A 41,137-nucleotide genomic window follows, 5' to 3' on the forward strand; every position below is an offset into this window, starting at 1 on the left:
TCCAGCTGTTTCATCACCCGCTGCTCCACCACTTCCAGTACCTCGCAACCATCATCCAGCAACGCGTACACCACCTCCAGCACATGCCGGAAATCCTGCTCATCCAGATTGTTGATCGTGGCACAGGCCAGGGTTTGCGAAAGATCGCGCAACACAACCATAGCCCAAGCCACCTCGTGGCAGTTGCAGCGTCATGAGAGTATCGACCGCCCACTCCTGGCGTACCTGCTTCAGGTCAATGGCACGCTCGGCAACGTCATATCCAGTTCCTCTGAGCGATACCTATTGCCTCAACAGCAAACATGACCCATACAAACACCCCGTCCGGAGACATCGCCCTGGCCGCGGCCTTTCAGCAACTGATGCAAGTAGTGCTGAACATCCGGGGGACGGGTGTCTCGCTCAAGCAGGTTCAGCATGCACCTGTCTTCAGCTATCTGATGACGCCAAAACAATTCGACAGGATCAGAAAGATCTGCAGGCAACAAGGCTGGCCTGTACCGAATCGACGTGGGATCCTGATCGATCTGTTCGCCATCGCCCACCCCTTGGAATCACGGGAAACCAAGGACCACTGCAGCCCCGAACAGGCGTTGGAGATTTTGACGAACGCCTACTCTCCCTACAGCCAGATCGGGCTCAACAAGCCCAAAAGCGCGCAGGGGATTATCTTCAATACGGGTCGGAAGGTAAGGGTAGGCACCGCGAGCTACTATGCCCTGGCGGTCGTGAAGGTCTGTCAGGAAGGCACCGAAAAATACTTGGCCCCGGTCACCGCTTATCATGCGACCGAGGCCAAGATTCGAAACATCAGTTGACTACGAGGAAGGACGGCCTTTCAGACAAGTCTCCCGCACTTAAGCAGAACAACCCAAACGCCTGCAATTTCCCTTCATGTGACCCTGGTTCATCTGGGCCTTCGCAGCTCCGCCGACAAATTTTCTGCTGTCTGCGTAGTCATGATCAATGCTAAGCAACTACCGCTCGAATCGCAACCACCTTCGGCTGAGCGGGTGCCCCCCTGTTCCCCAGGCAAAAAAAACCCCGATCAAGCCGTGACAGGATCGAGGTGAGAGAGTGTCTTCAGCAGTTGACTGTCGAGAGGGTGACCAAACCATCGACGAAGCCTGCTGGGATCCAGTGTGCCCACTCCCCCCGCCTGCGAGTTAGTCGAAAACGACCTGTTCATAGGTATGCGAGCCACTGCGACAATCTGCCCTTGCCGACACTCCCGGTGCCTACCAGAATCGAGACACGATCACGCCCTGAATAGGACAAGCGCCATGATGTACGCGGATTTGATTGACCAGGAAGACCTGCTGGGCCAACTGAAGTCCCTCGGCCTGCAAGTACCCAACGGTGCCTCTGCCGAGCAGGCCTGCGAATGTGCGGTACGCGGCCTGGATGACGCGCGAGCCTATGAGCTGCGCAAGATGGTCAAGGAGATGTACACCAGCAGCGCGACGATCCTGCCGGCGGTGCGCCAGGCCATCGACAAGCAACTGCTGCCGGCGCTGGCGGAATATCAGCAGAGCCGACCGACCTGATTCAGGAGCGGCGGCTGGGCAATTGAAAACACAACGAAACCTGCAGGAGCCGAATTGCTGGCGATAGCGGTGGTGAATGTCACATCGCAATCCCCCGCAAGCCGGCTCCCACAGGTACGGTGTCTAAGCGCAAGATAGCGTCAAGCCCAGGCCCCTGCGAGGCTCAGCTTCCAGGCGAGTCGGTCAGAGCCTCACACTGGCAAACGTCGACTCGTTGCGCGCCTGGCTCAAGGCCGACATCGGCCCGGACAACGGAGCCAGGACCAGCGCCTGCGGAATCGGCATCATCGCCACCTGCTGGGTGGTGTTGGAGCCGACGCGCTCGTCACGCGGCGGAATACCGAAGTACTCGCGGTAGCACTTGGAGAAGTGCGGCGTGGAGACGAAGCCGCAGACCGACGCCACTTCGATGATCGACATCGGCGTCTGCTTGAGCAACTGCCGCGCCCGGATCAGTCGCAGCTTGAGGTAGTAGCGCGACGGCGAGCAGTGCAGGTACTTCTGGAACAGCCGCTCCAACTGCCGACGGGACACGGCGACATACACCGCCAGTTCGTCGAGATCGATCGGCTCTTCCAGGTTGGCTTCCATCAGCGCGACGATTTCCTGCAGCTTCGGCTGGTTGGTGCCGAGCATGTGCTTGAGCGGCACGCGCTGGTGATCCTGTTCGTTGCGGATACGTTCGTAGACGAACATCTCGGAGATCGCCGCCGACAGTTCACGGCCGTGATCGCGGCTGATCAGGTGCAGCATCATGTCCAGCGGCGCGGTGCCGCCGGAGCTGGTGAAACGGTTGCGGTCGAGGGTGAACAGGCGGGTGCTCATGGCAACGCGCGGGAAAGCTTCCTGCATCGACGCCAGGCATTCCCAGTGCACGCTGCAATCGAAACCGTCGAGCAGGCCGGCACAGGCCAACGCCCAGCTGCCGGTGCACACCGCGCCAAGGCGGCGCGACTGGCGGGCCTGGCTCTGCAACCAGGACACGTGTTCACGGGTCACGGTGCGCTGGATACCGATGCCGCCGCAGACAATCACGGTGTCCATCGCCGGCGCTTTGTGCATGGAGGCATCGGGTGTGATCTGCAAGCCGTCGCTGGCCCAGACCTGTCCGCCGTCAACACTCAGGGTTGTCCAGCGATACAGCTCGCGACCGGACAGTTGGTTGGCCATGCGCAGCGGTTCGACCGCGGAAGCCAGGGAAATGAGCGTGAAATTGTCCAACAGCAGGAAGCCGATGGATTGAGGCGCACGGTTCTGGGGCTGGGCCCCGGACTGGAACGACGTCATCGCGATATCTCCTCACACAAAGCGGGTGATGGCCTCAGGCGGAGGCTCTTGTTATTGCCCTAGTCCCTATAGGAAAAGGTGCTTTGTAATGACAGAGCAATTGCCATGCCTAAAGTTGAATGCGTATTCAATAACTCCTGAAAACGACATGCCGGCGTGTCTATATAGCCCCTGCCAGGAGTGCGGGTTATAAGCGTGGGAAAGTTCTGTAAGCGCCCTGCTTCGGCGGTTTGAGCAAATCGGTAGCACTTGTGTTTCGGGCACGGGAAAGCGCCGGGCGGGAGTGTCACCGCAAGCACGGTCGACCGGCGGTAACGGGGCACGATCCTGGTTGTGCCCGCGGTGTTTCAGTTATCTGTTTGCGACGCGCCAAAAGGTGGCGCAGCGCTGTGTCGATGGGCAATTAGTGCCCATGCAGGCCATGTCCCGCCCGACGCCTTCGGGGGCAAGCCCCCTCCCACAATGTGCCCGGGGTAAAGCCCCGATCCCGGGTAAGACGCATAACCTGTGGGAGCCGACATGCCAGCACCCTCGGCTGCATGCGGTCCACTGTGGGAGCTGGCTTGCCAGCGAAAGCGCCAGAACAACCACTACATCGTCCGGATCAACACTCCACCGCGCTGACCGCCAACCCACCCCGTGAAGTCTCTTTGTATTTGTCGTGCATGTCGGCCCCGGTATCGCGCATGGTGCGGATCACCCGGTCCAGGGAAATGAAGTGCTGGCCGTCGCCGCGCAAGGCCATCTGGGCGGCATTGATCGCCTTCACCGCGGCAATCGCGTTGCGCTCGATGCACGGCACCTGCACCAGCCCGCCGACCGGGTCGCAGGTCAGGCCGAGGTTGTGTTCCAGGCCGATTTCCGCGGCGTTGCAGAGTTGCTCCGGCGTCGCCCCGAGAATCTCGGCCAGCCCCGCCGCGGCCATGGCGCAGGCCGAGCCGACTTCACCCTGGCAGCCCACTTCGGCCCCGGAGATGGACGCATTCTTCTTGCACAGGATCCCGACCGCCGCCGCTCCCAGGAAGTAGTCGACGACATTGGCGTCGGTCACCGCTTCGCTGAACTTCATGAAGTAGTGCAACACCGCCGGAATAATCCCCGCCGCCCCGTTGGTCGGTGCCGTCACCATGCGCCCGCCGGCGGCATTCTCTTCGTTGACGGCGAGGGCGAACAGGTTGACCCACTCCATCGCGCTGAGGGTCGAGCCGATCACGTTCGGCTTGTTCAGCTCCTGCAGGCTGCGGTGCAACTTGGCCGCGCGCCGACGCACATTCAAACCACCGGGCAGGATGCCCTCGTGCCTGAGGCCCTGTTCGACACAATCCTGCATGGCGCGCCAGAGCTTCATCAGGCCGCTGCGGATCTCGTCCTCCGAACGCCAGACCCGCTCGTTGGCCATCATCAGTTCCGCCACCCGCAGGTTGTGCTTCTGGCACAACTCGAGCAGCTCGACCGCACTGGAGAAGTCATACGGCAGCACGGTCTGGTCCATATCCGCGACACCGCTGGCCGCTTGCGCCGCATCGACGACAAAACCGCCGCCGACCGAATAGTAGGTGTCGCGATGCAGCTCGCCGGCAGCATCAAAAGCGACCAGGGTCATGGCGTTGGGATGGAACGGCAGGTTCTCGTCGATCAACTGCATGTCGCGCGCCCAGACAAAGGGAATCGGCAGGCGATTGTCGAGCAGCAGCGTGTCGGTTTCGCGCAGGGTGGCGATGCGCAGGCCGATCTGCGACGGGTCGATGGCGTCCGGCCACTCGCCCATCAGGCCCATGATCACCGCGTTGTCGCTGCCGTGGCCGATGCCGGTGGCCGACAGCGAGCCATAGAGCTGCACCTCGACCCGCCGGACCTGCTCCAGGGCGCCGCGCTCACGCAGTCCCTGAACGAACAGCGCCGCCGCCCGCATGGGCCCCACGGTATGGGAGCTGGACGGGCCGATGCCGATCTTGAACAGGTCGAATACGCTGATTGCCATGACTGTGACGCCCTCTGGATGCAGGTTCCAGGCGTTGAAACGCCTGGTGGCGGAGCTGCTACGCTGTAGGCGCGATCCGCCGGGATGAAGGAATCATCAGCCTTTTGAATCGGGGTTCGACGTCTGGCACCGACGCACTCATGTCCATCTACGCCAGGCGCCGCCGACAGGCTTTTTTCGGCGTTCTTTTGCGGTTCAGGGAGGGAAAAAGCACCGAAAAAATCTGTAAACGACCTCACCGACACTGGATGCGACCCTCCCTGTACTGGATACGACGCACCCTGTAGGCGACATATTCAGGCTGGTACATGATCAGTCTCGACTCGATTGCAAGGCACCGGGGTAGAGCTGTCCTCGAAGCCTCCAACCGCAACAGAACAATTAAGCGCGATCGTCCAGTCGGACACTGCCAAGAAAAAACACATAGGAGTCTACCCCCATGAAAGGTTCCCCCTCGTTGTTGTTGGCCGCCATGCTGAGTCTCCCGCTGCTGGCCCAGGCCGCAGAACCGGCGCAGTGCAGTACCGTGAACTTCTCCGATGTCGGCTGGACGGACATTACCGCCACCACCGCCACCACCAGCGTCGTGCTCGACGCCCTCGGCTACAAGACCAAGACCACGATGATTTCCGTGCCGGTGACCTACAAGTCCCTGGCCGACGGCAAGAACATGGACGTGTTCCTCGGCAACTGGATGCCGACCATGGAGAACGACATCAAGGCCTACCGCGACGCCGGCACCGTCGACGTCGTGCGCACCAACCTCAAGGGCGCCAAGTACACCCTGGCCGTGCCCCAGGCGCTGTATGACAAGGGCCTGCATGACTTCGCCGATATCGCCAAGTTCAAGAAGGAACTGGATGGCAAGATCTACGGCATCGAGCCGGGCAACGACGGCAACCGCCTGATCCAGACCATGATCGACAAGAACGCCTTCGGCCTGAAGGACGCCGGCTTCAAGGTCGTCGAATCCAGCGAAGCGGGCATGCTGTCCCAGGTCGACCGCGCGCAGAAACGCGACACCGCGGTGGTCTTCCTCGGCTGGGCGCCACACCCGATGAACAAGCGCTTCAAGATCCAGTACCTGACCGGTGGCGACGACTTCTTCGGTCCCGACTTCGGTGCGGCCACCGTGGCGACCAACACCCGCAAGGGCTACGTGCAGGAATGCAGCAACGTCGGCCAGTTGCTGAAGAACCTCGAATTCACCGTCGACATGGAAAGCTCGCTGATGGGCAACATCCTCGACGACAAGATGAAACCTGAAGCCGCGGCCAAGGCCTGGTTGAAGAAGAACCCACAGGTACTCGATACCTGGCTGGCTGGCGTGACCACCATTGACGGTAAACCTGGCCTGGACGCCGTGAAAGCCAAGCTCGCGCAATAACCGCCGACGCCGGGCGGGTCCGCCCGCCCGGGTCTGCATTTATTCCCCCGCATGTGGACGTTCAATACCATGCTGACTGAACATAAAATCCCTCTAGGCCAGTACATCGCCGCCTTCGTCGAATGGTTGACCAAACACGGTGCCAACTATTTCGATGCGATCGCTTCGACACTGGAAACGATGATCCACGGCGTGACGTTTGCGCTGGCCTGGTTCAATCCGCTGGCATTGATCGCGCTGATTGCCGTGATCGCCCACCTCATCCAGCGCAAATGGGGCCTGACAGCCTTCGTGGTCGCGTCCTTCCTGCTGATCCTCAACCTGGGATACTGGCAGGAAACCATGGAAACCCTCGCCCAGGTGATGTTCGCCACCCTCGTCTGCGTGGTCATCGGCGTGCCGCTGGGCATCGTCGCCGCACACAAGCCGATGTTCTACACCCTGATGCGTCCGGTCCTCGACCTGATGCAGACCGTACCGACTTTCGTGTACCTCATTCCGACCCTGACCCTCTTCGGTCTCGGTGTTGTACCCGGCCTGATTTCCACGGTGGTGTTCGCGATTGCCGCGCCCATCCGTCTGACGTATCTGGGCATCCAGGATGTACCGCAGGAATTGATGGACGCCGGCAAGGCCTTTGGCTGCTCGCGCCGTCAGTTGCTCGCACGAATCGAACTGCCCCACGCCATGCCGAGCATCGCTGCCGGTATCACCCAGTGCATCATGCTGTCGCTGTCGATGGTGGTGATCGCCGCACTCGTGGGTGCCGATGGCTTGGGCAAACCCGTGGTCAACGCACTGAACACCGCTGATATCGCCCTGGGCTTCGAAGCCGGCCTGGCGATCGTATTGCTGGCAATCATGCTCGACCGTATCTGCAAACAACCCGACGCACAGGTAAGGGGTGACGCATGAGCATCATTCGCTTCGACAAGGTAGACGTTATCTTCTCCAAGAACCCGCGTGAGGCCCTCGCGCTGCTGGACAAAGGCCTCAAGCGGGAAGAAATCCTCAAGAAGACCGGGCAGATCGTCGGCGTCGAGAATGCCAGCCTGGAAATCGAGAAAGGCGAGATCTGCGTGCTGATGGGCCTCTCCGGTTCCGGCAAGTCCAGCCTGCTGCGTTGCATCAACGGCCTGAACACCGTCAGCCGTGGTCACTTGTTCGTCGAGCATGAAGGCCGACAGATCGATATCGCCAACTGCACCGACGCCGAACTGAAGATGATGCGCACCAAGCGCATCGCCATGGTGTTCCAGAAGTTCGCCCTGATGCCCTGGCTGACGGTGCGCGAGAACATCAGCTTCGGCCTGGAGATGCAGGGTCGTCCGGAGAAGGAACGACGCAAGCTGGTAGACGAGAAGCTGCAACTGGTCGGCCTCGAGCAATGGCGCAACAAGAAGCCCGACGAGCTGTCCGGCGGCATGCAGCAACGGGTCGGCCTGGCCCGCGCCCTGGCGATGGACGCCGATATCCTGCTGATGGACGAACCGTTCTCGGCCCTCGACCCGCTGATTCGCCAGGGCCTGCAGGACGAGTTGCTGACCCTGCAGAGCAAGCTGGCGAAAACCATCGTGTTCGTCAGCCACGATCTCGACGAGGCGCTGAAACTGGGCAGCCGCATCGCGATCATGAAGGACGGCCGGATCATCCAGTACAGCAAGCCTGAAGAAATCGTGCTCAATCCGGCGGACGAGTACGTGCGTACCTTCGTCGCCCATACCAATCCGCTGAACGTGCTCTGCGGACGCAGCCTGATGCGCACCCTGGACAACTGCAAGCGCGTCAACGGCTCGGTCTGCATCGATCCGGGCGGCGACTCGTGGATCGACCTGGCGGAAGGCAACACCATCAAGGGCGCCCGCCAGAACGGTGCCAGCCTGAACCTGCAAAGCTGGGTACAAGGCCAGTCGGTGGAGGCCCTGGGCCGCACCCCGACCCTGGTGGATTCGAATATCGGCATGCGCGACGCGCTGCAGATCCGCTACCAGACCGGCAACAAGCTGGTACTGCACGACAACAACAAGGTGGTCGGGATCCTCGGCGACAGCGAGCTGTATCACGCGTTGCTGGGCAAGAACCTGGGTTGAGACAGATGCAAGAACGCCGCGAATGGATCGCGGCGTTCTTGTTTTCGGGGCCAGCACTGAACCGGTAGGAGCCGGGCTTGCCCGCGATGAGGCCATCGAGTCTTGCACGCCCCTCAGGGCCGCCATCGCCAGCAGGCCGGCTCCCACAAGGGACCGGGCAAGACGAAGGGTCGTGGTGCGCAACCGACCTGTGGGAGCCGGGCTTGCCCGCGATGAGGCCATCGAGTCTTGCACGGCCCTCAAGGCCGCCATCGCCGGCAAGCCGGCCCCCACAAGGGACCGGGCAGGACGAAGGGTCGTGGTGCGCAACCGATCTGTGGGAGCCGGGCTTGCCCGCGATGAGGCCATCGAGTCTCGCACGGCCCTCAAGGCCGCCATCGCCGGCAAGCCGGCTCCCACAAGGGACCGGGCAAGACGAAGGTTCGTGGTGCGCAACCGATCTGTGGGAGCCGGCTTGCTGGCGATGAAAACAACGCGGTGCAACGGATGCACCGCGAGCCTTCAACCTCAGCTGTAAACCCGGCCAAGGAGCTGCCGATGGCTTTCGAACTGATCGAGCACATCGCGGGTGATCTGCTCTTGAGTGAACCCCATCAGGTCGTACTCCTGGCTGCCATTGTGCAGGTAGACTTCGGCGCGGTAGTAACGGGCCCGCACTTCGGATTCCGCACCTTCGACCTGGGCCGACTCACTCGGCGCCGCCAGGTAGCCGTCCAGGCTCACTTCGTAGACGAAGGGATTACCTTCCTCCATCTCCACCCGAAGACCGATCAGGCTCTTGGCCTTGCCCAGTTGCGTCTGCACCGTCAGGCCCAGGTTGCGCAGCTGTGCGGCCGCCTCGACCAGCGCCGGGCTGACCTGCTTGTCCATGTAGCGCTGGACAATCGCCTGGGTCGGTTGCAGGTCCAGCGCGCTCAACCGCTCGCTGAAGCCGCGACGACCACGGGCCGCCAGTTCGGCCTGTTCGTTTTCGATCTGCATATCCTGGCGCATGGCCTTGTGCAGGCCGAACATGAAGAAGACCAGCACCACGGAGAACGGCAGCCCGGCCAGCACCACCATGGTCTGCATGGCTTCGAAGTTACCGGCGAACAACAGGCCGATGGTCACCAGGGTGATCACGGCCGACCAGAAGATCCGCAGCCAGTGCGGGGCATCCTCGTCGACCTGGCCGCCTTTGCACGACAGGTTGGCCATCATCACCGCGCCGGAGTCCGCCGGGGTCAGGAACAGCACGAAGCCGACAAAGATCGACACGCCAATGACGACTTTCGACGCCGGGTAGTGCTCCAGCAACTGGTAGATCGCCATGGACGGCTGTTCCAGCGCCGTCTTGCCCAGCGCCACGGCGTCATGGTTCATCACCAGGTCCAGGGCCGAGTTGCCGAAGATCGACAGCCACGCCAGGGTGAAGCCCAACGGGATCAGCAGGACGCCGGCCACCAGTTCACGCACCGTGCGACCACGGGAAATACGCGCGATGAACATGCCCACGAATGGCGCCCAGGAAATCCACCAGGCCCAGTAGAACAGGGTCCACAGGCCCAGCCAGCGGTCGGACTTCTCGGCGTCGTTCTCGTACACGTAGAGGTCGAAGGTCTTCAGCACCACGCCGTTGAGGTAGTCGCCGATGTTCTGCACGAAGCCGTTGAGCAGGTGCAGGGTCGGGCCGAACAGCAGCACGAAGATCAGCAGGCCGCTGAACAGCACGATGTTCAGGTTGGACAGGCGGCGGATGCCGTTTTCCACACCGGACACGGCGGCAATGGTCGCCACGGTGCTCATGACGATGATCACGATCAGCAGGTTGGTGTTGCTGTGGGCCATGCCGAACAGGCTTTCCAGCCCCGAGGACACCTGCATCGAGCCGATGCCCAGGTTGGTCACCAGGCCCAGCAGGGTGACGAACATGCCGAAGCCGTCCACCGCGTGACCGGCCGCGCCCTTGACCCAGCGCTCGCCCACCAGCGGGTACAGCGCCGAGCGCAGCGCCAGCGGCTGGTTGTGCCGATAGGCGAAGTACGCCACGGCCAGGCCCACCAGCGCATAGATCGCCCAGCCGTGCAGACCCCAGTGCAGGAAGGTCAGTTGCAGCGCCTGACGTGCGGCCGCATGGCTGCCGGCCGCGCCTTCCGGCGGATTGAAATAGTGGTCCAGCGGCTCGGAAGCACCGAAGTACAGCAGCGAGATGCCGATCCCCGAGGAAAACAGCATGCCGGCCCAGGCGCCGTAGCTGAAGTCCGGGGTGTCCCGCTTGCTTCCCAGCTTCAACTTGCCGTAGGACGAGAACGCCAGCCCGACGACAAACACCAGGTAGGCGGCGATCACCACCATGTAGTACCAGCCGAAGCTGCGCGAGAGCCAGGCCTGGGCCACGCCGAGCAGTTTGCCAGCCTCTTGCGGGGCGATGATCAGGATGGCGGTGAGCAACAGAATCAACGCGGTCGAGGTGTAGAACACCCAACCGTTGACCCGCACCTTTTCGGCGGGGGTCTTTATAAGAGAGGCAGAACTCATTGCACAGATGCTCCAGGCAGTGCGGGAGAAAGACACAAGGCAACACGGCACCCGGCCAATCGGTTAGTTGGCAGCCGACCAGCGGGTGATATAAAGACACCCCGAAAAAACCCCGGCCCCGCGGGGATTGCGCCTGAACCGGCGCGCCAGGACCCTGTGCGAAAAATGATCGCGCTGCCGGGTGCCTTTCGTGCCTGCTCGCAACGTCCGTCTTCGCCTGCGCAGAGTGTCTGCCCCGCGGGTCCGGTGTTTTTTCGGAGGTCGTTTTTCCGTCAGCTACATGTAGGAAAAACCTGTAGGCAGCGACGATTTGTCGCAGATCTTATTCTTTGTTGATTGAACGTTCAATCAAAACAAAATAGACTGGCCCACGAGCCGGTAGCCGTTCTACGTCTGCCGGCGGGCCTAAGGAGAGGTGCACGATGCCCAAGGTCGGTATGCAACCCATACGCCGCCAGCAATTGATCGAAGCCACCTTGACGGCGGTCGATCAGGTCGGGATGGGGGACGCCAGCATTGCGCTGATCGCCCGTTTGGCCGGTGTCTCGAATGGCATCATCAGTCACTATTTTCAGGACAAGAATGGCCTGATCGCCGCCACGATGCGGTATCTGATGAACGCCCTGACCGAGAACGTCGCCGCGCGCCGCCAGGCGCTGACAGATGACAGCCCGCGGGCCCATCTGCAGGTGATTATCGAAGGCAACTTCGACGCCAGCCAGGTCAATGGCCCGGCAATGAAAACCTGGTTGGCCTTCTGGGCCACCAGCATGCACCACCCGTCTTTGCACAGGTTGCAGCGGATCAACGATCACCGTCTGTATTCCAACCTGTGTTGCCAGTTCCGCCGCGTCCTGCCGCTGCCCGCAGCCCGCAGCGCGGCACGGGGACTGGCAGCGTTGATCGACGGTTTGTGGTTGCGCGGCGCGTTGTCGGGAGACGCTTTCGACACCGCGCAGGCGCAACGGATCGCTTACGAATACATGGATTTCCAACTGGCTAAGCAGGAGCGCTAGAGCACCGAGAAACGCTCGGCACCTGAACGACTGCCGCACGGTGTTGCCAGACCCATATGGCGCACCCGGCGGTTAACGCCAACCACTGATGCACTTGCGAGGACACTATGGCCCGTTTCGAACTGCAAAAACTCTACATCGACGGCGGTTACACCGACGCCGGCGGCGATGCCACTTTCGATGCCATCAACCCGGCTAACGGTGAAGTTCTCGCCAAAGTGCAACGCGCGACGAAAGAAGACGTCGAACGTGCCGTGGTCAGTGCCGAGAAGGGCCAGAAAGTCTGGGCGGCGATGACCGCCATGGAACGTTCGCGCATCCTGCGTCGCGCCGTGGATATCCTGCGCGAGCGCAACGACGAGCTGGCCGCCCTGGAAACCCTGGACACCGGCAAGGCCTACTCCGAGACTCGCTATGTCGACATCGTCACCGGTGCCGACGTGCTGGAATACTACGCCGGCCTGGTACCCGCCATCGAGGGCGAGCAGATCCCGCTGCGTACCACTTCGTTCGTCTACACCCGTCGCGAGCCGCTGGGCGTGGTTGCCGGTATCGGCGCCTGGAACTACCCGATCCAGATCGCCCTGTGGAAATCCGCGCCAGCCCTGGCGGCCGGCAACGCGATGATCTTCAAGCCAAGCGAAGTCACCTCGCTGACCACCCTGAAACTGGCCGAGATCTATACCGAAGCCGGCGTTCCGGATGGTGTGTTCAACGTCCTCACCGGCAGCGGCCGTGAAGTCGGCACCTGGCTGACCGAGCACCCGCGCATCGAGAAAGTTTCCTTCACCGGCGGCACCGACACCGGCAAGAAGGTCATGGCCAGCGCTTCCAGCTCGTCGCTCAAAGACGTGACCATGGAACTGGGCGGCAAGTCGCCGCTGATCATTTTCGACGACGCCGACCTCGATCGCGCCGCCGACACCGCGATGATGGCCAACTTCTACAGCTCCGGCCAGGTCTGCACCAACGGCACCCGCGTGTTCGTGCCGAGCCACCTGAAAGCCGCGTTCGAAGCCAAGATCGCCGAGCGTGTCGCGCGTATCCGCGTCGGCAACCCGGAAGACGAGAACACCAACTTCGGTCCGCTGGTCAGCTTCGCCCACATGGAAAGCGTGCTGGGCTACATCGCCAAGGGCAAGGAAGAAGGCGCCCGCCTGCTGTGCGGTGGCGAACGCCTGACCGCCGGCGAGTTCGCCAAGGGTGCCTACGTGGCTCCGACCGTGTTCACCGACTGCACCGACGAGATGACCATCGTGCGCGAAGAAATCTTCGGCCCGGTGATGAGCATCCTCAGCTACGAGACCGAGGAAGAAGTGATCCGCCGCGCCAACGACACCGACTTCGGCCTGGCCGCCGGTGTGGTGACCCGGGACCTGAACCGCGCCCACCGCGTGATTCATCAACTGGAAGCCGGGATCTGCTGGATCAATGCCTGGGGCGAGTCCGACGCGAAGATGCCGGTCGGCGGCTACAAGCAATCGGGTGTCGGCCGTGAAAACGGTATCAGCTCGCTGAACAACTTCACCCGGATCAAATCGGTACAGGTCGAGCTGGGCGATTACGCCTCGGTGTTCTAAGACCCGAGTCTTGTATTGCCCGCGCGGCCGTCTTCGCGGGCAAGCCCGCTCCTACAGGCTTGGTGTCGTTCGCCAAGCCGGCGGTTACCCCGCCCTTGCAGGAGCCGGCTTGCCGGCGATCGAGTGCGAAACACTCGTCAGGCCCGACCTGACCACATCTGAAGAGGGTGCATTCAATGTCCCAAGAATACGATTACATCATCATCGGCGCCGGCTCGGCCGGTAACACCCTGGCCACCCGCCTGACCGAAGACGAAGGCGTCACCGTCCTGCTGCTGGAAGCCGGCGGTCCCGACTACCGTTTCGACTTCCGTACCCAGATGCCCGCCGCCCTGGCGTTCCCGCTGCAGGGCCGCCGCTACAACTGGGCCTACGAGACCGATCCGGAGCCGCATATGGACGGCCGACGCATGGAGTGCGGTCGCGGCAAGGGCCTCGGCGGTTCCTCGCTGATCAACGGCATGTGCTACATCCGCGGCAACGCCATGGACTACGACGGCTGGGCCAAGCTGCCAGGCCTGGAAGACTGGAGCTACCTGGACTGCCTGCCGTATTTCCGCAAGGCGGAAACCCGTGACATCGGCCCCAACGACTACCACGGCGGCGAAGGTCCGGTCAGCGTGACCACGCCCAAGGCCGGCAACAACCCGCTGTTCCACGCCATGGTCGAGGCCGGCGTGCAGGCCGGTTACCCGCGCACCGAAGACCTGAACGGCTACCAGCAGGAAGGTTTCGGCCCGATGGACCGTACCGTGACGCCCAACGGCCGTCGCTCCAGCACCGCCCGCGGTTACCTGGACACCGCCAAGAAGCGCTCGACCCTGACCATCGTCACCCACGCCCTGACCGACAGGATCCTCTTCGAGGGCAAACGCGCGGTGGGCGTGCAGTATCTGCTGGGCAGCGCCGAAGAGCGCGTCGAAGCCCGTGCGCGCAAGGAAGTCATCGTCAGCAGCGGCGCGATCGCCTCGCCACAGTTGCTGCAACGCTCCGGCGTCGGCCCGCGCCAGTTGCTGGAAAGCCTGGATATCCCGGTGGTCCACGACCTGCCGGGCGTCGGTGAGAACCTCCAGGACCACCTGGAGCTGTACCTGCAGTACGCCTGCACCCAGCCGGTCTCGCTGTACCCCTCGCTGCTGTGGTGGAACCAGCCGGCCATCGGTGCCGAGTGGCTGTTCAACGGCACCGGTATCGGCGCCAGCAACCAGTTCGAGGCCGGTGGTTTCATCCGCACCCGTCCGGAATTCGAATGGCCGAACATCCAGTATCACTTCCTGCCGGTGGCGATCAATTACAACGGCAGCAACGGCGTCAAGGAACACGGCTTCCAGGCCCACATGGGCTCCATGCGTTCGCCGAGCCGCGGTCGTGTGCAGGCCAAGTCCAGGGACCCGCGCCAGCACCCGAGCATCCTGTTCAACTACATGGCGACCGAACAGGACTGGCAGGAATTCCGCGACGGCATCCGCCTGACCCGGGAAATCATGCAGCAGCCGGCCCTGGACGCTTACCGTGGCCGCGAAATCAGCCCGGGCATCGAGGTGCAGACCGACGAGCAACTGGACAAGTTTGTCCGTGAGCACGCCGAGACCGCGTTCCACCCGTCCTGCTCGTGCAAGATGGGCACCGACGAGATGGCCGTGGTCGACAGCCAGGGTCGCGTGCATGGCATGCAGGGCCTGCGGGTGGTCGACGCGTCGATCATGCCGATCATCACCACCGGCAACCTGAACGCACCGACGATCATGATCGCCGAGAAAATCGCCGACAAGATCCGTGGCCGCCAGCCGCTGCCGCGCAGCAAGGCCGACTACTACGTGGCCGGTGACACGCCTGTGCGTGGCAAGCCGGTGCGCGAAGTGAGCCGTACCGCGCAGTAACTGCTGACACAGTCCCTTGTGGGAGCCGGCTTGCCGGCGATGAGGCCAGCCAGTCTTGCATCGACTGGCCGGCCGCCATCGCCAGCAAGCCGGCTGCCACGGTGCCAACCCCGGTAACACAAATCTCCCACCACACAACGTAAACAGTCCCTACACCGCCCCACCCTTGCTCCTACCCCCCGCGCAGGCCTAATCTATTGGCGCGCAAACGTTTCACCCCGCCCCAATCGACACGCCGCCACATTGCTGGCCACGAGGCTTTCCCATGTTTGATGTCGTCTCTTCGAGCAAATGGCCTACCGGCTACCTGATCAATCCGAATCCTGAACCGCTCGATCCAAAATGGCTGAAGGAATTCAGCAAGATCCCCGCCGCCGCCGTGAGCGACTGCCTGGGACGCAACGTCGGTGGCCTGGGCCTCAAGCCATTCCATGGCAACGCCCCGATGCTGGGCAACGCCTTGACCGTGCGCGTGCGCCCGGGTGACAACCTGATGATCCTCAAGGCCATGCAGATGGCCCGTCCGGGCGATGTGCTGGTGATCGACGGCAGCGCCGACCTGACCCGCGCCGTGTTCGGCGGCATCATGCGCGCCATGGCCCTCAAGGCCGGGATCGTCGGCGTGGTGATCAACGGCGCCCTGCGCGACCTCGACGAGTGGCAGACCGGCGAGCTGCCGGCCTATGCCATCGGCGGCGTGCACCGTGGTCCGAGCACCGACGGTGGCGGCGAAATCAACGTGCCGATCTCCTGCGCGGGCATGCTGGTGACCCCGGGCGACCTGATGATCGGCGACGGTGACGGCGTGGTCGCCGCGGCCCGCAGCGAATTGCCGGAACTGCTGATCCGCTGCCATGACCTGCTGGCGCGGGAAAAGGCCACCCTGGCGGCTATCGAAGCCGGCACCCTGGACCCGGACCGTTTCGACGCGATCCTGCGCGCCAAGGGTTGCCCGCTGTAAGCCCTTTCGCCGGTACGCCGCTGCCTGCTGTCTGCGGGAGCCGGCTTGCTGGCGATGGCGATGCCAACCGCGCCCACAGGATAGGGGCTCACCACGGAACATCGCCAGCCCCGGACCTTGTGGGAGCTGGCTTGCCGGCGATAGACGACAACGCGGAATCGCTGAAACACCGCGTCACTCGAATCGCCGGCAAGCCGGCTCCCACAACCGGCAAAATCGCCTTATCCTGACAGACTGGCATCGGGGCCTTTCCTGAAATGCCCCTCGCGGCCACCGCCATCTCCAGGGAGGTTCCCCAATGTTCGACTTCCACCCCCGCCTCAAGCAGCACTTCGCTGCCTTGCGTACGGGCGCTGAATTCTTTTCGCTGCGCTATGTTCGCGAATCCGGCCAGTACCTGTCGGTGCGCAAGAACGTCCCGGAGCCCCCCAGCCTGAGCCGTGACGAAGGCGCGATGCTGACCGTGCGGGTCAACGGTGTCGAAGCCTATGCCTCCACCAACGACCTCTCGCGGCAAGGTCTGCAGGCCGCCCTGCACAGGGCCGAGGAACAGGCCCGGCTGATTGCCGGCCATGCCCTGCTCGACCTGCGCCAGCAAGCCCTCTCCAGCGAACGCGGCGACTACTGCTCGCCACAACTGGAGCAACCCTTTGCCTCGCTGAGCGACTGCTACGCCCTGCTCGCCGCCGAATCCGCGGCCGTGCCCAGGGACGAGCGCCTGGTGAACTGGGAAGTCAGCCTCGGCGTGACCCATGTCGAGCAGATCTACCTCAACAGCGCCGGGGCCGAGCTGCGCCAGGCGCAACGCTTCGTCTTCCCGGGCCTGAGCGTGACTGCCTTCGACGGCATGGACAGCCAGACCCGTACCCTTGGCCGCGAGAATTTCGGCCAGCAAGGCAGCACCGAAGTGCTCGGCCGCTCCGGGCTGATCGGTGCCGGTGCGCGGATCGCCGACCAGGCCCTGCAACTGCTGCTGGCGCCCAACACCCCGTCGGGCCCGCGCGACCTGCTGCTCACGCCGGACCAGATGATCCTGCAGATCCACGAATCCATCGGCCACCCGCTGGAACTGGACCGGATCCTCGGCGACGAACGCAATTACGCCGGCACCAGCTTCGTCAAGGCCAGTGACTTCGGCCACCTGCAATACGGCTCGCCGCTGCTCAACGTGACCTTCGACCCGGAGATCCCTGAACAGTTGGCCAGCTACGGCCATGACGACGACGGCAGCGCCGCCCACAAGCAGTTCCTGATCCGCGAAGGCCTGTTGCTGCGACCGTTGGGCGGGGCGCTGTCGCAATTCCGCGCCGGTCTCGAAGGTGTCGCCAACAGCCGTGCCTGCAGCTGGAACCGGCCGCCGATCGATCGCATGGCCAACCTGAACATCGAACCGGGCGACCAGTCCTTCGAGCAGTTGGTCGGCGGTATCGAGCGGGGCATCCTGATGTCGACCAACCGTTCCTGGTCCATCGACGATGCCCGCAACAAGTTCCAGTTCGGCTGCGAATGGGGCCAGTTGATCGAGGACGGCGAGCTCAAGGGCGTGGTCAAGAACCCCAACTACCGGGCGATTTCCGCGCAGTTCTGGCGCAACCTCAGTGCGGTCGGCGATGCCAGTACCTTCAAGGTCCTGGGTACGCCGAACTGCGGCAAGGGCGAGCCCAACCAGGTGATTCGCGTCGGGCACGCTTCGCCCGCCTGCGTGTTCAGCCATGTCGACGTATTTGGAGGAGATGCCTGATGGATCAATCACTGAGTCAGGCCGGGCACTTCCAGGCGCTGGTGGATTGGCTGCGCGAGCACTTGCAGGCCACGGAGAAATTCACCCTGGGCTACGCTGCCGAATCTTCGCAGTTCATCCGCTTCAACCACGGCCGTGTACGCCAGGCCGGCCAGGTGCAGCAGGCCAGCCTGAGCTTCAAGCTGATCGATGCGGGGCGGCATGCCGACCTGCAGATCACCCTCTCCGGCGAGCTGGAGCTGGATCGCCAGCGCCTGGCCGACGGCCTGCAACAGCTGCGCGAGACCTTGCCGCTGTTGCCTGCCGACCCGTACCTGCTGCTCAATCACACGGCCTGGCAGAGCCGCAATGTACAGGATCTGCCGCTGCCGGACACTGCCCGGGTCCTCGAAGAGATCAGCCGCGCCGCGACCGGCCTGGACCTGGTCGGTTTCTATGCCGCCGGGCCCATCAGCCGCGGCTTTGCCAGCGCGGACGGGGCATTCGGCTGGCACCAGGCCAATAGCTTCAACTTCGACTGGAGCCTATTCCACGAAAACGGCCAGGCGGTGAAGGCCAGCTATGCCGGCCATGAATGGGACAGCGACAGCTTCGCCCGGCGCTTCCAGCAGGCCCGCGAACAGCTCGAGTTTCTTGGGCGGCCGTTGCGCACCCTGGCACCCGGCGAGTACCGCGCCTACCTGGCGCCGGCGGCGCTGGAAGAAATCATGGGCATGCTCTGCTGGGGCGGTTTCTCGGCCCAGGCCATCGCCAGCAAACACAGCCCGCTGCAGAAGCTGTATGCCAGCGAAGCCTCGTTCCACCCGATCGTCTGGTTGAACGAGCAGGTCAGCGGCTCCTTGAGCCCGGCGTTTTCCAACGAAGGTTATCCGCGCAGCGACCTGTCGCTGGTCGCCAAGGGCTCGGCCAACGGCCGCATGATCAATTCCCGCAGTGCCGCCGAATACGGCCTGACCGCCAACGGCGCGGGCGGCGGCGAATACCCCAGTGCCCTGGAGATGAAGGCCGGACGCCTGGCGCAGAAGCAGGTTCTCGAAGAACTCGGCACCGGCCTCTACATCAGCAACCTGTGGTACTTGAACTACTCGGACCAGTCGGCCGGCCGCATGACCGGCATGACCCGCTTCGCCACCTTCTGGGTGGAGAACGGCGAGATCCAGGCACCGGTCAGCACCATGCGTTTCGACGACAGCGTCTACAGCCTGCTGGGCACCCAGCTGGAAGCCCTGACCCAGGAGCGTGAGCTGCTGCTGTCGGCCAGCACCTACGATCAGCGGCAGACGGCATCGAGCCTGCTGCCGGGCGCGCTGATCCGCAAACTGACGCTGACCCTGTAGACGCGAAGAAATCCTTAGTGGGAGCCGGCTTGCCGGCGATGAGGCCCTTGGGCCTTGCATCGCCTGGTCAGCCGGCTTCCGCAGGACTACGGCATCGCCCTGACCTGAAGATCCTCACGCCTATCCGCTCCGACGGTTGCCCCGCCAGACCCGGCGCGTTATACATAGCCCATCGTTCGGCGCAGCATTAAAACGCCAGCACCTCGTTCGAGCCCGGCACCAGAGCCCCAGGCTTCACCCGCGATTTCGTTACTCAATGCCGCGCCTCTTTCACTCGCCGAAAGTGTTTTGCTGGAGTTTGATATGAATCATGGAAGCTTCGTCATCAATAATCTGTTCAGGCATTTCAACGTCCATGTCCAGCGCATCGGCGAAGATCCGCGCCGCAACACCGTGCTGCTGGTCAACGGCGCCCTCTCCACCACATCGTCGTTCACCCGCACCAGCAAATGCCTGGCCGAGCATTTCAACGTGCTGCTGTTCGACCTGCCCTTCGCCGGCCGCTCCCAGGCCTACAATCCCGATCCGGGCCTGGTGACCAAGGACGACGAGGTGGAAATGCTCCTGGCGCTGGTGGAGCGCTTCGAGGTCAACCACCTGGTGTCGGCGTCCTGGGGCGGTATCTCCAGCCTGCTGACCCTCGCGCGGAACCCGCCCAGCATCCAGAGCTCGGTGATCATGGCCCTGGCCCCCGACCTCAACCCGCCGATGCTGGCGTACGTCCAGCGGGTACACGAACTGATCCAGGTCGACGACAAGTCCGCCATCGGCCACCTGCTCAACGACACGGTCGGTCATTTCCTCCCGCCCCGCCTGAAGAGCACCAACCACCAGCACCTCAGCACCATGGCCAGCACCGAATACCGCCAGGCACGCTTCCATATCGACCAGGTGCTGCAACTGGGCGACGGCAACTACCTGCGACAGCTGTCCGCGATCCGCACCCCGGTGCACTTCATCAATGGCGCCAAGGATATCTACACCCCCGCCGAAGGTGCCCGACAGTTCCAGCAACACATCCCCCGGTGCAGTTTCTCGGTGGCCGAGGACACCGGGCACCTGCTCGACCTGGAGTCGCGGGTGGCAGCCGACAATGTTCATCGAGCCCTGCTCGGTTTTCTGCTGTCGAAGGAGCAAATAGAACGTAGCCGGAGCGCTCAAGCCCAGACCGATCAGGCATAATCGGATCCATAGCCTGCTAACAAAGAGCTGCCCATGCCCAACCGCGCCCCTCTTGATGCAACGACCGCTCGCTGGCTGCCCTGGGTGGTGGCCATCGCCTTCTTCATGCAATCCCTCGACGGGACCATCCTCAACACCGCCTTGCCGTCCATGGCCCTCGACCTGGCGGAAAACCCGCTGCGCATGCAGGGCGTGGTGATTGCCTACATGCTCACCGTGGCGTTGCTGATCCCGGCCTCGGGGTGGATTTCCGACCGGTTCGGCACCAAGCGGGTGTTCTTCTGCGCGATCCTGCTGTTCAGCATCGGCTCGCTGCTGTGCGCCCTGTCGAGTTCGCTGAACATGCTGGTGGGTGCGCGGGTGATCCAGGGCCTCGGCGGCTCGCTGATGCTGCCGGTCGGCAGGCTGGTGGTGCTGCGTGCCTATCCGCGCTCGGAACTGGTGCGGATCATGGGTTTCATCACTATCCCCGGCCTGCTCGGGCCGCTGATCGGCCCGACCATGGGCGGCTGGATGGTGCAGTTTCTGACCTGGCACTGGATCTTCCTGATCAACCTGCCGGTGGGCCTGGTCGGTTGTTATGCCGTGTGGAAATTCATCCCCGACCTGCGCGGCAGCGAGCGTACGCGCTTCGACGGCATCGGCTTCCTGCTGTTCGGCGCGGCGATGCTGCTGATCACCATCGCCATGGAGGGCCTGGGCGAGCTGCAACTGCCGCACCTGCGGGTGATGTTGCTGCTGTTTGCCGGACTCGCCTGCCTGGCTGCCTACTGGCTGCGCGCCGGGCATATCGACAATCCGTTGTTCGCACCCTCGCTGTTCAAGACCCGGACGTTCGCCGTGGGCATCCTCGGCAACCTGTTCGCGCGCCTGGGCAGCGGCGCCCTGCCGTTCCTGGTGCCGTTGCTGCTGCAGGTGGCCCTGGGTTACTCGCCGTCCCAGGCCGGGATGAGCATGCTGCCCCTGGCGGCGGCGGCGATGTTCGCCAAGTCGATTGCCCGGCCGCTGATCGAGCGCCTGGGCTATCGCATCGTGCTGACCGGCAACACCCTGGCGCTGGGCATCATGCTCGCGGCCATGGGCCTGGTCACCGAACACACGCCGTATCCGCTGCTGCTGGGCATGCTGGCGATTGCCGGGGCGATCAACTCGCTGCAATTCACCGCGATGAACACCGTGACCCTGATCGACCTCGACGACAAGGCCGCCAGCAGCGGCAACAGCCTGCTGTCGGTGGTCGCGCAATTGTCCCTGAGCCTCGGTGTCGCCTGTGCCGGCGCCCTGCTCGGCGGCTTTACCGCGGCCATCGGCAACGACGGCGTGGACACGGTGCTCGGCGCCTTCCAGTTGACCTTCCTGACCGTGGGCATCATGGCGATGCTGGCGGCGGCGATCTTCCTGCAACTGTCGCCCCAGGACGGACGGCGGACCCGGGAAGTCCAGGAACAGCATATCGAGCACTAGGTGCTCCCCCTGTGGGAGCCGGCTTGCTGGCGATGAACGATGACGCGGTGTGTCTGATAGACCGCGTCGCCTGAATCGCCAGCAAGCCGGCTCCTACAGTTCAAGGCTCGCGCCTGAAAAGACAGCACTGCCAGTATTTGGCTACTTTTCGTCCAGAATTTGCAGCGTCGCCAGCCGGGGCTGATACACTGCGCGACATTTTGTTTTGCAGGCCAGTCCCGTGACCACCATCGCCACCGCTTTTAACTCCTTGCCCCTGTCCGCCGCCATGCTGGCTAACCTCGACTCCCTCGGTTATGCCCAGATGACGCCGATCCAGGCGCAGAGCTTGCCGGTGATTCTCAAGGGCATGGACCTGATCGCCCAGGCCAAGACCGGCAGCGGCAAGACCGCCGCCTTCGGCATCGGCCTGCTGAACCCGATCAACCCGCGCTTCTACGGTTGCCAGGCGCTGGTGATCTGTCCGACCCGCGAGCTCGCCGACCAGGTTGCCAAGGAAATCCGCCGCCTGGCCCGCGCCGAAGACAATATCAAGGTGCTGACCCTCTGCGGCGGCGTGGCCCTGGGCCCGCAGATCGCCTCCCTGGAACACGGCACGCACATCATCGTCGGCACTCCGGGGCGCATCCAGCAACACCTGCGCAAGGGTTCGCTGGTCCTGCACGGCCTCAACACCCTGGTGCTCGACGAAGCCGACCGCATGCTCGACATGGGTTTCTACGACGCCATCGAGGAAATCATCGCCCAGCTTCCCGAGCGCCGGCAGACCCTGCTGTTTTCCGCCACCTACCCGGTGAGCATCAAGCAACTGGCGTCCAAGTTCATGCGCAACCCGCAGCAGGTCAAGGCCGAGGCGATGCACGCCGACAGCCAGATCGAGCAGCGCTTCTACGAGATTTCCCCGGAAGAGCGCATGGAGGCGGTGGTCAAGGTACTCAACCATTTCCGTCCGACCTCCTGCGTCGCGTTCTGCTTCACCAAGCAGCAGGTCCAGGAAACCGTCGACGCCCTGGCCGCCAAGGGCATGTCCGCCGTCGCCCTGCACGGCGACCTGGAACAGCGCGACCGTGACCAGGTCCTGGCGATGTTCGCCAACCGCAGCATCTCGGTGCTGGTGGCGACCGATGTCGCGGCGCGCGGCCTGGATATCGATGCCCTGGACATGGTGATCAACGTCGAGCTGGCGCGCGACTCGGAAATGCATATCCACCGCGTCGGCCGCACCGGCCGGGCTGGCGAGACCGGCCTGGCCATCAGCCTGGTAGCACCTTCCGAGAGCCTGCGCGCGCGGGCCATCGAAGAAGTGCAGAAGTCGCCGTTGAACTGGGACCAGCTCGACAACCTCAAGTCCCAGGGCGGCGGTCCGCTGCTGCCGGCCATGAGCACCCTGTGCATCGCCGCCGGCCGCAAGGACAAGGTCCGTCCGGGGGATATCCTCGGCGCCCTGACCGGCGACGCCGGGATTCCTGGCGCCCAGGTCGGCAAGATCGCGATTTTCGACTTCCAGGCCTATGTGGCGGTGGAACGCGGTGTCGCCAAGCAGGCGCTGCAGCGTCTGAACGAGGGCAAGATCAAGGGCCGCTCGCTGCGCGTGCGGATTCTCTGATTTCCCATGCTGGATGTGACGCAGAGCGTCACGGGATACATTCCCACGCAGAGCGTGGGAACGATCGTAATATCAAGGGCCAGCTCGGTCCCCACAATGGTCGCGCAAACGCCAGAGTCCTGTAGGAGCCGGCTTGCTGGCGATGAACGATAACGCGGTGTACCTGCAACACCGCGTCGCCGGAATCGCCAGCAAGCCGGCTCCTACAAAAAACCGCGCCCGGCTGAAAAACAAATGAGGACATCGTTGTGCCCGCTACTGAAGTTGTGATCATCGGCGCCGGTGCCGCCGGCCTGATGTGCGCCTTTACCGCCGCCGCCCGCGGACGCCAGGTGATGCTGATCGACCATGCCAACAAGGCCGGGAAGAAAATCCTGATGTCCGGTGGCGGTCGCTGCAACTTCACCAACATGTACAGCGAACCCGGCAATTTCCTCTCGCAGAACCCACACTTCTGCAAGTCGGCCCTGGCCCGCTACACCCAGTGGGATTTCATCGCGATGGTGGCCAGGCACGGCGTGCCCTATCACGAGAAAAAACTCGGCCAGCTGTTCTGCGACAACAAGTCCAGCGACATACTCGGCATGCTCCTGGACGAATGCGACCAGGCCGGCGTCAGCCTGCACCTGGACACCGCAATCCAGCACATCGAGAAACTCGAAAGCGGCTACCTGCTGCAAACCACCCTCGGCCAGGTCACCTGCCAGTCCCTGGTGATCGCCACCGGCGGCCTGTCGATCCCGACCCTCGGCGCCACCGGGTTCGGCTACCAGGTGGCCAGGCAGTTCGGCCACCAGGTGTTACCGACCCGCGCCGGCCTGGTACCGTTCACCATTACCGATCAACTCAAGGAATTGTGCGGCGAGCTGTCCGGGACCTCGGTGGATTGCCTGGTGAGCTGCAACGACCAGGGCTTCCGGGAAAATATCCTGTTCACCCACCGCGGCCTCAGCGGTCCGGCGATCCTGCAGATTTCCTCGTTCTGGCAACCCGGCGACACCGTGCACATCAACCTGCTGCCCGACCACGACGCGCTGGACTGGCTGCAACAGCAGCAGGCCGAACGGCCCAACAGCGAGCTGAAAACCCTGCTCGGCGAGCTGTTCACCAAGAAGATGGCCAACCTGCTGGCCGAGCACTGGTTCGTCTCCAAGCCCATGAAACAGTACACCCCGGCGGAACTGGCCGAGGTCGCGGGCAAGCTCGGCGACTGGCAGGTGGTCCCCGCCGGCACCGAAGGCTATCGCACCGCCGAAGTCACCCTCGGTGGCGTCGATACCCGCGAAGTCTCGTCGAAGACCATGGAGTCGCTGAAAAGCCCCGGCCTGTACTTTATCGGCGAAGTGCTGGACGTCAGCGGCCACCTCGGCGGCTTCAACTTCCAGTGGGCCTGGGCTTCAGGGTACGCGGCGGCGCAATTCGCCTGACCTTTGCGCGCGTTTCGGATACACCGCGTTATCGTTCATCGCCAGCAAGCCGGCTCCCACAGGTTCGGTGTCGATTGCAGGCTGTGTGCACAACACGGACATTGTGGGGGCTGGCAAGCCGGCTCCCACAGGTTCAGTGCCGGTTGCAGGCTGTGTGCACAACACGGACATTGTGGGAGCCGGCTTGCTGGCGATGGCGTCCGCACAGGCGAACACAAGGCACAATAGACTTCCGCAACATTGATTACGGGCGCATCAGCGATCACGGAACAAATTTTGCTGTAGACCGATGTGGCGTCATCACAATGCCGCCCGTCTACCCATCATTCAGATCAACCGCTGGCAGGCTCTCTCACCTTCATGGCATCGACCTCGTTCAACCAGTCCCTGCGCCGTCTCTGGGCGCTGGACAAATTCAGCTATAGCGTTCGGGTGTTCATCGCCCTGACCGGCATCATGACCCTGTGCTGGTTCCAGAACGAAATGAAGCTGCTGATCCCGCTGTTCCTCGGGGTCATCGCCAGCGCCCTGGCCGAGACCGACGACAGTTGGCAGGGCCGTCTCAATGCGCTGGCAGTGACGCTGGTGTGTTTCAGCGTCGCGGCCTTCTCGGTCGAACTGCTGTTCCCCTACCCGGTGGTGTTCGTCGTCGCCATGGCCCTGGCGGCCTTCGGCTTGACCATGCTCGGAGCCCTGGGCGAACGCTACGGGGCGATTGCCTCGGCAACCCTGATTCTTTCGGTCTACACCATGATCGGCGTGGACCAGCGCGGCGGCGAAGTCAACGATCTCTGGCACGAGCCCCTGCTGCTGGTGGCCGGGGCCGGCTGGTACGGCGTGCTCTCGGTGCTGTGGCAAGCGCTGTTTTCCAACCAGCCGGTACAGCAGAGCCTGGCGAAGCTGTTCCGTGAGCTGGGCCTCTACCTCAAGCTCAAGTCGTCGCTGTTCGAACCGATCCGGCAGATGGACGTCGAAGCCCGGCGCCTGGAACTGGCCCGGCAGAACGGCAAGGTGGTCGCGGCGCTGAACACCGCCAAGGAAATCATCCTGCACCGGGTCGGCAACGGTCGACCGGGGTCGAAAGTCAGCCGCTACCTGAAGCTGTATTTCCTCGCCCAGGATATCCACGAACGCGCCAGTTCTTCGCACTATCCGTACAACGCCCTGGCCGAGGCCTTTTTCCACAGCGATGTGCTGTTCCGCTGCCAGCGCCTGTTGCGCCAGCAGGGCAAGGCCTGCCGGGCACTCGCGGAGTCGATCCAGCTGCGCCAGCCGTTCGTCTATGACGCCAGCTTCGCCGAGGCCCTGGGCGACCTGCACGCCTCGATGGAACACCTGCGCATCCAGAGCAACCCGGCCTGGCGCGGCCTGTTGCGCTCGCTACGAGCCCTGGCCGCCAACCTCAGCACCCTGGACCGTCTGCTCAGCGACGCCAGCAACCCCGACAGCCTGGCCGACGCCACCGACAGCAGCCTGCTGGACCGCTCGCCACGCAACTTCAAGGATGTGCTGACACGCCTGCGTACCCAGCTGACCCCGACCTCGCTGCTGTTCCGCCACGCCCTGCGCCTGCCGCTGGCCTTGAGCGTCGGCTACGGCATGGTGCACCTGGTGCATCCTTCCCAGGGCTACTGGATCATCCTCACCACGCTGTTCGTCTGCCAACCGAACTACGGCGCCACACGGCGCAAGCTGGGCCAGCGGATCATCGGCACGGCCATCGGCCTGACCGCCGCCTGGGCGCTGTTCGACCTGTTCCCGAGCCCGTTGATCCAGGCCATGTTCACCATCGTCGCGGGGGTGACCTTCTTTATCAACCGCACCACCCGCTACACCCTGGCGACCGCCGCCATGACCCTGACGGTGCTGTTCTGCTTCAACCAGGTGGGCGACGGCTACGGCCTGTTCCTGCCACGCCTGATGGATACCCTGCTCGGCGCCCTGATCGCCGGCCTGGCGGTCTTCCTGTTCCTGCCGGACTGGCAGGGGCGGCGCCTGAACAAGGTGCTGGCCAACACCCTGAGCTGCAACAGCCTGTACCTGCGCCAGATCATGCAGCAGTACGCCCACGGCAAGAGCGACGACCTGGCCTATCGCCTGGCCCGGCGCAACGCACACAACGCCGACGCGGCGCTGTCGACTACCCTGGCGAACATGTTGATGGAGCCGGGGCATTTCCGTAAGGAAGCCGACGTGGGTTTCCGTTTCCTGGTGCTCTCGCACACCTTGCTCAGCTACCTCTCGGGGCTGGGGGCGCACCGGGAAAACCAGCTGCCGACTGAAGTCCGCGAGCATCTGATCAACGGCGCCGGGGCGACCCTGGCCGCCAGCATCGAGCAGATTGCCATCGGGCTGGCGAACAAGACGCCCATCGAGATCCAGAGCGATACCGAAGAAGCCCTGGCGAACGAACTGGAGCAGATGCCGGACGAGACCGACGAGATACAGCGCCTGGTGCAGACGCAACTGGCATTGATCTGTCGCCAGCTGGGACCGTTGCGCACGCTGGCGGCGCACCTGATCAAGGGCCCGGAAGAAAACACCGAATCTTGAAAACGCCCCGCTCCCCTGTAGGAGCTGGCTTGTCGGGACGCCGCATCGCAGCGATGAGGCCCTCAAGACCGCCAAAAGCTTCGTCGGCAAGCCGACTCCTGCAAGGTTTCGCGAAGGTGGTTACATCCCATGCAGCTTGAGCAGGCGCTCGTAACTGCCGTCCGCCTTCATCGCGGCGATCTCGCGGTCGAAACCGGCGACGATCCGTTCATGCTCCGGGTTCTTCAGGCTGACCAGGATATGCAGGCTGTTCTCGCTCAACGGCTTGGGCAGGAACTCCACCGCATTGCGCACCCGCGGCGTTTCGCTTTTCAGGTAGTAACGCGCCACATACTCGTCTTCCAGGGTCAGCTTCACCCGGTCCGCCGCCAGCATGCGCACGGCCATGGCGAAGTTGTGCACCGGGACCTTCTGCAACTGGGCGTCCGCCTCGAAGTCGGCGGAATAGGCGTAGTCGCGCACCACGGCAATCGGAAAGTCATGCAGCTGCGGCAAGGTGTCGTAGGTGATCGGTGAATCCTTGCGCTTGAGAAAACGCACGCGGTTGAGCAGGTACTCGTCGGAGAACTGCCCCAGCAAGGTCCTGTCCTTGGTGTACCAGGCATTGATCAGCACGTCATAGCGCCCTTCGCCGACCCCTTTCAGGGCGCGCGCCCAGGGCACCTGCTCGAAGTCGCTGGCATAACCGGCACGGGCCAGGGCCGTGCTGACGATATCGGTCGCCAGGCCGCCATTGACCAGGGTCGCATCGGTGAACGGCGGCCAGGCGTCGGCTACCAAGCGCAATTTTTCTGCGGTAGCGCTCTGTGCCAGCAGCAGCAATCCAAGCAAAGCAAAAGCTCGATGCAATCGCGACATGCCAAAGATCCTTAGCGGGCGGGTCTGCCCTGCAGAGTGAACCGAAGCCCAGGGGCCGGGCGAAAGCAAGTGGCCATCTCCCAGCTCCTAACATTAGCTCATTGGCGCCGAGGCAAACGCCCTGCAAAGCAGATTACACAAAGATGACGAGGCCGAGCAAAATGAATGATGGCAACTAGCCTTCGTTCACAAAAAATTACCCGACTGGCGATCCACGCAAAGCCGGGAGTCGCGGTTGGCTCGGCGAGGCAACCCGCTTAGTATCGGTAGCGGATATCTGAATCAGGATGAGGCACATGACAATCGACTGGATCTGCAAACATCACAGCGACCTGGGCAAGGAGCAGCTCTACACCATCCTGCAACTGCGTACCGAGGTCTTCGTGGTCGAGCAGAAATGCCCCTATCAGGAAGTCGACGGCCGCGATCTGGAAGGCGACACCTGTCATCTGATGGGTTGGCGCGACGACCGGCTGGCCGCCTACCTGCGCCTGCTCGACCCAGTATCGCAGGGCGGTGACGTGGTGATCGGGCGGGTAGTGATTGCACCGGAGGCGCGCGGCCTCGGGTTGGGCCACGAGTTGATGGCGCAGGCACTCAGGCACGCCGAAAAGCTGTGGCCGGAACAGCCGATCTACCTCTCGGCCCAGGCGCACCTGCAGGCCTACTACGGACGCTACGGCTTCGAGGCCGTGGGCGAGGCGTATCTGGAGGATGACATCCCGCACATCGGCATGCGCAAGGCCTGAAACCGATCAGGGATAGCCCAGCACCTGCCTGATCGACGCCAGGTTACGCTCGATCCAGGTCTTGTCGATCGCCCCCCAGCCATGGATCCGGTAGTGCCCGGCATGGTTGCGGGCGCCTTCCTCCTGCTCGAACTCGCAGAGGATATCCAGGTCGGCCAGGGCCACGATGGTGTCCTGGGCAGTGCGTCGCGGCATGCCGGTCGCCTCGGTCAGCGCCGGGACGCTGCTGGCCACCCCGCTGTCGATCAGCCAGGCCACATACAGGCGACGATAGAAACTGCTCTTGGTCTTGCTGACGTCCATCCGAAATTCCTTGTCGCTCGCTTAATCGGCCACGGCGGCCTTGCCCTGCATGTCCCGCCAGGTCAGATAGACCCGCAGGTCGAATTCCAGCTGGTGATACCCCGGCTGCATGTATTCGCACAGCTGGTAGAAAGCCTTGTTGTGATCGCTTTCCTTGAGGTGTGCCAGTTCGTGCACCACGATCATCCGGAGGAACTCCGGTGCCGCCTCCTTGAACAGCGAGGCGATGCGAATCTCCTTCTTGGCCTTGAGCTTGCCACCCTGCACCCGCGAGATCGCGGTATGCAGGCCAAGGGCGCGATGGGTCAGGTCCAGGCGATTATCGAACAGTACCTTGTCGATGGCCGGGGCATTGCGCAGGTGCTCCTGCTTCAGGGCCAGGGCATAGCCGTACAGCGCCTTGTCGCTCTGCACGCCATGTCGCCCGGCATAGCGCTGGTTCAGGTAGGTGCCCAGCTGGTCCCCGGCAATCATCTGGCGCACCTGGTCCTGCAAGGACGTGGGATAGGCCTGAAGGTATTTCAGCGCAGTCATGGAAGGCCGTTACGTACATCGAAGAAGGTCACCAGTGTAGCGAATTCAACCTGTCAGTGCGCTCCAGTCGAATGTCGGGCCGAAGCCGGTGGCATCCCTGGCGGTCAGCGGACGGGCCACCAGGAAGCCCTGGACAAAGGGACAGCCATTGGCCTTGAGCCACTGCGACTGCTCCAGGGTTTCCACCCCTTCGGCGATCACCAGCAGGCCGAACTGCTGGCAGAGTTCGATCACGCTGCGCGCCAGCGCCGCGTCCCGCGGCGAATCGAGAATCTTGGCGATCAGGTGACGGTCGAGCTTGAGGGTGTCCAGCTCAAGGTCGCGCAGGTGGTTCAGCGAACAATGACCGGAGCCGAAGTCATCCAGGGCGACCCGCATGCCCAGTGCGCGAATGCGCCGCAGCTGTTTGCGCGAGGCCTCGAAATCGTGCATCAGCGCCGCCTCGGTGACCTCGACCTCCAACTGGCTGGGGCGCAGGTCGTGACGCTCGATCACCTCCTGCAACTCGTCGACCAGGTTCGGCATGCAGAACTGGGTGGAACTCAGGCTGACACTGAGCACCAGTTCATCGGCGAACACACCATTCCAGGCATGGCGCTGGGTCGCCGCCTGGCGATAGATCCAGCTGCCCAGGCGGCTGATCAGGCGGACCTCTTCCAGCAGCGGCAGGAACAGCCCCGGCGGCACGTCACCGACACTGGGATGGTGCCAGCGCAACAAGGCCTCGAAGCCGCGCAGACGACCGTCCGCGAGGGACACCTGGGGCTGATAGACCATCTTGAATTCCTTGCTCTCGATGGCCGAACGGACGCTTTCCTCAAGCATCAGCCGCGAGCGGGCCCGCCCGTTCATTTCATGGTCGTAGTAGCGATATTGCTGGCGCCCGGCGCGCTTGGCCTCGTACATCGCAATGTCCGCGGCCCGCAACAGGCCATCGAGGTTGGCACCGCAATCGGGGTAGGTGGCGATCCCGATGCTGACCCCCAGGGTCATGTCCAGGCCATCGATCTGCTGGCGGATCGACACCCGCTCGATCAGTCTTTCCGCGAGTTTCGCCGCCTGCTCCGGGCGCTCCAGATCGAGCAAGGTGGTGAATTCGTCGCCGCCCATGCGCGCCAGGATATCGAAGGGCTTGAGACAGGCCTTCAACTGCTCCGAGACCCAGCGCAGCACCCGGTCGCCAGCCTCGTGCCCAAGGGAGTCGTTGACCCGCTTGAAGCCGTCGAGGTCGAGGTACATCAACACCAGCGACTTGTGGCTGTGATCGCTGCGCAACAGGGTGTTTTCCGCGGTCTGGTAGAAGCCCCGGCGGTTGAGCAGGCCTGTCAGCGGGTCGGTCACTGCCTGGAACTCCAGTTGCTGATGCAGATGGTGCACCACCGACATGTCGAGCACGGTGACCACCATCGCCCGCTGGTCAGACGGCAAAGGCGCGCAGGACATGGCCACTGGCAATGATTCGCCGGCAGTGGTGCGCAGTTGGGCGTCGTGCAGGCGATAGATCTCCCCCTTGCGATAACCCTCGTGCAACGGGCAGCCCGGCCAATCGGGAAAGTGTGGGTACTGCAGGAAGTTCAGGAACGGCATGCCGATCAACAGTTCCAGCGGGGCGTTGAGCAGACGGGAAATCGCCGGGTTGGCAAAACGGATGCTGCCATCGTCATTGACCACCAGAATGCCTTCCGCGGCATTCTCCAGCACCGAGGCATTGAAGGCCCGGGCCGCTTCCAGGTCGCGGGTCAGTTGCTGCAGGGACCGGCGGTTGCGCTGTTGCTCCAGCAACGCCTGGACCTTGGGCTTGAGGATATCCGGGTTGAAGGGCTTGAACAGATAATCCACCGCGCCGCTGGCATAACCCTTGATGACGGCATCCTGGGACTGCTCGTTGGCGGTGAGGAAAATGATCGGGGTCAGGCGCGTACGCTGGCTACCACGCATCAGACGGGCGACTTCGAAGCCGTCCATGCCAGGCATCTGCACATCCAGCAATACCAGGTCGATCTCGTGTTCCAGCAGCAGCGTCAGCGCTTCGATACCGGACGCCGCAGTAACCACCTGCCAGTCCTGCCGTTCCAGTAATGCTCGCATGCTGATCAGGTTTTCAGGATAGTCATCGACCACCAAAAGGACAGAACTGCTTTCACCAGCCTTAAGTTGCGCGCAATCCATGCTGCTTCTCTATGTTCGGGGAACTCCACCGGTGGTCATACGGAAAACCGGACTATGGACAAGGACAACTCTAGTCCGGGTTTGCGCAAAGAGTAGTGACCATTACGCCATCATCCTTGGCGAGCGCCTATATCCCGACTAACGGTCGATGAAACTGATCGCGGCATTCAGCCGGCCGACAGTTGCCCGGCGTCGCCGAGGCTTATAACAGAGGCTCTCAAACCACACGAGCCAAGACCGTGAGCATGATCGACCTGTCGACCTGGGAACTGACCATCCCCGAGGGCACGCCCGCCACCCGTATCGGTACCCAGGCCCTGGCCCGGGGCTTCAGCGATGAGTATTTCCACGCCGACAGCGGCAGCCTGTTTTTCTGGGCCCCGGTCACCGGTACATTGACGCCCAACACCCACTACCCACGCACCGAACTCCGCGAGACCAGCGCCGACGGACGCCTGCGCAACTGGGCCTATCGCGACGCCGACAACAGCCTGCACGCCAACCTGGCGGTGAACCAGGTGCCTTCCAGCGGCAGTATCGTGATCGGCCAGATCCACGTCGACCACGACAGCAAACCGCTGCTCAAGCTCGAATACCGCTACAAGGCCGCCAGCCATACCGGTTCGATCGTCGCCCAGGTCCGCGCGGACGATCCGCAGGCGAAGAACGGAGCCCTGGTGGTCATCGCCCGCAATGTCCAACTCGACCAGCACTTTTCCTACAACATCCACCTCACGCCCAACGGCACGCTGAGCCTCAGCGCCGCCGACGGACACTGGGAAACCCCTCTCAATCCGGCCTGGGCCAACAAGCAGCTGTACTTCAAGGCCGGGGTTTATGTGCAGGACAACCATGGCGGCGCCAATGAAGGCGGTCGTGCGACCTTCTACGAGCTGGCGATCAAGCACACACCGGCCTGATTCCCCCCGCCCAGCGGTAATAGCACCTTGCCAACCCGACCAACGGCTATCGGCGCAAGCCGAAGCCTGGCGGGGCCTTGTGCATTTCGTCGGCACTTTGACGTCAACCGTTCGCCGGTTTGACGTTAACAAACTATCGTTCAACCCGTATAAAGAGCGCCCAAAGCCCCAGGCTAAAGCAGTTTGTCTGATTTTTACCAGACGACATGCCTATGCCCGTGCGTCGTACGTTTTACACGGGAGACTCCCCCATGATCGACCTGACGACCTGGAACCTCAGCGTGCCTGTCGGCACCCCTCCGGCGACCATCGACACCCCCAAACTGGTAGAGGGTTTCAAGGACCAGTACTTTCATTCAGACACCGGCACCTTGTTCTTCTGGTCGCCCGTGACCGGCTCCAAGACCGAGAATGCCATCTACCCCCGCAGCGAGCTGCGCGAGACCTACCCCGACGGACGCCTGCGCAACTGGCTCTACAGTGAAGCCAACAATTACCTACGCGCGACCCTGGCGGTGAACCAGGTACCGTCGTCGGGCAAGATCGTCATCGGCCAGATCCACGCGTACAACAGCACCCAACCCATGCTCAAGGTCGAATACCAGTACAAGGACTGGCGCAAGACCGGAATCATCGTGGTGAAGATTCGCAACCATCCGGACGACGAAGAGAGCCGGGTCATCCAGATTGCCGACGACGTCCCGCTGGACAAGAGCTTCACCTACGTGATCCACCTGAGCCGTGGCGGCTACCTGAGCGTGCGCGCCGCCGACGCCGCCTGGAACACCCAGATCAGCACCACCTGGCGCGACAAGCCGCTGTATTTCAAGGCCGGGGTCTATGTGCAGGACAACACCGGGTACACCAGTGAAGGCGGGATGGTGACGTTCTACAAGCTGGATATCGATCACGAGAAAGGTTGAGGGCCTGTTCGCCGGCCCCGCCGCCAACGGCCCCGAACTTCAAATCGGGGCGGGATAACAGGCGTTGAGTCAGGACGGCAGTTTAACAGGGGCAGGCCCCTTCGGTGTTTGCGGTTTCGTCACAGGCTCCACCACAGGCGGCACCTTGACCGGTGCAGGCCCCTTGGGTTCGATTTTGACTGCCTTGTCTTTATTGCTCATGGCCGTTCACTCCTTTATCGGGACGGGAAACGGCAGAGTGCCGGGATAAACGCACACTGACTACTGTCAGAAATGACAGTTCATTAGTCTTTATCAAACTATCGGAGAATTTTTAAATAACCGTTATCCCTTCATGGGTAGAACAACGAGGATTTTCGGTATTTTGCAATAGGGTCGATCTGCTCGATCTCATCAAACTTCAACGTTCGGTACAACCCGCTTTCGGCGCAGTAGACAAGCATCCGTGTGCTCCAATCGATACTGCACAGCTCGCCTCGCTCACAAGCGGGCTGATCGCCGGCGACACGCCTTGTCACGTTGATCTTCTGGCGAAACTTGAAGTATCTCAAATAATTCGGATCGCTTTCGTCCTCTTCGCTCATGGCACAGGGCTCCACTATGAATGAGGTTTCATCGTGGAACATTTCGCCATCGTTATACCACTGTCATAATTGACAGTTCTTTATATTATTTATCACTACCTGCCAGCTTTCCTCATCCTACAAATTCATAAAAAATTATTTTATGCATTAAAGCTCTATTCCCTATTATAAAACGATCTACAAACCTGTCATTTCTGACAGTAGACCGACTTGCGCAATCTGACCAACATCCTCGATAGCGGACCATGAGGGGATTTTTCCTGAAGTTCGGGCCTGCACCGTGCCCTTCGGAACACGTTCCATTCAGTGGGTATCACATGCCCATTGAAACGTTCAAGGAAATAATCATGAAAGAGAAATCCACAGCTCAGCAGGGCGAACCCTCTAAACAAAACGCCCAAAGCGCCCCAGGCCCGGCGCGAAGAATCGAACCTGGCGTCTATAAAATCTATACAGCTCTGCTTTCATTGCCTCAGAAACTGGTTTCCGTCTCTCCAATCGAAAACAGTGACCGATCTCACAACGTATATTTATTTCATGACACTTACGAAGGCGATTCAAAGTGGGAAATTTTTTCAACCCAGCACCACGAGCGGGAATACCATATATCTAACCAGGGCATCCACGCAATACTGCGAGCCCACGACGGCAATGTCCTCACTGTCCCGCGGCCAGACATCGATGGAAAATCAAGCATAGCCTGGTATTTCAGGGACGCCGGCAAAGAAACCGGCATTGATCTTTTCTACCTGGAAAACAAACTCACCAGGAATTTTGCAAGCGTGAAAGATCACAGCACGGAAGACAGAACCAATATTATTGAAATTCCTTATTTCGGAGCGACAAGCCAAAAATTCATACTGGTCAAATTATGAAAAATCCAAAGTTTTCATAAACACGGAAAAAAGCTGACACTCTATATTCAACCCATATACAAAGACAATGACACCACTACAACCAAATCACTCTACGAGCCAATTAAAACAGAACCATAAAAGACCACCTGAAAACCTGAAATTTATAACAAAAGACCGGCTTGCATAACCTGAGCAATATATTCGATAGCGAACCATGAGATAAATTATTTTCTGGAGTTCAGGCCTGCAAGCTACCTTCTCGGAAAGCCTCTTTACCCAGAAGGCACCCTAACTCCATTGCGCAACGGCCAAGGACAATACTCATGAAAGATAAATCGACGCCTCATCAGAGCGATTCCTCTGAAAAAAACCCCCGGAGCACCCCAGGTCCGGTGGTAAGAATCGAACCAGGCATCTATAAAATCTACACGGCTCTGCCTTCATCATCCCCGAAATTATTTCAAGTCTCTTCAGTCGAAGACAACGAGGGATCGCAAAACGTCCATCTATCTCGTGACCAAGATTACCCCGAATCGAAGTGGAAAGTCTCTAATACATCAGAAGAACTTTCGTACGTGCTTTTAAACCAAGGATACTTCCGGGCACTCGAGGCCAAAAACGGTGAAATCTTTGCTTCAACGATTCCAGCCAGCAGCTCAAGACCAGGCCACTTATGGCGTTTCAAGTACGCAGGCAACGAAGGTGGAATTGATCTTTTTTACCTGGAAAATAAGTACACTAGAAATTTAGCATGCGTGCAAGATCACAGCACCGAGGATAATACCAATATTATCGAATGTTCTTATTCCGGAAGGATGAATCAAAAATTCATATTGGTAAAGTTATAAAACTTCAAAGTTACCGTAAACTGCATGGGCGGAGTGATGAGCCAGGACAACCGCAACCCGCACAGGATCGGCAACACCTGTACATAAATATTGCTTACCAGGCGCATAAAACCCTCCATTAGACTACCGGCCCCTGCTAATGGAGCCATGGATGACAAGCACCCGCCACGCATTGCTCGCAGCCACCCTGGGACTGTCGCTCTCGGGTTGCGGAACGATCAATACCGTCTTTCGCGGTGATGATGTCACCCGCCGCAATCTCAAGGAATGGAACACCCATTGTGCTGCCGTTCCCCGTGTTTACAGCGGAGTGTTTTACAACCTGTGCGTGCTGCATGGTCCATCCCAGGTGGTGGAGCAGGCTCCCGACGCACCGGCCCTTACGCCGTTCCAGTTCGTGGACCTCATACCTTCCGGCATTCTGGATACCCTGGCGCTGCCCTATACCCTTTACCGACAGAGCAGGGATGGCAGTATCGATCTCCCCTGAGAAGCGGTTGAACGCCCATGAAAAAACCGCCTTTCGGCGGTTTTTTTTCAACACGGACAGTCTCAGTTGACCTTGGCGTTCAACTCACCTTTCAGGTAACGCTGGAACATCGCTTCCAGGGAGATCGGCTTGATCTTCGAAGCGTTGCCGGCGGTGCCGAAAGCCTCGTAACGGGCGATGCACACGTCACGCATGGCGGTCACGGTGGCGCCGAAGAACTTGCGCGGGTCGAACTCGCTCGGGTTGGTGGCCATCAGGCGACGCATGGCACCGGTGGACGCCAGGCGCAGGTCGGTGTCGATGTTGACCTTGCGCACGCCGTGCTTGATGCCCTCGACGATTTCCTCGACCGGCACGCCATAGGTTTCCTTGATGTCGCCGCCGTACTGGTTGATGATCGCCAGCCACTCTTGCGGCACCGAAGACGAACCGTGCATCACCAGGTGGGTGTTGGGGATGCGCTTGTGGATTTCCTTGATACGGTCGATCGCCAGCACGTCACCGGTAGGCGGCTTGGTGAACTTGTAGGCGCCGTGGCTGGTGCCGATGGCGATGGCCAGGGCGTCGACCTGGGTCTTCTTGACGAAGTCCGCGGCCTCTTCAGGATCGGTCAGCATCTGGCTGTGGTCGAGCACGCCTTCGGCGCCGATGCCGTCTTCTTCACCGGCCATGCCGGTTTCCAGCGAACCCAGGCAACCCAGCTCGCCTTCAACCGAAACGCCACAGGCGTGGGCCATGGCCACGGTCTGTTGGGTAACGCGGACGTTGTACTCGTAGTCGGTCGGGGTCTTGCCGTCTTCGCCGAGGGAGCCGTCCATCATCACCGAGCTGAAACCCAGCTGGATGGAGCGCTGGCAGACATCCGGGCTGGTGCCGTGGTCCTGGTGCATGCACACCGGGATATGCGGGAACTCTTCGATCGCGGCCAGGATCAGGTGCCGCAGGAACGGTGCGCCAGCGTATTTGCGGGCACCGGCCGAAGCCTGGACGATCACCGGGGAGTCAGTCTTGTCAGCGGCTTCCATGATGGCGCGCATCTGCTCAAGGTTGTTGACGTTGAAAGCTGGAACGCCGTAGCCGTATTCGGCTGCGTGGTCCAGCATCTGGCGCATGCTGATAAGTGCCATTGTGTGTGTCTCTCCCGGACGAGGGTCGTTAATCGTGCAAGCCTGCCGGAGCGGCGGCTGCTATTCAAGTTATTACCGATCAGGGCGCCTTGCAGGCCCGACCGATCAAATCGTTGGTGGCGACCCAGTAAACCAGGCCTTCATCACCTTTTTTGTGAAACGCCAACATGTTGTCGCTATACAACACACCGCTGTCGACGGCGCCGACTTCGGGCTTCAGGCGATACACCTGGTCCGCGCCGCCAAGGCGCACGTCGACCGACTGCTGCGCGCTGTCGGCATAACGCCAGAGCACCTCGGCCTGGCTGTCACAGACCCAGCGGGTCCAGTTGTCCGCCGACGACGTCGACGAGGACAGGTTGAAGCCGGCGCAACCGCCGAGCAGAGCCAGTGAAGCAAGGGCGATAAAGCCTTTCATGCCGGTTCCTCGACTGACGGCCCTGGCCGCCAGTACTGCCTGTAGTGAATCTGACCCGTCAAGGACAACCCTGTTCCCGGGTCCCGGACGATGTGTCGTATTTTTCCAGCCCGTCCGGCCCCAGGCGCTTGTTCAGCACCGGTGCGGTTTCTGCCTGCCAGTCGGCCTGATCGCAACCCTTGCCGGCAGCCGGAGCGGCCTCGCTCGTCGCCCCGGCCCCGGGCTTGCCGGCACAACCGCCCAGCACGCCCGCCAGGATCAGCAGCATCAATGGCCTGACCATATGAAAACTCCCTTTCAAAGGCCAATGCCACCTCAGGCCTTGGCGCGGGTTTCCAGCACTTCCACGGCAGGCAGGACCTTGCCCTCGACGAATTCGAGGAACGCACCGCCACCGGTAGAAATGTAGGAGATATCCGAAGCAACACCATATTTGTCGATGGCCGCCAGGGTGTCGCCACCACCGGCAATGGAGAATGCCGCGCTTTCGGCAATGGCCTGGGCCAGCACCTTGGTGCCGTTGCCGAACTGGTCGAATTCGAAAACGCCCACCGGGCCGTTCCACAGGATGGTCTGGGATGACTTCAGCAACTCGGCGAAATTCGCCGCGGTCTGCGGACCGATATCCAGGATCATGTCGTCGGCCGCCACATCGGCGATCAGCTTGACGGTGGCGGCTGCGCTTTCGGCGAATTCCTTGGCAACGACCACATCGACCGGCAGCGGCACGTTGACCTTGGCGGCGATGGCGCGGGCGGTATCCAGCAGGTCAGGCTCGTAGAGCGACTTGCCCACCGGATGACCGGCAGCGGCCAGGAAGGTGTTGGCGATGCCACCGCCCACGATCAGCAGGTCGCAGATCTGGCTCAGGCTGTTCAGCACATCGAGTTTGGTCGAAACCTTGGAGCCGGCGACGATGGCGGCCATCGGCTTGGCCGGCGCGCCCAGGGCCTTGCCCAGCGCATCCAGTTCGGCGGCCAGCAGCGGGCCGGCCGCGGCGACCTTGGCAAACCGGGCCACGCCGTGGGTCGAACCCTCGGCACGGTGCGCGGTACCGAAGGCGTCCATCACGAACACGTCGCAGAGCGCCGCATATTTCTGCGCCAGCTCGTCGGCGTTCTTTTTCTCGCCCTTGTTGAAGCGCACGTTCTCGAACAGCACGATGTCGCCGGCCTTGACCTCGACACCGTCCAGGTAATCGGCCACCAGCGGCACGTCACGGCCCAGGGCCTTGCTCAGGTAGTCGGCGACCGGCTTGAGGCTGTTCTCGGCCGAGAACTCGCCTTCGGTCGGACGGCCCAGGTGCGAGCAGATCATGACTGCCGCGCCTTTTTCCAGGGCCAGCTTGATGGTCGGCAGCGAGGCCAGGATACGCGCATCGCTGGTGACAACACCGTCCTTGACGGGGACGTTGAGGTCTTCGCGGATCAGTACGCGCTTACCTTGCAGATCGAGGTCGGTCATCTTCAACACGGTCATGGGTCGCAATCTCTGGTTTACGGTTTTTGGTGAACCACGTTCAGGTAATGCCCTGCAACGTCGATCATTCGGTTGGCAAAGCCCCATTCGTTGTCGAACCAGGCCAGCACGTTCACCAGCCTCGGGCCGGAAACGCGGGTCTGACTCGCATCGACAATCGCCGAATGGGGGTCATGGTTGAAATCACAGCTGGCGTGGGGCAACTCGGTGTAGGCCAGCAGGCCCTTGAGCGGACCGCTGGTGGCAGCCTCGCGCAGGATCCGGTTGACCTCAGTCGCATCGGTGTCGCTGACGGTCTGCAGGGTGATATCCAGGCAAGACACGTTCACCGTCGGCACCCGTACCGCTTTGGCCTGGATTCGTCCGGCAAGTTCCGGCAGCAGGCGTTCGATACCCCGCGCGAGACCGGTGGACACCGGGATCACCGACTGGAACGCCGAGCGCGTGCGGCGCAGGTCTTCGGCGTGGTAGGCATCGATCACCGGCTGGTCGTTCATCGCCGAGTGAATGGTGGTGATGGACACGTACTCCAGGCCGATGGCCTGGTCCAGCAGGCGCAGCAGCGGTACACCGCAGTTGGTGGTGCAGGAGGCGTTGGACACCAGTAGCTCATCGCCGGTCAGGCAATCCTGGTTGACACCATAGACGATGGTGGCGTCGACATCGGTCTCGCTGGCCATCGGCTGGGAAAACAGCACCCGAGGCGCGCCGGCGGCGAGGAAGCGCTCGCCGTCTTCGCGGGTGTGGTAGGCGCCGGAGCACTCCAGCACCAGGTCGACGTCCAGCGCGGCCCAGTCGATCTCTTCGGGAGTGGCACTGCGCAGGACTTTCACGCAATGGCCATTGATATGCAGACAATCGTCCTCGACCCGCACTTCGCCGGGGAACCGGCCGTGGGTGGAGTCGAAACGTGTCAGGTACTCGAGGCTGGCCAGGTCGGCCAGGTCGTTCAATGCAACGATCTCAAATCCGGCCTGCGCCCCCCGCTCGAACAACGCACGCAGGACACAACGACCGATCCGGCCGTAGCCGTTGAGTGCAACTCTGTAGGGACGCGGTTGGGGCATGGGGATCTCGCCGAAGCTTGGGTATCAGGCAACCCTGCCGAGGCATGGGTTTTGTGGAAACGGGCTCGCGGGTAAAGCTGAAATGACTGTGCCGCCCGACCGGACGCCTTCGCGGGCAAGCCCGCTCCCACAGTATCCGTGCCTGGCCAGAAATCCGTGGCACGACACCGAACCCGTGGGAGCGGGCTTGCCCCCTCCTACAATATCCGTGCCTGGCCAGGAATCCGTAGCATGACATCAGAACCGTGGGAGCGG

General features: G+C 62.0%; 37 protein-coding genes (1 of these 37 running past the window's edge). 22 read left to right on the forward strand and 15 right to left on the reverse strand.

From position 1 onward, the window contains the following. Nucleotides 1-161, reverse strand: the 5' portion of a protein-coding gene (locus tag HX881_RS12545) for a hypothetical protein (RefSeq protein ID WP_017128337.1). 13 nt of this gene lie to the left of the window's left edge; only the first 161 of its 174 coding nucleotides appear in the window; the start codon lies at nucleotides 159-161; its stop codon lies beyond the left edge, outside the window. A 141-nt stretch (nucleotides 162-302) separates the two neighbouring features. On the opposite strand from HX881_RS12545, the gene HX881_RS12550 reads away from it, so the two are divergent. Next, entirely contained in the window at nucleotides 303-818 is a 516-nt protein-coding gene (locus HX881_RS12550; protein ID WP_017128336.1) for a hypothetical protein, read from the forward strand. A 465-nt stretch (nucleotides 819-1,283) separates the two neighbouring features. After that, nucleotides 1,284-1,547: a hypothetical protein gene (locus HX881_RS12555; RefSeq protein ID WP_017128335.1), complete on the forward strand. Its 264-nt coding sequence runs from the start codon at nucleotides 1,284-1,286 to the stop codon at nucleotides 1,545-1,547. Between the two features lie 183 nt (nucleotides 1,548-1,730). Here HX881_RS12555 and gbdR read toward each other — a convergent pair whose 3' ends face one another. Both gbdR and HX881_RS12565 read right to left on the reverse strand, forming a co-directional pair. After that, complete coding sequence (gene gbdR / locus HX881_RS12560; RefSeq protein ID WP_017128334.1) at nucleotides 1,731-2,834, reverse strand: choline metabolism transcriptional regulator GbdR; 1,104 nt, start codon at nucleotides 2,832-2,834, stop codon at nucleotides 1,731-1,733. Nucleotides 2,835-3,438: 604 nt separating this feature from the next. Then, nucleotides 3,439-4,815, reverse strand: coding sequence for an L-serine ammonia-lyase (locus tag HX881_RS12565; protein WP_103032705.1), 1,377 nt, complete (start codon nucleotides 4,813-4,815; stop codon nucleotides 3,439-3,441). A 439-nt stretch (nucleotides 4,816-5,254) separates the two neighbouring features. On the opposite strand from HX881_RS12565, the gene HX881_RS12570 reads away from it, so the two are divergent. From HX881_RS12570 to choV, 3 genes are all read left to right on the forward strand, one after another. Beyond that, nucleotides 5,255-6,202 carry a choline ABC transporter substrate-binding protein gene (locus HX881_RS12570; RefSeq protein WP_017128333.1) on the forward strand — a complete coding sequence of 316 codons (948 nt, stop codon included), beginning with the start codon at nucleotides 5,255-5,257 and terminating at the stop codon, nucleotides 6,200-6,202. 69 nt (nucleotides 6,203-6,271) lie between these two features. After that, a complete protein-coding gene (gene choW, locus HX881_RS12575; protein WP_017128332.1) occupies nucleotides 6,272-7,117 on the forward strand; it encodes a choline ABC transporter permease subunit in 846 nt (281 codons plus the stop codon). Continuing rightward, a complete protein-coding gene (gene choV / locus HX881_RS12580) occupies nucleotides 7,114-8,292 on the forward strand; it encodes a choline ABC transporter ATP-binding protein (protein WP_017128331.1) in 1,179 nt (392 codons plus the stop codon). Before choW ends, choV begins: the two co-directional genes overlap by 4 nt. A 507-nt stretch (nucleotides 8,293-8,799) precedes the next feature. On the opposite strand, the gene HX881_RS12585 is transcribed toward choV, so the two are convergent. Next, nucleotides 8,800-10,752: a BCCT family transporter gene (locus HX881_RS12585; protein WP_343054751.1), complete on the reverse strand. Its 1,953-nt coding sequence runs from the start codon at nucleotides 10,750-10,752 to the stop codon at nucleotides 8,800-8,802. 479 nt (nucleotides 10,753-11,231) lie between these two features. Between HX881_RS12585 and betI the strand changes: the two genes are divergently transcribed. The 11 genes from betI to yccS all read left to right on the forward strand — a co-directional run bounded on the left by betI (nucleotide 11,232) and on the right by yccS (nucleotide 27,556). Next, nucleotides 11,232-11,825, forward strand: coding sequence for a transcriptional regulator BetI (betI, locus tag HX881_RS12590; protein WP_017128329.1), 594 nt, complete (start codon nucleotides 11,232-11,234; stop codon nucleotides 11,823-11,825). Between the two features lie 107 nt (nucleotides 11,826-11,932). Next, on the forward strand, nucleotides 11,933-13,405 hold the full coding sequence (betB, locus tag HX881_RS12595) for a betaine-aldehyde dehydrogenase (RefSeq protein WP_017128328.1): 1,473 nt from the start codon (nucleotides 11,933-11,935) through the stop codon (nucleotides 13,403-13,405). A 176-nt stretch (nucleotides 13,406-13,581) separates the two neighbouring features. Further along, entirely contained in the window at nucleotides 13,582-15,285 is a 1,704-nt protein-coding gene (betA, locus tag HX881_RS12600) for a choline dehydrogenase (protein WP_017128327.1), read from the forward strand. Nucleotides 15,286-15,550: 265 nt separating this feature from the next. Further along, nucleotides 15,551-16,246, forward strand: coding sequence for an RraA family protein (locus HX881_RS12605; RefSeq protein ID WP_017128326.1), 696 nt, complete (start codon nucleotides 15,551-15,553; stop codon nucleotides 16,244-16,246). A gap of 298 nt (nucleotides 16,247-16,544) precedes the next feature. Next, nucleotides 16,545-17,987 (forward strand): TldD/PmbA family protein, encoded by a 1,443-nt coding sequence (locus HX881_RS12610; protein WP_177084746.1) that lies wholly within the window; start codon nucleotides 16,545-16,547, stop codon nucleotides 17,985-17,987. Next, nucleotides 17,987-19,324 (forward strand): TldD/PmbA family protein, encoded by a 1,338-nt coding sequence (locus HX881_RS12615; protein WP_177084748.1) that lies wholly within the window; start codon nucleotides 17,987-17,989, stop codon nucleotides 19,322-19,324. Before HX881_RS12610 ends, HX881_RS12615 begins: the two co-directional genes overlap by 1 nt. Nucleotides 19,325-19,627: 303 nt before the next feature. Continuing rightward, nucleotides 19,628-20,506, forward strand: coding sequence for an alpha/beta fold hydrolase (locus HX881_RS12620; protein WP_017128323.1), 879 nt, complete (start codon nucleotides 19,628-19,630; stop codon nucleotides 20,504-20,506). Between the two features lie 33 nt (nucleotides 20,507-20,539). Then, entirely contained in the window at nucleotides 20,540-21,970 is a 1,431-nt protein-coding gene (gene mdtD / locus HX881_RS12625) for a multidrug transporter subunit MdtD (protein WP_017128322.1), read from the forward strand. Nucleotides 21,971-22,238: 268 nt separating this feature from the next. Continuing rightward, on the forward strand, nucleotides 22,239-23,576 hold the full coding sequence (gene dbpA, locus HX881_RS12630; protein WP_246356499.1) for an ATP-dependent RNA helicase DbpA: 1,338 nt from the start codon (nucleotides 22,239-22,241) through the stop codon (nucleotides 23,574-23,576). Between the two features lie 248 nt (nucleotides 23,577-23,824). Then, nucleotides 23,825-25,003, forward strand: coding sequence for an aminoacetone oxidase family FAD-binding enzyme (locus tag HX881_RS12635; protein WP_177084752.1), 1,179 nt, complete (start codon nucleotides 23,825-23,827; stop codon nucleotides 25,001-25,003). Between the two features lie 360 nt (nucleotides 25,004-25,363). Further along, nucleotides 25,364-27,556 (forward strand): YccS family putative transporter, encoded by a 2,193-nt coding sequence (gene yccS / locus HX881_RS12640; RefSeq protein ID WP_177084754.1) that lies wholly within the window; start codon nucleotides 25,364-25,366, stop codon nucleotides 27,554-27,556. A 120-nt stretch (nucleotides 27,557-27,676) separates the two neighbouring features. On the opposite strand, the gene HX881_RS12645 is transcribed toward yccS, so the two are convergent. Beyond that, the gene (locus HX881_RS12645) at nucleotides 27,677-28,414 is read right to left on the reverse strand and encodes a substrate-binding periplasmic protein (RefSeq protein ID WP_177084756.1); all 738 of its coding nucleotides are present in this window, start codon (nucleotides 28,412-28,414) and stop codon (nucleotides 27,677-27,679) included. A gap of 296 nt (nucleotides 28,415-28,710) precedes the next feature. On the opposite strand from HX881_RS12645, the gene HX881_RS12650 reads away from it, so the two are divergent. After that, entirely contained in the window at nucleotides 28,711-29,163 is a 453-nt protein-coding gene (locus HX881_RS12650; protein WP_177084758.1) for a GNAT family N-acetyltransferase, read from the forward strand. A 6-nt stretch (nucleotides 29,164-29,169) separates the two neighbouring features. On the opposite strand, the gene HX881_RS12655 is transcribed toward HX881_RS12650, so the two are convergent. From HX881_RS12655 to HX881_RS12665, 3 genes are read right to left on the reverse strand one after another with little or no spacing between them, the layout of a single operon-like run. Continuing rightward, entirely contained in the window at nucleotides 29,170-29,466 is a 297-nt protein-coding gene (locus HX881_RS12655) for a winged helix-turn-helix domain-containing protein (RefSeq protein ID WP_017128317.1), read from the reverse strand. A 21-nt stretch (nucleotides 29,467-29,487) separates the two neighbouring features. Beyond that, a complete protein-coding gene (locus tag HX881_RS12660; protein WP_177084760.1) occupies nucleotides 29,488-30,000 on the reverse strand; it encodes a M48 metallopeptidase family protein in 513 nt (170 codons plus the stop codon). 45 nt (nucleotides 30,001-30,045) lie between these two features. Further along, nucleotides 30,046-32,169: a putative bifunctional diguanylate cyclase/phosphodiesterase gene (locus tag HX881_RS12665; protein ID WP_042936361.1), complete on the reverse strand. Its 2,124-nt coding sequence runs from the start codon at nucleotides 32,167-32,169 to the stop codon at nucleotides 30,046-30,048. Nucleotides 32,170-32,414: 245 nt separating this feature from the next. Here HX881_RS12665 and HX881_RS12670 point away from each other — a divergent pair, with 245 nt between their 5' ends. Both HX881_RS12670 and HX881_RS12675 read left to right on the forward strand, forming a co-directional pair. Further along, entirely contained in the window at nucleotides 32,415-33,089 is a 675-nt protein-coding gene (locus HX881_RS12670) for a polysaccharide lyase family 7 protein (RefSeq protein WP_017128314.1), read from the forward strand. Nucleotides 33,090-33,340: 251 nt separating this feature from the next. Further along, nucleotides 33,341-34,012 (forward strand): polysaccharide lyase family 7 protein, encoded by a 672-nt coding sequence (locus HX881_RS12675; protein ID WP_017128313.1) that lies wholly within the window; start codon nucleotides 33,341-33,343, stop codon nucleotides 34,010-34,012. Between the two features lie 69 nt (nucleotides 34,013-34,081). Here HX881_RS12675 and HX881_RS32985 read toward each other — a convergent pair whose 3' ends face one another. Both HX881_RS32985 and HX881_RS12680 read right to left on the reverse strand, forming a co-directional pair. Further along, a complete protein-coding gene (locus tag HX881_RS32985) occupies nucleotides 34,082-34,213 on the reverse strand; it encodes a hypothetical protein (protein WP_281367687.1) in 132 nt (43 codons plus the stop codon). Nucleotides 34,214-34,344: 131 nt separating this feature from the next. Further along, on the reverse strand, nucleotides 34,345-34,596 hold the full coding sequence (locus HX881_RS12680) for a hypothetical protein (RefSeq protein WP_042936382.1): 252 nt from the start codon (nucleotides 34,594-34,596) through the stop codon (nucleotides 34,345-34,347). Nucleotides 34,597-34,943: 347 nt separating this feature from the next. Between HX881_RS12680 and HX881_RS12685 the strand changes: the two genes are divergently transcribed. The 3 genes from HX881_RS12685 to HX881_RS12695 all read left to right on the forward strand — a co-directional run bounded on the left by HX881_RS12685 (nucleotide 34,944) and on the right by HX881_RS12695 (nucleotide 36,791). Further along, complete coding sequence (locus HX881_RS12685) at nucleotides 34,944-35,471, forward strand: hypothetical protein (protein ID WP_177084762.1); 528 nt, start codon at nucleotides 34,944-34,946, stop codon at nucleotides 35,469-35,471. A 305-nt stretch (nucleotides 35,472-35,776) separates the two neighbouring features. Further along, nucleotides 35,777-36,301 (forward strand): RICIN domain-containing protein, encoded by a 525-nt coding sequence (locus HX881_RS12690; protein ID WP_177084764.1) that lies wholly within the window; start codon nucleotides 35,777-35,779, stop codon nucleotides 36,299-36,301. 151 nt (nucleotides 36,302-36,452) lie between these two features. Further along, nucleotides 36,453-36,791 (forward strand): YceK/YidQ family lipoprotein, encoded by a 339-nt coding sequence (locus HX881_RS12695; protein WP_017128309.1) that lies wholly within the window; start codon nucleotides 36,453-36,455, stop codon nucleotides 36,789-36,791. A gap of 62 nt (nucleotides 36,792-36,853) precedes the next feature. Here HX881_RS12695 and fba read toward each other — a convergent pair whose 3' ends face one another. From fba to epd, 5 genes are all read right to left on the reverse strand, one after another. Next, nucleotides 36,854-37,918: a class II fructose-bisphosphate aldolase gene (gene fba, locus HX881_RS12700; protein WP_010444835.1), complete on the reverse strand. Its 1,065-nt coding sequence runs from the start codon at nucleotides 37,916-37,918 to the stop codon at nucleotides 36,854-36,856. A gap of 79 nt (nucleotides 37,919-37,997) precedes the next feature. Then, a complete protein-coding gene (locus tag HX881_RS12705; RefSeq protein WP_177084766.1) occupies nucleotides 37,998-38,336 on the reverse strand; it encodes an MliC family protein in 339 nt (112 codons plus the stop codon). Nucleotides 38,337-38,394: 58 nt separating this feature from the next. Next, on the reverse strand, nucleotides 38,395-38,619 hold the full coding sequence (locus tag HX881_RS12710; protein WP_103032708.1) for a hypothetical protein: 225 nt from the start codon (nucleotides 38,617-38,619) through the stop codon (nucleotides 38,395-38,397). 32 nt (nucleotides 38,620-38,651) lie between these two features. Beyond that, the gene (locus tag HX881_RS12715; protein WP_017128306.1) at nucleotides 38,652-39,815 is read right to left on the reverse strand and encodes a phosphoglycerate kinase; all 1,164 of its coding nucleotides are present in this window, start codon (nucleotides 39,813-39,815) and stop codon (nucleotides 38,652-38,654) included. A gap of 17 nt (nucleotides 39,816-39,832) precedes the next feature. After that, entirely contained in the window at nucleotides 39,833-40,882 is a 1,050-nt protein-coding gene (gene epd, locus HX881_RS12720; RefSeq protein WP_042936359.1) for an erythrose-4-phosphate dehydrogenase, read from the reverse strand. Nucleotides 40,883-41,137 lie beyond the last annotated feature (255 nt).

The organism is Pseudomonas gingeri, assembly GCF_013386115.1.
Taxonomy (GTDB): domain Bacteria; phylum Pseudomonadota; class Gammaproteobacteria; order Pseudomonadales; family Pseudomonadaceae; genus Aquipseudomonas; species Aquipseudomonas gingeri.

What these genes read in the sequence shown, in the direction of transcription:
- HX881_RS12550 (WP_017128336.1), top strand. Translation starts at nt 303, where the DNA reads ATGACCCATACAAACACCCCGTCCGGAGACATCGCCCTGGCCGCGGCC.
- HX881_RS12555 (WP_017128335.1), top strand. Translation starts at nt 1,284, where the DNA reads ATGATGTACGCGGATTTGATTGACCAGGAAGACCTGCTGGGCCAACTG.
- gbdR (WP_017128334.1), bottom strand. Translation starts at nt 2,834, where the DNA reads ATGACGTCGTTCCAGTCCGGGGCCCAGCCCCAGAACCGTGCGCCTCAA.
- HX881_RS12565 (WP_103032705.1), bottom strand. Translation starts at nt 4,815, where the DNA reads ATGGCAATCAGCGTATTCGACCTGTTCAAGATCGGCATCGGCCCGTCC.
- HX881_RS12570 (WP_017128333.1), top strand. Translation starts at nt 5,255, where the DNA reads ATGAAAGGTTCCCCCTCGTTGTTGTTGGCCGCCATGCTGAGTCTCCCG.
- choW (WP_017128332.1), top strand. Translation starts at nt 6,272, where the DNA reads ATGCTGACTGAACATAAAATCCCTCTAGGCCAGTACATCGCCGCCTTC.
- choV (WP_017128331.1), top strand. Translation starts at nt 7,114, where the DNA reads ATGAGCATCATTCGCTTCGACAAGGTAGACGTTATCTTCTCCAAGAAC.
- betI (WP_017128329.1), top strand. Translation starts at nt 11,232, where the DNA reads ATGCCCAAGGTCGGTATGCAACCCATACGCCGCCAGCAATTGATCGAA.
- betB (WP_017128328.1), top strand. Translation starts at nt 11,933, where the DNA reads ATGGCCCGTTTCGAACTGCAAAAACTCTACATCGACGGCGGTTACACC.
- betA (WP_017128327.1), top strand. Translation starts at nt 13,582, where the DNA reads ATGTCCCAAGAATACGATTACATCATCATCGGCGCCGGCTCGGCCGGT.
- HX881_RS12605 (WP_017128326.1), top strand. Translation starts at nt 15,551, where the DNA reads ATGTTTGATGTCGTCTCTTCGAGCAAATGGCCTACCGGCTACCTGATC.
- HX881_RS12610 (WP_177084746.1), top strand. Translation starts at nt 16,545, where the DNA reads ATGTTCGACTTCCACCCCCGCCTCAAGCAGCACTTCGCTGCCTTGCGT.
- HX881_RS12615 (WP_177084748.1), top strand. Translation starts at nt 17,987, where the DNA reads ATGGATCAATCACTGAGTCAGGCCGGGCACTTCCAGGCGCTGGTGGAT.
- HX881_RS12620 (WP_017128323.1), top strand. Translation starts at nt 19,628, where the DNA reads ATGAATCATGGAAGCTTCGTCATCAATAATCTGTTCAGGCATTTCAAC.
- mdtD (WP_017128322.1), top strand. Translation starts at nt 20,540, where the DNA reads ATGCCCAACCGCGCCCCTCTTGATGCAACGACCGCTCGCTGGCTGCCC.
- dbpA (WP_246356499.1), top strand. Translation starts at nt 22,239, where the DNA reads ATGCTGGCTAACCTCGACTCCCTCGGTTATGCCCAGATGACGCCGATC.
- yccS (WP_177084754.1), top strand. Translation starts at nt 25,364, where the DNA reads ATGGCATCGACCTCGTTCAACCAGTCCCTGCGCCGTCTCTGGGCGCTG.
- HX881_RS12645 (WP_177084756.1), bottom strand. Translation starts at nt 28,414, where the DNA reads ATGTCGCGATTGCATCGAGCTTTTGCTTTGCTTGGATTGCTGCTGCTG.
- HX881_RS12650 (WP_177084758.1), top strand. Translation starts at nt 28,711, where the DNA reads ATGACAATCGACTGGATCTGCAAACATCACAGCGACCTGGGCAAGGAG.
- HX881_RS12655 (WP_017128317.1), bottom strand. Translation starts at nt 29,466, where the DNA reads ATGGACGTCAGCAAGACCAAGAGCAGTTTCTATCGTCGCCTGTATGTG.
- HX881_RS12660 (WP_177084760.1), bottom strand. Translation starts at nt 30,000, where the DNA reads ATGACTGCGCTGAAATACCTTCAGGCCTATCCCACGTCCTTGCAGGAC.
- HX881_RS12665 (WP_042936361.1), bottom strand. Translation starts at nt 32,169, where the DNA reads ATGGATTGCGCGCAACTTAAGGCTGGTGAAAGCAGTTCTGTCCTTTTG.
- HX881_RS12670 (WP_017128314.1), top strand. Translation starts at nt 32,415, where the DNA reads ATGATCGACCTGTCGACCTGGGAACTGACCATCCCCGAGGGCACGCCC.
- HX881_RS12675 (WP_017128313.1), top strand. Translation starts at nt 33,341, where the DNA reads ATGATCGACCTGACGACCTGGAACCTCAGCGTGCCTGTCGGCACCCCT.
- HX881_RS32985 (WP_281367687.1), bottom strand. Translation starts at nt 34,213, where the DNA reads ATGAGCAATAAAGACAAGGCAGTCAAAATCGAACCCAAGGGGCCTGCA.
- HX881_RS12680 (WP_042936382.1), bottom strand. Translation starts at nt 34,596, where the DNA reads ATGAGCGAAGAGGACGAAAGCGATCCGAATTATTTGAGATACTTCAAG.
- HX881_RS12685 (WP_177084762.1), top strand. Translation starts at nt 34,944, where the DNA reads ATGAAAGAGAAATCCACAGCTCAGCAGGGCGAACCCTCTAAACAAAAC.
- HX881_RS12690 (WP_177084764.1), top strand. Translation starts at nt 35,777, where the DNA reads ATGAAAGATAAATCGACGCCTCATCAGAGCGATTCCTCTGAAAAAAAC.
- HX881_RS12695 (WP_017128309.1), top strand. Translation starts at nt 36,453, where the DNA reads ATGACAAGCACCCGCCACGCATTGCTCGCAGCCACCCTGGGACTGTCG.
- fba (WP_010444835.1), bottom strand. Translation starts at nt 37,918, where the DNA reads ATGGCACTTATCAGCATGCGCCAGATGCTGGACCACGCAGCCGAATAC.
- HX881_RS12705 (WP_177084766.1), bottom strand. Translation starts at nt 38,336, where the DNA reads ATGAAAGGCTTTATCGCCCTTGCTTCACTGGCTCTGCTCGGCGGTTGC.
- HX881_RS12710 (WP_103032708.1), bottom strand. Translation starts at nt 38,619, where the DNA reads ATGGTCAGGCCATTGATGCTGCTGATCCTGGCGGGCGTGCTGGGCGGT.
- HX881_RS12715 (WP_017128306.1), bottom strand. Translation starts at nt 39,815, where the DNA reads ATGACCGTGTTGAAGATGACCGACCTCGATCTGCAAGGTAAGCGCGTA.
- epd (WP_042936359.1), bottom strand. Translation starts at nt 40,882, where the DNA reads ATGCCCCAACCGCGTCCCTACAGAGTTGCACTCAACGGCTACGGCCGG.